This window comes from Streptomyces sp. NPDC111656, from assembly GCF_055656965.1.
Window position 1 is genome coordinate 815112 of sequence record NZ_JBVKCA010000002.1, and the last position, 55161, is coordinate 870272.

At 69.8% G+C, this 55161-nt stretch carries 56 protein-coding genes, 4 tRNA genes and 1 pseudogene (1 of these 61 cut by a window edge); 19 read left to right on the forward strand and 42 right to left on the reverse strand.

Annotated features, from left to right (window positions below; all coding sequences use genetic code 11):
- From rplL to ACZ7M3_RS09295, 9 genes are all read right to left on the reverse strand, one after another.
- Window positions 1-381: a 50S ribosomal protein L7/L12 gene (gene rplL, locus ACZ7M3_RS09255; protein WP_351302485.1), complete on the reverse strand. Its 381-nt coding sequence runs from the start codon at window positions 379-381 to the stop codon at window positions 1-3.
- Between the two features lie 124 nt (window positions 382-505).
- Window positions 506-1036 carry a 50S ribosomal protein L10 gene (gene rplJ / locus ACZ7M3_RS09260; protein ID WP_060901499.1) on the reverse strand — a complete coding sequence of 177 codons (531 nt, stop codon included), beginning with the start codon at window positions 1034-1036 and terminating at the stop codon, window positions 506-508.
- A gap of 360 nt (window positions 1037-1396) precedes the next feature.
- Complete coding sequence (locus ACZ7M3_RS09265; protein WP_472062201.1) at window positions 1397-2248, reverse strand: SCO4651 family lipoprotein; 852 nt, start codon at window positions 2246-2248, stop codon at window positions 1397-1399.
- Between the two features lie 166 nt (window positions 2249-2414).
- Window positions 2415-3350, reverse strand: a complete 936-nt coding sequence (locus tag ACZ7M3_RS09270; RefSeq protein WP_472061918.1) for an SCO4651 family lipoprotein — start codon at window positions 3348-3350, stop codon at window positions 2415-2417.
- Between the two features lie 154 nt (window positions 3351-3504).
- Entirely contained in the window at window positions 3505-4230 is a 726-nt protein-coding gene (rplA, locus tag ACZ7M3_RS09275; protein WP_472061920.1) for a 50S ribosomal protein L1, read from the reverse strand.
- Between the two features lie 94 nt (window positions 4231-4324).
- The gene (gene rplK / locus ACZ7M3_RS09280; protein ID WP_030359033.1) at window positions 4325-4759 is read right to left on the reverse strand and encodes a 50S ribosomal protein L11; all 435 of its coding nucleotides are present in this window, start codon (window positions 4757-4759) and stop codon (window positions 4325-4327) included.
- Between the two features lie 168 nt (window positions 4760-4927).
- A complete protein-coding gene (nusG, locus tag ACZ7M3_RS09285) occupies window positions 4928-5803 on the reverse strand; it encodes a transcription termination/antitermination protein NusG (protein ID WP_097225078.1) in 876 nt (291 codons plus the stop codon).
- Between the two features lie 77 nt (window positions 5804-5880).
- Entirely contained in the window at window positions 5881-6162 is a 282-nt protein-coding gene (secE, locus tag ACZ7M3_RS09290; RefSeq protein WP_067367170.1) for a preprotein translocase subunit SecE, read from the reverse strand.
- A gap of 107 nt (window positions 6163-6269) precedes the next feature.
- A tRNA-Trp gene (locus ACZ7M3_RS09295) sits at window positions 6270-6342 on the reverse strand.
- Between the two features lie 247 nt (window positions 6343-6589).
- Here ACZ7M3_RS09295 and ACZ7M3_RS09300 point away from each other — a divergent pair.
- On the forward strand, window positions 6590-7816 hold the full coding sequence (locus ACZ7M3_RS09300) for a pyridoxal phosphate-dependent aminotransferase (protein WP_472061923.1): 1227 nt from the start codon (window positions 6590-6592) through the stop codon (window positions 7814-7816).
- A gap of 130 nt (window positions 7817-7946) precedes the next feature.
- Window positions 7947-8987 carry an adenosine deaminase gene (locus tag ACZ7M3_RS09305; RefSeq protein WP_351302474.1) on the forward strand — a complete coding sequence of 347 codons (1041 nt, stop codon included), beginning with the start codon at window positions 7947-7949 and terminating at the stop codon, window positions 8985-8987.
- On the opposite strand, the gene ACZ7M3_RS09310 is transcribed toward ACZ7M3_RS09305, so the two are convergent.
- A complete protein-coding gene (locus tag ACZ7M3_RS09310) occupies window positions 8932-9651 on the reverse strand; it encodes a hypothetical protein (RefSeq protein WP_472061925.1) in 720 nt (239 codons plus the stop codon). The genes ACZ7M3_RS09305 and ACZ7M3_RS09310 overlap by 56 nt on opposite strands.
- Window positions 9652-9702: 51 nt before the next feature.
- Window positions 9703-10314 carry a TetR/AcrR family transcriptional regulator gene (locus ACZ7M3_RS09315; RefSeq protein WP_472061927.1) on the reverse strand — a complete coding sequence of 204 codons (612 nt, stop codon included), beginning with the start codon at window positions 10312-10314 and terminating at the stop codon, window positions 9703-9705.
- A gap of 124 nt (window positions 10315-10438) precedes the next feature.
- On the opposite strand from ACZ7M3_RS09315, the gene ACZ7M3_RS09320 reads away from it, so the two are divergent.
- Complete coding sequence (locus ACZ7M3_RS09320) at window positions 10439-11071, forward strand: NAD(P)-dependent oxidoreductase (protein ID WP_472061929.1); 633 nt, start codon at window positions 10439-10441, stop codon at window positions 11069-11071.
- Window positions 11072-11099: 28 nt separating this feature from the next.
- Here ACZ7M3_RS09320 and ACZ7M3_RS09325 read toward each other — a convergent pair whose 3' ends face one another.
- The 8 genes from ACZ7M3_RS09325 to ACZ7M3_RS09360 all read right to left on the reverse strand — a co-directional run bounded on the left by ACZ7M3_RS09325 (window position 11100) and on the right by ACZ7M3_RS09360 (window position 16504).
- Window positions 11100-12155, reverse strand: coding sequence for a UDP-N-acetylmuramate dehydrogenase (locus tag ACZ7M3_RS09325; protein WP_472061931.1), 1056 nt, complete (start codon window positions 12153-12155; stop codon window positions 11100-11102).
- Between the two features lie 147 nt (window positions 12156-12302).
- Complete coding sequence (locus ACZ7M3_RS09330; RefSeq protein WP_472061933.1) at window positions 12303-13766, reverse strand: DHA2 family efflux MFS transporter permease subunit; 1464 nt, start codon at window positions 13764-13766, stop codon at window positions 12303-12305.
- A gap of 111 nt (window positions 13767-13877) precedes the next feature.
- Window positions 13878-14447: a TetR/AcrR family transcriptional regulator gene (locus ACZ7M3_RS09335; protein ID WP_388531688.1), complete on the reverse strand. Its 570-nt coding sequence runs from the start codon at window positions 14445-14447 to the stop codon at window positions 13878-13880.
- Between the two features lie 564 nt (window positions 14448-15011).
- On the reverse strand, window positions 15012-15440 hold the full coding sequence (locus tag ACZ7M3_RS09340) for a MaoC family dehydratase (RefSeq protein ID WP_351302455.1): 429 nt from the start codon (window positions 15438-15440) through the stop codon (window positions 15012-15014).
- Between the two features lie 2 nt (window positions 15441-15442).
- On the reverse strand, window positions 15443-15895 hold the full coding sequence (locus ACZ7M3_RS09345; RefSeq protein WP_060899260.1) for a MaoC family dehydratase N-terminal domain-containing protein: 453 nt from the start codon (window positions 15893-15895) through the stop codon (window positions 15443-15445).
- A 165-nt stretch (window positions 15896-16060) separates the two neighbouring features.
- On the reverse strand, window positions 16061-16225 hold the full coding sequence (gene rpmG / locus ACZ7M3_RS09350; protein WP_004571794.1) for a 50S ribosomal protein L33: 165 nt from the start codon (window positions 16223-16225) through the stop codon (window positions 16061-16063).
- 87 nt (window positions 16226-16312) lie between these two features.
- Window positions 16313-16385, reverse strand: a tRNA-Met gene (locus ACZ7M3_RS09355).
- A gap of 46 nt (window positions 16386-16431) precedes the next feature.
- Window positions 16432-16504: transfer RNA gene (locus ACZ7M3_RS09360), tRNA-Thr, on the reverse strand.
- Window positions 16505-17062: 558 nt separating this feature from the next.
- Here ACZ7M3_RS09360 and ACZ7M3_RS09365 point away from each other — a divergent pair.
- On the forward strand, window positions 17063-18313 hold the full coding sequence (locus ACZ7M3_RS09365) for an amidohydrolase family protein (RefSeq protein WP_472061936.1): 1251 nt from the start codon (window positions 17063-17065) through the stop codon (window positions 18311-18313).
- Window positions 18314-18509: 196 nt separating this feature from the next.
- Window positions 18510-19166 (forward strand): SDR family oxidoreductase, encoded by a 657-nt coding sequence (locus tag ACZ7M3_RS09370; RefSeq protein ID WP_355302973.1) that lies wholly within the window; start codon window positions 18510-18512, stop codon window positions 19164-19166.
- Between the two features lie 61 nt (window positions 19167-19227).
- On the opposite strand, the gene ACZ7M3_RS09375 is transcribed toward ACZ7M3_RS09370, so the two are convergent.
- Window positions 19228-19440 carry a hypothetical protein gene (locus ACZ7M3_RS09375; protein ID WP_060901523.1) on the reverse strand — a complete coding sequence of 71 codons (213 nt, stop codon included), beginning with the start codon at window positions 19438-19440 and terminating at the stop codon, window positions 19228-19230.
- A 73-nt stretch (window positions 19441-19513) separates the two neighbouring features.
- On the opposite strand from ACZ7M3_RS09375, the pseudogene ACZ7M3_RS09380 reads away from it, so the two are divergent.
- A pseudogene (locus tag ACZ7M3_RS09380) lies at window positions 19514-19648 on the forward strand (3-beta hydroxysteroid dehydrogenase); the annotation flags it as partial.
- A gap of 360 nt (window positions 19649-20008) precedes the next feature.
- Here the strand turns inward: ACZ7M3_RS09380 and ACZ7M3_RS09385 are convergent.
- A tRNA-Tyr gene (locus tag ACZ7M3_RS09385) sits at window positions 20009-20090 on the reverse strand.
- Between the two features lie 202 nt (window positions 20091-20292).
- Between ACZ7M3_RS09385 and ACZ7M3_RS09390 the strand changes: the two genes are divergently transcribed.
- The gene (locus ACZ7M3_RS09390) at window positions 20293-20781 is read left to right on the forward strand and encodes a YajQ family cyclic di-GMP-binding protein (RefSeq protein WP_054228329.1); all 489 of its coding nucleotides are present in this window, start codon (window positions 20293-20295) and stop codon (window positions 20779-20781) included.
- Between the two features lie 128 nt (window positions 20782-20909).
- Here ACZ7M3_RS09390 and ACZ7M3_RS09395 read toward each other — a convergent pair whose 3' ends face one another.
- Window positions 20910-21176: a GlsB/YeaQ/YmgE family stress response membrane protein gene (locus ACZ7M3_RS09395; RefSeq protein ID WP_054228314.1), complete on the reverse strand. Its 267-nt coding sequence runs from the start codon at window positions 21174-21176 to the stop codon at window positions 20910-20912.
- A gap of 171 nt (window positions 21177-21347) precedes the next feature.
- On the opposite strand from ACZ7M3_RS09395, the gene ACZ7M3_RS09400 reads away from it, so the two are divergent.
- Entirely contained in the window at window positions 21348-22592 is a 1245-nt protein-coding gene (locus ACZ7M3_RS09400) for an APC family permease (protein ID WP_472061939.1), read from the forward strand.
- A 78-nt stretch (window positions 22593-22670) separates the two neighbouring features.
- Here the strand turns inward: ACZ7M3_RS09400 and ACZ7M3_RS09405 are convergent, their stop codons facing one another.
- The 14 genes from ACZ7M3_RS09405 to ACZ7M3_RS09470 all read right to left on the reverse strand — a co-directional run bounded on the left by ACZ7M3_RS09405 (window position 22671) and on the right by ACZ7M3_RS09470 (window position 36066).
- Window positions 22671-23237, reverse strand: a complete 567-nt coding sequence (locus tag ACZ7M3_RS09405; protein WP_472061941.1) for an SMI1/KNR4 family protein — start codon at window positions 23235-23237, stop codon at window positions 22671-22673.
- A gap of 52 nt (window positions 23238-23289) precedes the next feature.
- Window positions 23290-24435, reverse strand: a complete 1146-nt coding sequence (locus tag ACZ7M3_RS09410; protein ID WP_472061943.1) for a barstar family protein — start codon at window positions 24433-24435, stop codon at window positions 23290-23292.
- Between the two features lie 15 nt (window positions 24436-24450).
- Window positions 24451-24843 carry a YccF domain-containing protein gene (locus ACZ7M3_RS09415; protein WP_351302430.1) on the reverse strand — a complete coding sequence of 131 codons (393 nt, stop codon included), beginning with the start codon at window positions 24841-24843 and terminating at the stop codon, window positions 24451-24453.
- Complete coding sequence (htpX, locus tag ACZ7M3_RS09420) at window positions 24840-25703, reverse strand: zinc metalloprotease HtpX (RefSeq protein WP_351302427.1); 864 nt, start codon at window positions 25701-25703, stop codon at window positions 24840-24842. Before htpX ends, ACZ7M3_RS09415 begins: the two co-directional genes overlap by 4 nt.
- 168 nt (window positions 25704-25871) lie before the next feature.
- Entirely contained in the window at window positions 25872-27371 is a 1500-nt protein-coding gene (locus ACZ7M3_RS09425) for an NADH-quinone oxidoreductase subunit N (protein ID WP_472061945.1), read from the reverse strand.
- Window positions 27368-28954: an NADH-quinone oxidoreductase subunit M gene (locus ACZ7M3_RS09430; RefSeq protein WP_355302996.1), complete on the reverse strand. Its 1587-nt coding sequence runs from the start codon at window positions 28952-28954 to the stop codon at window positions 27368-27370. The genes ACZ7M3_RS09425 and ACZ7M3_RS09430 overlap by 4 nt, the downstream gene beginning before the upstream one ends.
- A gap of 6 nt (window positions 28955-28960) precedes the next feature.
- A complete protein-coding gene (locus tag ACZ7M3_RS09435; RefSeq protein ID WP_472061947.1) occupies window positions 28961-30952 on the reverse strand; it encodes an NADH-quinone oxidoreductase subunit 5 family protein in 1992 nt (663 codons plus the stop codon).
- Window positions 30949-31347 (reverse strand): NADH-quinone oxidoreductase subunit NuoK, encoded by a 399-nt coding sequence (gene nuoK / locus ACZ7M3_RS09440; protein ID WP_351302415.1) that lies wholly within the window; start codon window positions 31345-31347, stop codon window positions 30949-30951. The genes ACZ7M3_RS09435 and nuoK overlap by 4 nt, the downstream gene beginning before the upstream one ends.
- The gene (locus tag ACZ7M3_RS09445) at window positions 31347-32018 is read right to left on the reverse strand and encodes an NADH-quinone oxidoreductase subunit J family protein (RefSeq protein WP_472061948.1); all 672 of its coding nucleotides are present in this window, start codon (window positions 32016-32018) and stop codon (window positions 31347-31349) included. The genes nuoK and ACZ7M3_RS09445 overlap by 1 nt, the downstream gene beginning before the upstream one ends.
- Entirely contained in the window at window positions 32015-32731 is a 717-nt protein-coding gene (locus tag ACZ7M3_RS09450; RefSeq protein WP_472061950.1) for a NuoI/complex I 23 kDa subunit family protein, read from the reverse strand. Before ACZ7M3_RS09450 ends, ACZ7M3_RS09445 begins: the two co-directional genes overlap by 4 nt.
- Window positions 32732-32733: 2 nt before the next feature.
- Window positions 32734-33702: a complex I subunit 1/NuoH family protein gene (locus ACZ7M3_RS09455; RefSeq protein WP_095853145.1), complete on the reverse strand. Its 969-nt coding sequence runs from the start codon at window positions 33700-33702 to the stop codon at window positions 32734-32736.
- Window positions 33699-34997 (reverse strand): NADH-quinone oxidoreductase subunit C, encoded by a 1299-nt coding sequence (locus tag ACZ7M3_RS09460; RefSeq protein ID WP_472061952.1) that lies wholly within the window; start codon window positions 34995-34997, stop codon window positions 33699-33701. The genes ACZ7M3_RS09455 and ACZ7M3_RS09460 overlap by 4 nt, the downstream gene beginning before the upstream one ends.
- Window positions 34994-35662: an NADH-quinone oxidoreductase subunit B gene (locus ACZ7M3_RS09465; RefSeq protein ID WP_472061954.1), complete on the reverse strand. Its 669-nt coding sequence runs from the start codon at window positions 35660-35662 to the stop codon at window positions 34994-34996. The genes ACZ7M3_RS09460 and ACZ7M3_RS09465 overlap by 4 nt, the downstream gene beginning before the upstream one ends.
- Window positions 35653-36066 (reverse strand): NADH-quinone oxidoreductase subunit A, encoded by a 414-nt coding sequence (locus ACZ7M3_RS09470; protein ID WP_121415350.1) that lies wholly within the window; start codon window positions 36064-36066, stop codon window positions 35653-35655. Before ACZ7M3_RS09470 ends, ACZ7M3_RS09465 begins: the two co-directional genes overlap by 10 nt.
- Before the next feature lie 382 nt (window positions 36067-36448).
- Here ACZ7M3_RS09470 and ACZ7M3_RS09475 point away from each other — a divergent pair, with 382 nt between their 5' ends.
- From ACZ7M3_RS09475 to ACZ7M3_RS09495, 5 genes are all read left to right on the forward strand, one after another.
- The gene (locus tag ACZ7M3_RS09475) at window positions 36449-37732 is read left to right on the forward strand and encodes a sensor histidine kinase (RefSeq protein ID WP_472061956.1); all 1284 of its coding nucleotides are present in this window, start codon (window positions 36449-36451) and stop codon (window positions 37730-37732) included.
- A 233-nt stretch (window positions 37733-37965) separates the two neighbouring features.
- Window positions 37966-39321: a sensor histidine kinase gene (locus ACZ7M3_RS09480; protein WP_472061958.1), complete on the forward strand. Its 1356-nt coding sequence runs from the start codon at window positions 37966-37968 to the stop codon at window positions 39319-39321.
- 668 nt (window positions 39322-39989) lie between these two features.
- The gene (locus tag ACZ7M3_RS09485; RefSeq protein WP_054232179.1) at window positions 39990-40649 is read left to right on the forward strand and encodes a response regulator transcription factor; all 660 of its coding nucleotides are present in this window, start codon (window positions 39990-39992) and stop codon (window positions 40647-40649) included.
- A 309-nt stretch (window positions 40650-40958) separates the two neighbouring features.
- Window positions 40959-42890 (forward strand): 2-oxoacid:acceptor oxidoreductase subunit alpha, encoded by a 1932-nt coding sequence (locus ACZ7M3_RS09490; RefSeq protein WP_472061960.1) that lies wholly within the window; start codon window positions 40959-40961, stop codon window positions 42888-42890.
- Window positions 42883-43962 (forward strand): 2-oxoacid:ferredoxin oxidoreductase subunit beta, encoded by a 1080-nt coding sequence (locus ACZ7M3_RS09495; protein ID WP_351302387.1) that lies wholly within the window; start codon window positions 42883-42885, stop codon window positions 43960-43962. Before ACZ7M3_RS09490 ends, ACZ7M3_RS09495 begins: the two co-directional genes overlap by 8 nt.
- 31 nt (window positions 43963-43993) lie before the next feature.
- Here ACZ7M3_RS09495 and ACZ7M3_RS09500 read toward each other — a convergent pair whose 3' ends face one another.
- Complete coding sequence (locus tag ACZ7M3_RS09500) at window positions 43994-44356, reverse strand: winged helix-turn-helix transcriptional regulator (RefSeq protein ID WP_097285807.1); 363 nt, start codon at window positions 44354-44356, stop codon at window positions 43994-43996.
- Between the two features lie 191 nt (window positions 44357-44547).
- Between ACZ7M3_RS09500 and ACZ7M3_RS09505 the strand changes: the two genes are divergently transcribed.
- The 4 genes from ACZ7M3_RS09505 to ACZ7M3_RS09520 all read left to right on the forward strand — a co-directional run bounded on the left by ACZ7M3_RS09505 (window position 44548) and on the right by ACZ7M3_RS09520 (window position 48232).
- Window positions 44548-45402 carry an SDR family oxidoreductase gene (locus ACZ7M3_RS09505; RefSeq protein ID WP_472061962.1) on the forward strand — a complete coding sequence of 285 codons (855 nt, stop codon included), beginning with the start codon at window positions 44548-44550 and terminating at the stop codon, window positions 45400-45402.
- Between the two features lie 253 nt (window positions 45403-45655).
- Window positions 45656-46618, forward strand: coding sequence for an EamA family transporter RarD (rarD, locus tag ACZ7M3_RS09510; protein WP_472062204.1), 963 nt, complete (start codon window positions 45656-45658; stop codon window positions 46616-46618).
- Window positions 46619-46685: 67 nt separating this feature from the next.
- Window positions 46686-47144 (forward strand): VOC family protein, encoded by a 459-nt coding sequence (locus ACZ7M3_RS09515; RefSeq protein ID WP_382114701.1) that lies wholly within the window; start codon window positions 46686-46688, stop codon window positions 47142-47144.
- 143 nt (window positions 47145-47287) lie between these two features.
- Window positions 47288-48232: a M28 family metallopeptidase gene (locus tag ACZ7M3_RS09520; RefSeq protein ID WP_472061964.1), complete on the forward strand. Its 945-nt coding sequence runs from the start codon at window positions 47288-47290 to the stop codon at window positions 48230-48232.
- A gap of 72 nt (window positions 48233-48304) precedes the next feature.
- Here the strand turns inward: ACZ7M3_RS09520 and ACZ7M3_RS09525 are convergent, their stop codons facing one another.
- The gene (locus tag ACZ7M3_RS09525) at window positions 48305-49456 is read right to left on the reverse strand and encodes a tetratricopeptide repeat protein (protein WP_472061965.1); all 1152 of its coding nucleotides are present in this window, start codon (window positions 49454-49456) and stop codon (window positions 48305-48307) included.
- 182 nt (window positions 49457-49638) lie between these two features.
- Between ACZ7M3_RS09525 and ACZ7M3_RS09530 the strand changes: the two genes are divergently transcribed.
- The gene (locus tag ACZ7M3_RS09530; RefSeq protein WP_472062206.1) at window positions 49639-50175 is read left to right on the forward strand and encodes a DUF6668 family protein; all 537 of its coding nucleotides are present in this window, start codon (window positions 49639-49641) and stop codon (window positions 50173-50175) included.
- Window positions 50176-50372: 197 nt separating this feature from the next.
- Window positions 50373-50978, forward strand: coding sequence for a flavodoxin family protein (locus ACZ7M3_RS09535; protein ID WP_355620691.1), 606 nt, complete (start codon window positions 50373-50375; stop codon window positions 50976-50978).
- On the opposite strand, the gene ACZ7M3_RS09540 is transcribed toward ACZ7M3_RS09535, so the two are convergent.
- From ACZ7M3_RS09540 to ACZ7M3_RS09555, 4 genes are all read right to left on the reverse strand, one after another.
- Window positions 50968-51876 carry an ABC transporter permease gene (locus ACZ7M3_RS09540; protein ID WP_351302369.1) on the reverse strand — a complete coding sequence of 303 codons (909 nt, stop codon included), beginning with the start codon at window positions 51874-51876 and terminating at the stop codon, window positions 50968-50970. The genes ACZ7M3_RS09535 and ACZ7M3_RS09540 overlap by 11 nt on opposite strands.
- On the reverse strand, window positions 51863-52858 hold the full coding sequence (locus ACZ7M3_RS09545; protein ID WP_472061968.1) for an ABC transporter ATP-binding protein: 996 nt from the start codon (window positions 52856-52858) through the stop codon (window positions 51863-51865). Before ACZ7M3_RS09545 ends, ACZ7M3_RS09540 begins: the two co-directional genes overlap by 14 nt.
- Before the next feature lie 103 nt (window positions 52859-52961).
- The gene (locus ACZ7M3_RS09550) at window positions 52962-54194 is read right to left on the reverse strand and encodes a LolA family protein (RefSeq protein ID WP_472061970.1); all 1233 of its coding nucleotides are present in this window, start codon (window positions 54192-54194) and stop codon (window positions 52962-52964) included.
- 245 nt (window positions 54195-54439) lie between these two features.
- Window positions 54440-55161: the 3' portion of a CHRD domain-containing protein gene (locus ACZ7M3_RS09555; RefSeq protein ID WP_472061972.1), read on the reverse strand. It continues 310 nt past the right edge of the window; 722 of the gene's 1032 nt are visible here — the last part of the coding sequence; its start codon lies beyond the right edge, outside the window — the gene reads right to left on this strand; its stop codon occupies window positions 54440-54442.

Here is a 55161-nt window from a genome sequence, read left to right on the forward strand (position 1 = left end):
CTACTTGACCTCGACGGAGGCGCCGGCGCCCTTGAGGGACTCGGCAGCCTTCTCGGCGGCCTCCTTGGCGACCTTCTCGAGAACGGGCTTCGGGGCGCCGTCCACGAGGTCCTTGGCCTCCTTCAGGCCCAGGGAGGTCAGCTCACGCACGACCTTGATGACCTGGATCTTCTTCTCGCCGGCACCCGTGAGGATGACGTCGAACTCGTCCTGCTCCTCGACGGCCTCGACGGCGGCGGGGCCGGCCGGACCGGCAACGGCGACCGCGGCGGCGGCGGTGACGTCGAACTTGTCCTCGAACGCCTTCACGAACTCGGAGAGCTCGATGAGGGTCATGTCCTCGAACTGCGCGAGCAGGTCTTCCTGGCTGAGCTTCGCCATGATGGGCGATCCTTCCACTTATTCGGCTGGTGCCGGATGTACATGTGAGGCGGGCGTACTTTCGGCCCGCTGCGACCACTGCCTAGGCGGAACTGCTCAGGCGGCGGTCAATGCGCGAGCCGAATTACTCGGCACCGCCCTGCTCGGCCTGCTTGGCACGAAGAGCGTCCACGGTGCGGACGAGCTTCGAGGGGAGCGCCTGGAAGAGCTGGGCAGCCTGAGTCTGCTTGCCCTTGAAGGCACCCGCCAGCTTGGCGAGCAGAACCTCGCGGGACTCGAGGTCCGCAAGCTTCTTGATCTCGTCGGCGGACAGCGCCTTGCCGTCAAGGACACCGCCCTTGATGACGAGGTTGGGGTTGTCCTTGGCGAAGTCACGAAGACCCTTCGCGGACACCACCGGGTCACCGGTGATGAACGCGACCGCCGTCGGACCGTTGAACAGGTCGTCGAGCGTGGAGATCCCGGCCTCGTTGGCCGCAATCTTGGTCAGCGTGTTCTTCACCACGGCGTACTGGGCGTCTTCACCGAGCGAACGACGCAGCGTCTTGAGCTGCGCCACGGTGAGACCCCGGTACTCGGTCAGCACGGCGGCGTTCGAGCTGCGGAACTGGTCCGCGAGCTCGGCTACCGCGGCAGCCTTGTCGGGCCTTGCCATAGAGCGTCGGCCTCCTTCCGGGTGATGAGGACCGCTCAGAAGGGGCTGGGCAAAACGAAACGCCCCGGCGCAGGCGCACGGGGCGTAGCTCGACCGGTAGGTCCGCAAGCTGGGCAAGCGAACTCCGGGAGCACATCCACGGTCACCTACGCGGGTCGTCCGCAGTTTCAGCGGATCCTTCGGCCGCCCTGCCCTCTTGCGAGCGCAAGGCAACGACCAGCGGTCTTTGGCTTCTGGGGAAGAGTACGTGACGGGGTCACTGTCAAGCAAATCCGCTCGACAGCGCCTCGTCCCGGCACTCGGCGGCGCCTCGGCTCAGTGCCATACGGCGCCTCGTCTCAGCGGCGGTTCAGTGCCGGATCAGCCCTTCTGGGCGTCCTTCATCAGCTGCGCGAGGTCGACGGTGTCCTTGGCGGGCGGGGCCTTCACCGTCACCGGCTTGTTGTAGTCGAGGAAGACCATGGTCATGTCGAGCGGGCCCTTGTCGGAGGCGGCACGCACCCGGACCTGCTTGGTGTGGTCGTCCGGCCCGACCCACATGTCCATCGTGAGCTTGTCGGCGCCCAGCTCCTCGTACTGCTTCAGGCTCTTCTCGCGCTTGTCCCGCGTCGCCTTGTCCTTCTTCTTGAGCTCGGCGCGGAGTTCGTCGAGGGTGACCGTGCCGTTGTAGTGAGTGGTCTGCACGCCGTCGATCTTCTCGGTGCCGACCTTCTTCACGTCCTTTGAGCCGGTCAGGTAGGTCGACTCCTGGGACGGGTCCTGCTTGGCCTGATCGGAGAGCTTGCTCGCGTCGACGCCCCCGGAGTCGTTGGCGCCCTTCGCCATCCCGGAGATGTCGAACTTCATCCAGCTCTTGCCGTCCATCCCCTTGGCGGCGGCCGCGCCCCCGCCCAGGTACATCGCCCCGTCGACGACCCGGATCTCCACCTTGCCGTCGGCGCCCTGGTCGAGAGCGGTCATCTTCATGCTCATGGCCAGCGGCTTCATGCTCATCGACGCCTGGGCCTCGACGCGGCCCGACTCCGGGACCTTGCCGGTCATCCGGTAGCTGAGCGAGGTGATGGCCTCGCTGTTCTTCGCCGCCTTGGCCACGGCCGCCGCGGGCGTCATCTTCGGCGACTCGTCGCCCTTCGCACAGGCGACGGCGCCCCCTCCGAGGATCAGGGCCGCGAGCGCGGCCCCCGCCGCTCCATGACGTACGGAGTCACGCACAGAAAACATCAGGATCCCCCCAGGGAACACATGAGCGATACACAGACTGCGCCAGCAGCGTAGCCCAGGGAGGTTCGAGCGTCTCCTGAATTCTTTTGAGTTTCTTGGTACTTGAGTTTCTTGGTACCGGGCCTATGGGCACCTGGGCCTCCAGGCGCCCGGAGCCTCAGCTCGTGGTGCCCGACCCGCTCGAAGTGTCGCCGCTGCCCGGCGTCAGGCCCTGTGTCTTCAGCAGGTCCTTGAAATCGGTCGTGTCGCTCGCCGGGGGCGCCACGGCGGCGACCTTCACTCCGTAGTCGCTGTAGTACGTCGTGGAGGACATCGTGCCGCTCGACAACTCGCCCTTGGAGACCGCCTTGACGAGCAGGTCCTTGCCGTTGACCCAGATGTCGACGTCCTCCGTCGTGATGCCGGCCTGGGTGAACTGCTTCTTGAGGTCGGTGAGTTGGCTCGCGGTGAGGTGGGAGCTCTTGGCCGCGAGGTCCGAGACGTTCACCGTGCCCGCGTAGTGCGTGGTCTTCTCGCCGCGGACCGTCTCGTCGCCGACCTTCTTCACATCGCCGGAGGCCAGCAGGAGCTTCACCGACTGGTTCGGCGAGCTGTTCTGCATCTGGTCCTTCAGGAACGCGCCGGAGCCGCCCGCGATCTTCGCCAGGTCCTCGTACGCGTACCTGACCCAGTGCTTGCCGCCCGTCTGCTGGGCGAACGCCTCGCCCATCTTGGCGTAGTAGGCGTCCGACAGATAGCGGGCCTGCATGGAGGTGCTGCCCGTCTTGCGCATCGCCTCGGCCAGCGTGCCACCGGTGTACGTGATCGTCATGTCACCGGTGAGGCCGCCGCCCCAGCCCATGGAGCCGTTCGACTTCATGGACATCAGCGTGCCCAGGCTCGTCGTGGACTCGATCCTGGCGGAGTCGGCGCCGTCGGTGGACTTCTCGGCCGACTGCAGGGCCGCTATGGGGCTGACGTGAGTCGTGTCCTGGGCCGCCTTGTCGTCCTTGCCGGAGCCTCCGGAGGAGCCCGAGGAACAGGCGGCCACCCCCGCCAGCGCGCTCACCAGCGCGATCGAAAGGGTCACTCGGCGCACGCTCGTGCTCTTCATTCGTCCCACCCCTATGCGAATCCTGAGAGCTGCACGTTAACGCAGCCCGCTGACACACGTATCCGGGAATGGGGACGGGCCCCGCACCTCGAAAGGTTGCGGGGCCCGTGCCAAGAACGCGTATGCGACGCGGTCACCGTGGTGAGCGGAAGGCTCAGACGGCGGCCGGGTCCTCCTCGACGAGGAGGTTGCGGGTGCGGTTCGGGTCGAGCGGAACGCCGGGGCCGATCGTGGTGCTGATCGCGGCCTTCTTGATGTAGCGACCCTTGGCGGCGGACGGCTTCAGACGAAGGATCTCGTCCAGCGCGGCGCCGTAGTTCTCCACCAGCTTGGTGTCGTCGAAGGACACCTTGCCGATGATGAAGTGCAGGTTCGAGTGCTTGTCGACGCGGAACTCGATCTTGCCGCCCTTGATCTCGGTCACGGCCTTGGCCACGTCCGGGGTCACGGTGCCGGTCTTCGGGTTCGGCATCAGACCACGCGGGCCGAGGACACGGCCCAGACGGCCGACCTTGCCCATGAGGTCCGGGGTGGCGACGACGGCGTCGAAGTCCAGACGACCCTTCGCCACCTCGTCGATGAGCTCGTCGGAGCCGACGATGTCGGCGCCCGCGGCGAGTGCGGCCTCGGCACGGTCACCGGTCGCGAAGACCAGGACCCGGGCGGTCTTACCGGTGCCGTGCGGGAGGTTCACGGTGCCGCGGACCATCTGGTCGGCCTTGCGCGGGTCTACACCCAGGCGGAAGGCGACCTCGACGGTGCCGTCGTACTTGCTCGTGGAGGTCTCCTTGGCGAGACGGACGGCCTCGAGCGGGGCGTAGAGCTTCTCCCGGTCGATCTTGGCGTCCGCAGCGCGGAGAGACTTGCTGCGCTTGCTCACTACTGCTCCTGATGTGTTCTGAGGAGTCGTGGTACGGACCGAGCAGGCCCTGCCACGTGCGGCTCGCGCCGCATGATTCCTACGAAGGTGGGTGTCAGCCCTCGACCGTGATGCCCATGGAACGGGCGGTGCCGGCGATGATCTTCGACGCGGCGTCCAGGTCGTTGGCGTTGAGGTCGGGCATCTTCGTGGTGGCGATCTCGCGGACCTGCGCCTGGGTGATCTTGGCGACCTTGGTCTTGTGCGGCTCGCCGGAGCCCTTCTCGACACCCGCGGCCTTGAGGATCATCTTCGCGGCCGGCGGAGTCTTGGTGATGAAGGTGAAGGAGCGGTCTTCGTAGACCGTGATCTCCACCGGGATGACCCAACCGCGCTGCGACTCGGTCGCGGCGTTGTAGGCCTTGCAGAACTCCATGATGTTGACGCCGTGCTGGCCCAGCGCCGGGCCGACCGGCGGAGCCGGGTTGGCCGCGCCGGCCTGGATCTGGAGCTTGATAAGCCCCGTGACCTTCTTCTTCTTGGGAGGCATGTGCTCTCTCCGGGTCCTAGTGAGAGTTTTCAGCTTCCGCCCGGTTCATCCGGATGGAGGCATACCGCACAACGATAACGGGTATCCATGCGCGGCCAAAAACCGAGCAGGTCAGACGGGCTGCGTGAGCCCGTCTGACCTGTTCGGAAGACGTACGTCCAGAAGCTGCTAGTTCTTCTGGATCTGGTCGAACGAAAGCTCGACCGGGGTCTCGCGACCGAAGATCTCCACCAGGCCCTTGACCTTCTTGGAGTCGGCGTTGATCTCGTTGATGGTCGCCTGCAGCGTGGCGAACGGGCCGTCCGTGACGGTGACCGAGTCGCCGACCTCGAAGTCCAGCACCTGGACCTCGACCTTGCGCTGCGGAGCGGGCTTGCCCTCGGCCTCGGCGGCCTCACGGGCGGCCTTCTCCTCGGCCTCCGGGGCGAGCATCTTGACGATCTCGTCCAGCGTCAGCGGGTACGGGTCGTAGGCGTTGCCCACGAAGCCGGTGACACCGGGAGTGTTGCGAACGACACCCCAGGACTCGTTCGTCAGGTCCATGCGGACCAGGACGTAGCCCGGGAGCTTGTTCTGCTTGATCGTCTTGCGCTCGCCGTTCTTGATCTGCGCGACCTCTTCCTGCGGCACCTCGGCCTGGAAGATGAAGTCCTCGACGTTCAGCGAGACGGCGCGCTGCTCGAGGTTGGTCTTCACGCGGTTCTCGTAACCGGCGTAGGTGTGGATGACATACCACTCGCCGGGGAGCGTGCGCAGCTCCTCGCGCAGTGCGGTGACGGGGTCGACGGGCTCGGCCTCTTCTTCGGCCTCTTCCTCGTCGCCCTCTTCGGCGTCTTCAGCGAGGGCCTCGTCGGGAACGTCCTCGTCCTCGACGTCCTCACCGGACTCGTCCTCGACGTGCAGGGCCGCTTCCTCGGCGGGCTCGCCGGTGGCGGCATCGGCAGCCTCGAACTCGTCCACGACGTCCGCGCCCTCGACGATGTCGAGCTCGTCGTCAACGGACTCGACCGACTCGCTGGCATCGTTCAGGTTCGGGTCAGACACGGTGGCTGCTTCTTCCTGGATACATGGGGGTGGAACGCGCGAAAGGGGCGCCGGTGACGGCGCCCTTCGCTCTCGGCTCAGCCGAAGACGTACTTGGCGGCGTGGTTGAGCCCATAGTCAATCACGGTCACCAGGCCAATCATGATGACGACGAAGACAATCACCACTGTGGTGTACGTCGTCAGCTGATTGCGAGTCGGCCAGACGACCTTGCGGAGTTCCGCGACGATCTGGCGGTAGAAAGTGGCAAGGCGCTTCAGCGGGCCCTTCTTGGCACGCTTACCGCCCTTGCGGGCCTTCTTCTGAGACTCTGGCGCCTCGGCATCAGGCATGTCGATGGAGCCCACGGCGTCCGTCACTCGTCCTCACCTGATTCCGGGTCGTGGCCGCGCCGCGCCCGGTTGAGCCGCACGGCGGTGCATTGCAGTACGTACATGCGCACACATCCTGGCGAAGGTGTGTGTAGCAGGGCCGGAGGGACTTGAACCCCCAACCGCTGGTTTTGGAGACCAGTGCTCTACCAATTGAGCTACGACCCTTTGTTTCCCCCAACGTACCGCATCCACCCGGATGCTCGGTGTGCATCGGATGAGTGCGGCCGGTGAAGGCCAACGAGGTGAGAGTGTACGTGGTCCGGAGCCGGTCGTCGAACAGAAAGTGTCCGTACGGGCTTTGGCCGCCGAAGATCGACCGGTGAGGGATCCGGATCCGGACGGTTGTTCTCTTGCTGTTCAGTCTGTGAAACCCGCGTGCCGGGGGAGTTTCCGGTCTGAAACGATGGGTGCCATGAGCCCTGCAACCCCTCCCACCGAGCGCCGGGTCTCCGCCCGAGTCGGCGCGATCTCCGAGTCCGCCACCCTCGCCGTGGACGCCAAGGCCAAGGCACTCAAGGCCGCTGGACGTCCGGTGATCGGTTTCGGCGCCGGTGAGCCCGACTTCCCGACCCCGGACTACATCGTCCAGGCCGCCATCGAGGCCTGCTCGAACCCCAAGTACCACCGCTACACGCCGGCCGGCGGGCTCCCCGAGCTGAAGGCCGCGATCGCCGCGAAGACCCTGCGCGACTCCGGCTACGAGGTGGAGGCCGCCCAGGTCCTGGTCACCAACGGTGGCAAGCAGGCCATCTACGAGGCCTTCGCCGCGATCCTCGACCCGGGCGACGAGGTCATCGTCCCGGCGCCCTACTGGACGACGTACCCGGAGTCGATCCGTCTCGCCGGCGGTGTCCCGGTCGAGGTCGTCGCCGACGAGACCACCGGCTACCGCGTCTCGGTCGAGCAGTTGGAGGCCGCCCGCACCGAGAACACCAAGGTGCTGCTCTTCGTCTCCCCGTCCAACCCGACGGGCGCGGTCTACAGCCGCGAGCAGATCGAGGAGATCGGCCGCTGGGCCGCCGAGAAGGGCCTGTGGGTCCTGACGGACGAGATCTACGAGCACCTGGTCTACGGGGACGCGGAATTCCACTCCCTCCCGGTGGTCGTCCCCGAGCTCGCCGACAAGTGCATCGTCGTGAACGGCGTCGCGAAGACGTACGCCATGACGGGCTGGCGCGTGGGCTGGGTCATCGGCCCGAAGGACGTCGTCAAGGCCGCGACCAACCTCCAGTCGCACGCCACCTCGAACGTGTCCAACGTCGCCCAGGTCGCCGCCCTCGCCGCCGTCTCCGGCGATCTGACGGCCGTCGCCGAGATGCGCGAGGCCTTCGACCGCCGCCGCAAGACCATCGTGCGGATGCTCAACGAGATCGACGGCGTGCTCTGCCCCGAGCCCGAGGGCGCCTTCTACGCGTACCCCTCGGTCAAGGCCCTCGTCGGCAAGGAGATCCGCGGCAAGCGCCCCCAGGACACGGTCGAGCTGGCCGCGCTCATCCTGGAGGAGGCCGAGGTCGCGGTCGTCCCGGGTGAGGCCTTCGGCACCCCGGGGTACCTGCGCCTGTCGTACGCCCTGGGTGACGAGGATCTCATCGAGGGCGTCAGCCGGATCCAGAAGCTCCTGGCCGAGGCACGGGACTGACGTTTTCGCGCTCCACGCGTGTGTGCGGGCCGTTTCCCCCCGGGGGAAACGGCCCGCTTCTTCGTGCGAGCAAGACCACTAACGAGGAAAGCGCTACCGACACGGCGGGAACGTACGGCAGGATTTTGGAATGGAGCGCGTACGTGATCTGTCTGAACTGCCGAAAGCCCATCTGCACCTGCACTTCACCGGTTCGATGCGGCCCACCACCGTGCTGGAGCTGGCCGACAAGTACGGCGTCCGGCTGCCCGAAGCCCTCACCGACGCCCTGACCAGCGGCGAACCGCCCAGGCTGCGGGCGACCGACGAGCGCGGCTGGTTCCGCTTCCAGCGGCTGTACGACGCGGCCCGGTCCTGCCTCAGAGAGCCCGAGGACATCCAGCGGCTGGTGCGCGAGGCCGCCGAGGAAGACCTGAAGGACGGCTCCGGCTGGCTGGAGATCCAGGTCGACCCGACCTCGTACGCGCCCCGCCTGGGCGGGCTCATCCCGGCCCTGGAGATCATCCTGGACGCGGTGGACTCGGCCGTGCGGGAGACCGGGCTCGGGATGCGCGTCCTGGTGGCCGCGAACCGCATGAAGCACCCGCTGGACGCCCGCACCCTGGCCCGGCTCGCCGTGCGCTACGCGGACCGTGGCGTCGTCGGCTTCGGACTCTCCAACGACGAGCGGCGGGGCATGGCGCGGGACTTCGACCGGGCCTTCGCCATCGCGCGGGACGGCGGCCTGCTGTCCGCGCCGCACGGCGGCGAGCTGACCGGCCCGGCGTCGGTCCGCGACTGCCTGGACGACCTGCACGCCACCCGCATCGGGCACGGTGTGCGCGCCGCCGAGGACCCGCGGCTGCTGAAGCGGCTCGCGGACCGCGGCATCACCTGCGAGGTGTGCCCGGCGTCGAACGTCGCCCTGGGGGTCTACGAGAAGGCCGAGGACGTCCCCCTGCGCACCCTCTTCGAAGCCGGAGTCCCGATGGCCCTCGGCGCCGACGACCCCCTGCTGTTCGGCTCCCGGCTGGCCGCCCAGTACGAGCTGGCACGCCACCACCACGGCTTCACGGACGCGGAACTGGCCGAGCTCGCACGCCAGTCGGTGCGGGCCACGGCGGCCCCCAAGGACGTCAAGGAGAAGCTGCTGTCGGGCATCGACGACTGGCTGGCCGCCCCGGTCGCCTGAAGTGGGTGTACGGCGGATACGCCTGGAAGCCGATGTCCAGCTCGACGTGACGGCCTCGGGACGGCGGCAGGTGCCGGGTGAGGGAGGCGACGAGCACGTCCTGCCCCTTGACGGCCCGCTTCCCACGCGGCCCGAACCCGGCCGCCGCCTCCAGGTGCGTGGCGGCCGAGGCGAAGGTGTCGCGGGCACCGAGGAGGAAGAGCGTCCCCGCGTGTACGGCCGGATGGATCCGGTCCCGCGCGTCGAGGCGGTCCCAGCCCTGCTCCCAGCGCGCCTCCCAGCCGGCCGCGTGGGCCGCGGTGCGCTCCTCGTCCGTGCGCACGGTGAGCGGGGTGCCCGCACGCAGCCGACGGCGCAGTTCGGGCCAGGCGGAGGCCCGCAGGCCCGGCGACCGGTGGGCGAGGACGAGGTCGACCGGCACCCCGGGCGCAAAGGCCCTGGTGATGCTCCGCCGCAACGGGACGTACACGATCGTGTGCCGGGAGAACGCCGCGAACGAGAAGAGCGCGGCGAGGCGGGCGAGTCCGTCGTGGTCGCCCACGAGGTAGCCCCAGCCTTCGAAGGGGTCGCTGAGCGTGGTGTGCCGCAGCAGCGGACGCGGCTGGACGACCCGGTAGGCGCGGGGGCCGACGCGGGGCGTGAACTCCGTGACGCTCAGCCGCACAGGGAGCGTCGCACGGCCGTGGGGGCTTGTCTCATCGGGCCAGGTTGACCGTCACGAGGGCTCGTCCGCAACGGAGATTCCGCCCAGCAGCGTGCGGGCGATCGACAGGGCGAACTCGTCCACGGGCGGCGGCTTGCCCTCCTGCGTGGAGTCGTAGGCGAAGGCGCGCTGGGCGCAGGCGCCCAGCAGGAGTGAGGCGGCCGCGTAGGTGTCGACCCCGGCGCGGACCCGGCCCGCGTCCTGTTCGGCGCGGAGATAGGCGTCGAGACCTCGGATGGGCATGTGGGGGCCGGACCCCATGGAGCGCAGCGACTCCTCGTGCCGACGTTTGAGCTGCGTTTCCGCGTACAAGGAGGCGGCGATCGGAAAACTCTGCTCGTAGAAGAGGGCCGCCTGGCGGGCGATCCCGGTGAGGTTCTCCAGAAGGGTGCCCTGGCCCGGCTCGGCCGCGAGGTCGGCCAGCAGCGGGGTCAGCTGGGGCAAGCGCTCTTTGAGTACGTTGACGAACAGTTCCTCCTTGCTCGGGAAGTACTTGTAGAGCGCCGCCTCCGAGCAGCCCGCGGCCTTGGCGATCTCCTTGGTCGTGGCGCGGGCGAGGCCGATGGTGAGCATGAGCTCGTGCGCCGCCTCGAGGATGCGGATCCGGGCCGGTTTCTGCTGCATGGGCCCCAAGGATTCCATGTTCACCCCTGTTCGGCCTTGACGGGTGGGTGAGTGCTTACCCACTCTAGGAGCAAGCAGAGGTGAGTGAATACTCACCCACCCGATCATCCAGGGGGATCACGTCATGAAACTCACCGTCTTCGGGGCAACCGGCGGCATCGGCCAGGAGATCGTCCGGCAGGCGCTGGACTCCGGCCACCAGGTCACGGCCGTCGTACGGGACCCGGCGCGGCTGACCGTCACGGGTGCGGGCCTGGAGGTGTTCCGCGCGGACCTCACGGACCCGCAGGCGCTGCGCCCCGCGGTCGCGGGCCGGGACGCCGTCCTCTCCGGGCTCGGCGCCCGCACCCGCAACGACGCCGGGATCGCGACCCGGCTGACCCGTACGGTGCTGGGCGCCATGGAGGCCGAGGGGGTGCGCCGGCTGCTGGTGGTGAGCGCGGGGCCGGTCGGTCCCGACCCCGAGGGCGCGGCGTTCGCCGACCGCGCCGCGCGGGGCCTGGTCTCGCTGATCCTGAAGGACGTCTACGCCGACCTGGCGGCCATGGAGGGCGAACTGGCCCGGAGCGCGACCGACTGGACGGTCGTACGCCCGCCGCGCCTTCAGAACAAGCCGGTGACCGGCTCGTACCGGACGGTCGTCGGAGGCTTCCCGCTCAAGGGTCGGTTCATCGGGCGCGCCGACGTGGCGCACGCGATGCTGGCGATGATCAACGATCCCGGGACGGTGAAGCAGGGCGTCGGAGTCGCGTATTAGGAGGCGCGTACCAGAACCGGAGCCCTGCCTAGAGCTCCACGCCCACCGTCACCGGCTCGTTGACGAGGGTGATCCCGAAGGCATCGCGGACGCCCGCGACGACCTCGCGGGCCAGCGCGAGGAGGTCCTCGGTGGTGGCCCGGCCCCGGTTGGTGAGGGCCAGCGTGTGCTTGGTGGAGATCCGGGCGGGTCCGGAGCCGTAGCCCTTGGTGAAGCCGGACTTGTCGATCAGCCAGGCCGCGGAGGTCTTGGTGTGGCCCTCGCCCGCCGGGTACGCGGGCGGCACGACATCGGTGCCCAGCCGCTCGGCCACGCGCGCGTGGAACGCGGCGAACTCCTCGTCCGTGAGGATCGGGTTGGTGAAGAACGACCCGGCCGACCAGGTGTCGTGGTCCTCGGGGTCGAGCACCATGCCCTTGCCGGAGCGCAGCTTCAGGACGGTCTCGCGGGCGGTGGCGAGCGGCACCCTGTCGCCGGGCTCGACCCCGAGGGAGCGTGCCGTCTCGGCGTACTTGACCGGCGCCGACAGCCCGTCCGCGTCCTCCAGCTCGAACCTGACGCGCAGCACGACGTACCGCTCGGGGTCGGCCTTGAAGCGGCTGTGGCGGTACGAGAAGGCGCAGTCGGCGTTGGCCAGGGTGACCGTCTCGCGCGCCCCACGGTCGTACGCGATCACTTCGGTGATGGTGGACGACACTTCCTGGCCGTACGCGCCCACGTTCTGGATCGGGGTCGCGCCGGCGGAGCCGGGGATCCCGGCGAGGCACTCGACGCCGGCGAGCCCGGCCTCGACGGTCCGGGCGACCGCGTCGGTCCACACCTCGCCCGCCGCCAGCTCCAGCCTCGTACCGTCGAGGGCGAAGCCGGTGGTCGCGATGCGCAGGGCGGTCCCGGCGAAGCCCTTGTCGCCGATGACCAGGTTCGATCCGCCGCCGATGACCAGCAGCGGCGTACCGGTGTCGTCGGCCTCTCGGACGGCGGCGATCACCTCGGCGTCGGTCGTGGCGGTGAGCAGCCGGGTCGCGGGACCCCCCAGCCGGAAGGTGGTCAGCGGGGCGAGCGGGGCGTCATGGAGTTCCTGCACGGGCTCAAGAGTACGAGAAGGGCCCCGCCGGTCGAGGCGGGGCCGCTTCTGGGTACGTACGGGATGGACCAATCAAGGGTTTGGATCCTGGACCCTCTACCGGCGAGCGGTTGCCCTCCCACTCACCGCGAAGCGGTTTCCCTTGCCTCAGCGTGAGGCGGTTTCCAGAACCGGCGCCTGGGCCAGATCCTGCCCCTGGGGCGACTCGGAGGCGACGACCCGGGTCCGAGCCGCACGCCGCGCCGTCGGAATGAACAGCGCCGCGACGCCCGCCAGGGCGACCACCGCCGCGCCCACCACGAGCGCGGGCCGCAGACCGTCCACGAAGGTCTGCGCGGTCCCGTAGCCGCCCTGCGCGGAGAAGATCGAGGACATCACCGCGATGCCGAGCGCGCCGCCCACCTCACGCAGCGCGTTGTTGGCGCCGGAGGCGATGCCCTGCTCCTGCGGACGGACGCTGGACATGACCAGGTTGGAGGCCGGGGCAAAGTACAGGGACATTCCGATGCCGCTGACGATCAGGGCGGGCAACTGGGCGGCATACGAGGCGTGGGCGGCGACCACGGAGGCGTAGTACGCGAGCCCGGCGGCCTGCAGGAAGAGTCCGGTGGCGACCACGGGACGCCCGCCGACGCGGTCGGAGAGGTACCCGGCGATCGGCGCGACGAGCATCGGCATCCCGGTCCAGGGCAGCATCCGCAGGCCGGCCTGGGTGGGCGAGTAGCCGAGGACGCCCTGCATGTACTGGCTGAGCAGGAAGATCGAGCCGAACATCCCGAGGAACATCAGCAGGCTCGCGGCGTTGATCCCGGCGAAGGCACGGGAGCGGAAGAGCCGCATCGGCAGCATCGGGTTCTTGGCGCGGATGCCGTGGAGGATGAAGCCGGCGAGCAGCGCGGCACCGGCGAGCAGACCGGTCAGGACGATCGGGCTGGTCCAGCCCTCGGCGGGCCCGCGGACCAGGCCGTACACGATCCCGAACAGACCGCCGCTGACCAGCAGGGTGCCGGTGATGTCGAGCGGGGCGCCGGTGCCGTGGGACTCGGCCAGCCGCAGTCGGGCGAGGGGCAGCAGGGCGAGGCCCAGCGGAACGTTCAGCCAAAAGATCCAGTGCCAGGAGACGTGTTCGGTGAGACTGCCGCCGATGAGGGGCCCGGAGGCGACCGCGAGTCCGTTCACGGCGCCCCAGATCCCGTACGCCATGCCTCGCTTGGCGGCCGGCACCGCGGCCGTCAGCAGGGTGAGCGTGAGCGGCATCATGATCGCCGCGCCGACGCCCTGGACCGCGCGGGCGGCGATCAGCGAGTCGAGGCCGGGCGCCATGGCGGCGGCCGCCGAGGCACCGGTGAAGACGGAGAGACCGACGAGGAAGAGCCGACGACGGCCGAACCGGTCGCCGAGCGCCGCGCCGAACATCAGCAGGACTGCGAAGGTGAGCGTGTAGGCGCTCACGGTCCATTCCAGGTCGTCCAGCGCTCCGCCGAGATCCCTACGGATGGAGGGCAGTGCGGTGGTGACGACGAGATTGTCGAGAGCCGCCATGAATCCGGCGACGCTGGTGATGATGAGGGCCCAGGTTGCTCCCCCGCGACGTGCGGTCTGCTGTGACATCGCTCCCCCTAAGGGCGATCGTTCCCTATAATTAGTTATCACTGACTAACTTTCGCGGGCAAAAAAGGGCGCCGACATCCGCCTCCCCCGCCCGTTTCCCGCTTTCCCTACCTACTGCTCCACTCGACCCTTCGGCCGCGCCGACGGATAGACCGTTTCCCAGACCTTGTGCTCGGGCGGAAAGCCCATGGTCACCAGGCAGTTGATGAGCATTCCGTACGCCATGAAGCCGGTCGTCTCGTTCGGGTCGGCACCGAGCGGCAGATGGGCCGTCTCCCACAGTCGCATCCAGTCGGCCCGTACGACCTCACCGAGCTCGCGGTCACCGGCCTGCTCGGCGGCAGCGGTCGCGACGTACATCTGCATCTGCATCAGCAGTTGCTCCGGGTGCTCCGCGATGCTCTTCATGTACGCGTCCGCCATGGAATGCAGGGCGTCTTCGCCCTCCAGTCCCTTGGCGGCCTCCTCGAAGGTGCGGTTGGTGTCCTCCATGCAGCGTTGCGCCGCCGCAAGGAAGATCGCCCGCTTGTCGGGGAAGAGCCGGAAGAGATACGGCTGCGAGACACCCACACGCTTGGCGATCGACTCGGTGGAGGTCCCGTAGTAACCACCCCGGGCGAACTCCGCGATCGCCGCGCGGATGACGCTCTCGCGCCTCTCGTCTGCGCTCATCCTGACCATGCGACTAAGTTAGTGCCCAATCACTAACTAAGTCAAGCGGTAGACGAGAGCGGCTTCGAGTGACCCCGCGGCCACCGACCACCCGCAGCCGCCATGCGACGTGAGGGGCCGTGGCGGTGCGTCGCAAGCCCGTCGCTCACGTTCGGATCGAGCGGCGGCTCCCTTGCCCGGCCCACGTCTGATCCGGCGGCGACGGGCTCGACGTACCGCCACGGCCCCGACCCACCCCTCGGCGGACAGCCGGACCGCAGACGACAGACCACGGACAGACAGCCGGACCCCGGACAACAGAACACGGGACCCCGCAGACAGCCGGACCCCGGACAACAGACCACGGGACCCCGGAGACAACCGGACCCCGGACAACAGACCACGGGACCCGGAGACAACCGGACCACGACCAACAGACCACGGGAACCCGCAGACAACCGGACCGCGGACGGACGAACCAGGTACAGCCAGGTACGGCCTGGCGCGACCAAACACAACCAGACGCACGTAAGGGGCGCCAACCATGGCCGACGCCCCTTACCCGCTCCTACCCATCGCTTCTCGTGCCGGCCATCAGGCCAGCCGAACGACCGCTCGCGACATGCCCAGGACCTTCTGCCCCGCGCTCATCGCGGTGAGGTCGACGCGGACGGTGTTGTCGTCCAGCTTGGCCGCGACCTTGCCGCTGACCTCGATGGTCGCCCCCTTGTCGTCGTTGGGGACGACGACGGGCTTGGTGAAACGGACGCCGTACTCCACGACCGCACCCGGGTCACCGACCCAGTCGGTGACGACACGGATCGCCTCGGCCATGGTGAACATGCCGTGCGCGATGACGTCGGGGAGACCGACCTCGACCGCGAACTTCTCGTTCCAGTGGATGGGGTTGAAGTCGCCGGAGGCGCCCGCGTACTGCACGAGTGTGGCGCGTGTCACGGGGAAGGTCCGGGCCGGCAGCTCGGCACCGACCTCGACGTCGTCATACGCGATCTTCGCCGTCATGGTCAGCCCTCCTCCGCCGCTCGTGCCACGAGTTTGGTGACGGCCGTCACCACGTGCTCGCCCGCCTCGTCGTGGACCTCACCACGGATGTCCACGATGTCGTTGCCCGCCATGGACTTGATCGCCTCGATGGTCGAGGTGACCGTGAGCCGGTCGCCCGCGCGCACCGGACGGGTGTAGGCGAACTTCTGGTCACCATGCACCACGCGGCTGTAGTCGAGACCCAGTTGGGGGTCCTGGACGACCTGCCCCGCGGCCTTGAAGGTGATCGCGAACACAAAGGTCGGCGGGGCGATCACATCGGAGTACCCGAGCGCCTTGGCGGCCTCGGGGTCCGTGTACGCCGGGTTGGTGTCCCCCACGGCCTCCGCGAACTCGCGGATCTTCTCCCGACCGACCTCATAGGGATCGGTGGGCGGGTAGGACCGCCCCACGAAGGACTGGTCGAGCGCCATGGGCTCGGTACCTCCTGGTTTTCAGCCGGTGCAGCGATTCTCGGACCGATGCCCGTACGAGGACTGTCGGCGACTGCTCGACGACCACTCGCACGTCGGCACTCGGCCGGTGAACGACGCGAGGCCGCCCCCGTTACTGGGGACGGCCTCGTGTACGAGCCTGATTTATCGCGTTTCGCGGTGCGCGGTGTGCGCGTTGCAACGCGGGCAGTGCTTCTTCATCTCCAGTCGGTCCGGGTCGTTACGCCGGTTCTTCTTGGTGATGTAGTTCCGCTCCTTGCACTCCACGCAGGCCAGCGTGATCTTCGGGCGGACGTCGGTGGCAGCCACAGGAGTGCTCCTTGACGAACGGATGGGACATTAATGCATAGAAGAGTAGCCGATCGAAGGACCGACCCCACAATCGGCTACTGTCTGTAGCGGTGACCGGACTTGAACCGGTGACACAGCGATTATGAGCCGCTTGCTCTACCGACTGAGCTACACCGCTGTGATGCGATTGGCCCCCGTCTTGCGACGGGAGCCCCTCACACCAGAGCCCCAATACGGAATCGAACCGTAGACCTTCTCCTTACCATGGAGACGCTCTACCGACTGAGCTATTGGGGCGAGCGATGAAGACATTACACGCTCGCCCGCCGATCGCCCAAATCCGTTTCGCGGCACCCGCCCCGGCCTGTTACCAGCCGTTCCCCGCCGCTCCTTCGGCCCCTCACGAACGGTGCGTCACGGCCGCGACTCCGGCCGCTCCCGCCCCACGGATCACGGGCACACAGCCCGGTCGACAGCCCCGGTCCCAGCCTCTCCGCCCGGCCGACCAGCGGCTCCGTCCCGCCGACCAGCGACTCCGCCCGGCTGCCCCGACTCGCGTGTCCGGCTCTCGTTTCCCGCTTTCTGTCCGTGCACGGACCACACCGGTACGACTATTGCGCTCCTCCCGGACGAGGAGGGCTCGCCACCCTAGGCTCGACTCACGCTGCGTGATCATGCCCCTCACCACCCACGACCTCGCCCCACTCCTCCACCCGGCCACCTCCCACTCCTCCCCCCAGCCACCCCACACCCCCACCACCGAAGCGCCCGCCTCCTCGGTCGCCCCTCCCCACCGAAGCACCCACCTCCACAGTCGCCCCTCGCCCGCAGCCGCCCCCGAGCCCCAGGAGCGCGATGCCCGACAGTCAGCCGCAGCCACCCCACTCCTCGTCGGGACAGACCGACACCGCCACCCTGCTGCTGCGCGGAGCGCGGCTCACCGACGGCCGGACTGTGGACGTGCGGCTGGGCGGCGGGCGCATCGAGGCGGTCGGCACCGCCGGGAGCCTGGCGACACCCGCCTCCGGCTCGCGCGCCGCGAAGGTGGACCTCAACGGCTACCTGCTCCTGCCGGCCCCCGCCGAGCCCCACGCACACGGCGACATGGCCCTGACGGCCGACGGCGACGGTCCCCTCTCGTACGACACCCAGGAGGTCCAGCGCCGGGCCACCGAGGCCGCGTTGCTGCAACTCGGGCACGGGGCGACGGCGTTGCGCTCGCACGTGCGCGTCGGCGACGTACAGGGTCTCGACGCGCTGGTGGCGGTGCTCCAGGCGCGGCGGGCACTGCGCGGGCTGGCCGAGCTGACGACGGTGGCGATGCCGCGGGTGCTCACCGGGGTCGCCGGTGCCGACGGGCTCGCGATACTGCGGGACGCGGTGAAGATGGGCGCTTCGGTGGTGGGCGGCTGCCCGGACGCCGACCCGGATCCGACGGGGTACGTGGAGGCGGTCCTGGAACTCGCCTCGGAACACGGCTGCCCGGTCGACCTGCACACGGACGCCTCCGACCCCGCCCGGCTCGCCCGGCTCGCGGCGATGTCGGGCGGCCTGCGGTCCGGCGTGACGCTCGGCCCGTGCGGCGGCCTCGGCCGGCTGCCGTCCGAGGTGGCCTCCCGGGCGGCCGATCAACTCGCCGCGGCGGGCGTGACCGTGGTGTGCCTGCCGCAGGGCGGCTGCGGGGGCGTGGACCGGCGCGGAACGGCTCCGGTACGGATGCTGCGGGCGGCCGGGGTACGGATCGCCGCGGGCAGCGGCGCCCTCCGGGACGTATCGAACCCGGTGGGCCGCGGTGACCCCCTGGAGGCCGCGTACCTACTGGCCTCACGGCACGGTCTGCGCCCCGAGGACGCGTACGACGCCGTGAGCTCCGACGCGCGGGCCGCCCTCGGGCTGCCCGAGGTGCGCGTGGAAGCGGGTTTCCCGGCCGAGTTGCTCGCGGTACGCGGGAACCGGCTGGCAGGGGCGCTGTCGCTCGCGTACAGCCGGATCGTGGTGCACCGGGGGCGCGTGGTGGCACGGACCAGCGCGGTGCGGGAGTACTGCAACTCGGCGGCAGCGACGGGTCTGGACCTGCCCCGACAGGGACGCGGAGAGCCTTCCTGACCACAACCGCCGTCCACCACGCCACACGTTGTACGCGCACAGCCGCAACCAGCGTCCGAACGCCCCCTGTTCACCACGCGGGCCGAGGGCACGACGACCTCCGCTGCCGCGCGTCCTTGTGGACAACTCAAGAGACCCCTGAGTTGTCCCCAGGGTCGTGCGGCGAACGGGTCCATCCGGGCGTACGGTCGGAAACATGCGCATTGTCATCGCTGGAGGTCATGGTCAGATCGCGCTGCGGCTGGAGCGACTGCTCGCCGCGCGCGGTGACGAGGTCGCGGGGATCATCCGCCGCGCCGAGCAGGGCGACGATCTGCGGGCGGCCGGTGCCGAGCCGGTCCTCTGCGATCTGGAGTCGGCTTCGGTGGAGGAGGTCGCCGCCCATCTGCACGGCGCGGACGCGGCCGTCTTCGCGGCGGGCGCGGGCCCGGGCAGCGGTCCGGCCCGCAAGGAGACGGTGGACAGGGGCGCCGCCGTCCTGTTCGCCGACGCCGCGGAACGAGCGGGCGTACGACGCCATGTCGTCGTGTCGTCCATGGGCGCGGACCCGGCGCACCCGGGCGATGACGTCTTCGACCTGTATCTGCGCGCCAAGGGCGAGGCCGACGAGTACGTACGCGGTCGTACGTCCCTGGAGTGGACGATCCTGCGCCCCGGATCGCTGATCGACGACGCCGGCACCGGCCTCGTACGCCTGGAGGCCTCGACCGGCCGCGGAGCGGTCCCACGGGACGATGTCGCGGCGGTCCTGGCGGAGCTGGTGGAGACTCCTGCGACGGCCGGGCTGACCCTGGAGTTGATCAGCGGCTCTACGCCGATTTCGGTGGCGCTCAAATCGGTCGCGGGGAACTAGACACCGACCGGGCCAGGCCATTCGCCGACCCGCTCAGAACACAGGCCATCCGCCGACCCGCTCAGAACAACGGAAGCTGCCCGGGAAAGTCGGGCACGGAGTACCCGTCCAGCGTCGGCTGGGCCGCCCCCAGCTGCGCCGGCCGACGCGACCCAGGACACGAGACCAGCTCCCCGCTCCCCCGCGCACCAGGCGGATCATGCCGGGCGAACCGTCCCGCGACGACGGCGATCTCTCGACGGCACTCGGGGCAGTTCCTACGACGCGATGACATGAGTTCAGTCTGCCCGGCGGGCAGCAGCCGCACCGACAGCACCCGACCCCAACCCCGGCCGCCATCCACCGAGACCTGCCACGGCGAGAAGGACGACGCCTGGGTGGGCACCTTGGTCGCCATCGCCCGCGCCAAGGGTGTCTCCGGCTACATCGGCGACGGCGCCAATCGCTGGCCCGCAGTACACCGCCTCGATATCGCACGGCTGTCGACCGGCAAGCCGTCCCACCCCGGCCTCCTCGAAGACCTCGAAAAGGGCCACTACCCCGACACACGTCGAGTCGCACGCAAGGAATGGGCAGAGGGGCCCAGTTGGGCTGAGGCCGATGCCTCCAGCCATACGGCTGATCCGGCAGAGGCTCGGGAGAAGTCGCCCACCGAGGCTGAGTGACAGCCCACCCGCCCCTCGGGGGACGCATGGGGGCACCGGCTGATCAGGAGCGGAATCCGGGTGGGACACGGCGAGACAAGTCACCTTGTTTCGATTCCACTCACTAGATCATGTTCGATAACGCAGAAACCCCCTCTGATCTACGTTCTCGCAGATCAGAGGGGGTTTCCCTCAGCGTGGCGGCGCCAGGATTCGAACCTGGGAAGGTAGAACCGGCAGATTTACAGTCTGCTCCCTTTGGCCGCTCGGGCACACCGCCGGGGTTGCTGCCCTGAGGACCGCTTTTCGGCGGTGCTCCCTGGCAACGACGTAAACGATACCTGATGCTCGGGGGTGCTTCGCCACCCGATTGATCTGCGCTTGGAGGGGAGGGGGTGGCTAGGCTTATGCGGATGCGGCCGGGGACCTACGCCGGGCTCGACGGCCGCCCCTACGCACCCCGATACAAGGAGCCACAGGACATGGCCGACTCCAGTTTCGACATCGTCTCGAAGGTCGAGCGGCAGGAGGTCGACAACGCCCTCAACCAGGCCGCCAAGGAGATCTCGCAGCGCTACGACTTCAAGAACGTGGGCGCCTCCATCTCCTGGTCCGGCGAGAAGATCCTGATGGAGGCGAACTCCGAGGAGCGGGTCAAGGCCGTCCTCGATGTGTTCGAGACCAAGCTGGTCAAGCGCGGTATCTCGCTGAAGGCGCTGGACGCGGGCGAGCCCCAGCTCTCCGGCAAGGAGTACAAGATCTTCGCGTCCATCGAGGAGGGCATCTCCCAGGACAACGCGAAGAAGGTGGCGAAGATCATTCGCGACGAGGGCCCGAAGGGCGTGAAGGCACAGGTGCAGGGCGACGAGCTGCGCGTCAGCTCGAAGAGCCGTGACGACCTGCAGGCCGTGCAGGCACTGCTCAAGGGCAAGGACTTCGACTTCGCGCTGCAGTTCGTGAACTACCGGTAGCCATCGGCCGCCAACGGCTTCGGCCGGTGGTTCATTACGCGTACGAGGAAAGTTTCGCGTACGAGGAAGGGTGGGCCCCCGGGGGTGCCCACCCTTCTCGCCTGCTGGCTGCGGCCTAGGGGGCGCGCTCAACGGCGCGAGTCGCCGAACAGGATGCGGTAGAGAATGAGCAGGACGAGCGAGCCCCCGATCGCGGCGGCCCACGTGGCACCGTCGTAGAACTGCTTGGCGATCGGGTGGTCCAGCCAGCGCGCGGAGATCCAGCCGCCGATGAAGGCGCCCGCGATGCCGATGACGGTCGTTCCGATGAAGCCGCCCGGGTCACGGCCCGGCAGCAGGAATTTGGCGATGGCTCCGGCCAACAGTCCCAGAATGATCCAGCTGATGATGCCCATGCCCTGAACCTGCCTCTCCGCGCTGTGCCTGTGCTGTGATCCTGCTCCGGACCTGCTGTCTCATGCCTTCGAGTTCGAGCAGCCGGTGGTCGTGCTGGTGTTCGTGGCGCGTTGTCGGGAAGGACGCCTGGTCGGCGGCGGTCGGTTGCAGCGATCAGTAGGGTGCCGCCCATGGCACAGTCCGGATCCGAGTTGCGGCGCACCCTGGGCGTCGGGGACGCCGTGGTCATCGGCCTCGGGTCGATGGTGGGTGCCGGGATCTTCGCGGCGTTGGGCCCGGCCGCACGGGCGGCCGGGTCCGGTCTGCTCCTCGGGCTCGCGATCGCGGCCGTGGTCGCGTACTGCAATGCGATGTCCTCGGCACGGCTGGCCGCTCTGTATCCCGCCTCCGGTGGCACCTATGTGTACGGGCGTGAGCGTCTCGGCGCCTTCTGGGGGTATCTGGCGGGCTGGTCGTTCATCGTCGGGAAGACGGCCTCCTGTGCGGCGATGGCGCTCACCGTGGGCGCGTACGTCTGGCCGGGGCAGGCGCACGCGGTGGCGGTCGGGGCCGTGGTGGCCCTCACCGCGGTGAACTACGGCGGCATGCACAAGTCCGCCCGGCTGACCCGGTTGATCGTTTCGGTGGTCCTCGCGGTCCTCGCTTCCGTGGTGGTCGTGTGTCTCGGATCGGACGCCTCCGACGCCGGGCGGCTGGACGTCGGGGTCTCCGGTGGCGCGGGCGGGGTGCTTCAGGCGGCGGGGCTGCTGTTCTTCGCGTTCGCCGGATACGCGCGGATCGCGACGCTCGGTGAGGAGGTACGGGATCCGGCGCGCACCATTCCGCGCGCGATCCCGACGGCTCTGGGTATCGCGCTCGTGGTGTACGCGGCGGTCGCGGTGGCGGTCCTTTCAGTGCTGGGGCCGGAGGGGCTCGGGCGTGCGTCGGCGCCGCTGGCCGACGCGGTGCGGACGGCCGGTGTGCCGGGGCTCGTGCCGGTGGTACGGGTGGGTGCGGCCGTGGCCGCGCTCGGCTCGCTCCTCGCCCTGATCCTGGGCGTCTCACGGACGACGCTGGCCATGGCCCGCGACGGTCATCTGCCGGGCACCCTGGCCGACGTGCATCCGCGTTTCCAGGTGCCGCACCGGGCGGAGCTGGCCGTGGGCGCGGTGGTCGCCGCGCTGGCCGCGACGGTGGACGTGCGGGGCGCGATCGGGTTCTCCTCCTTCGGTGTACTGGCGTACTACGCCGTGGCCAACGCGTCGGCGTGGACCCTGAGCCCCGCTCCGGCGGCGCGGCTGGTGCCGGTGGTGGGACTCGTCGGGTGCGTGACCCTGGCGTTCGCGCTTCCGGCGCTTTCGGTGGTCGTGGGCGCGGCTGTGCTGGGTGTGGGGATGGCGGCGTACGGCGTGAGGCGGTGGCGGCGTACGGCGTGAGGGGGTGGGCGGCGTATGGCGTGAGGCGGTGGGCGGCCTCGCGGTAGCCATCGGCGGCCGTCGATGGCGGGCAGGTCGCTACGAGGCCTGTGCCGCCGCCGTACGTATGCGGAAGTCGGGCCAAGGGGCCAAGTCCGTGTCGTCGTTGGACTCCTCGTACCAGCCGGAGCCCTCCAGCCAGGTGTCCAGCCACGCCTGTAGGCCGGGTGCGTCCACGTACCAGGCGTGGTCGGCCTCGTCGGCGTTCGGCTCGAAGAGCAGGACCGTGCCCCGGGGACTGCGGCAGTCCACGCACGCGTACATCCCGCAGCCCCAGTGGGATATCGGCAGAACGCCCTCCGGCCAGGGCCAGTCGGGGTCCTGGCGGCCGCTCTCCCGGTGGGCGAGATACTGCGGGACGGCGGCCGGCTCGCCGGACGGGGAGCCGTCGAGCAGCGGCAACAGGCCGTACTCCGGACCAAAGCCGCCGTCCCCTATCTGTAGGTAGAGCGCGGCGAGCAGTGGCGGCAGGGTGAAGCCCAGCACGGCTTCGGCGCGGGTGACCGTCGCCGCGTCCACGGGCGCGGGGAGCGAAGGCCAGCCCCACGGGCGGGTGTTGCGGGCCTCCGTACCGACCCGTGCCAGCAACTGCTCGATTTCGGTCATGGCTTCATGATGCAGCGCGCCACTGACAATCGGGCGGCCTGTGGATAACCCATCAGGCGATGCGTACGTCGACGCCGTTATCGGTGAGGAAGGTGAGCAGTTCCTCGAATGTCGGGGGTCTGCGGTCGCGGTACGGCGTCACGCCGAGGCAGGTGCGGGCGACGTCGGCGTCGTGCCAGACGAGGGTGAAGGGCGGCTCGGCGCCGTAGCCGCCTCGCAGGCAGTCGGCGACGGCGCTCAGGTCGTGGCCGAAGTAGCCGCCGGGACCGTTCACCGCCTCGCCCAGCGCGCAGTGGAAGGCCGGCGCGTCGGTGACGTGGCGGCCGTCGAGGTGGTAGGTGGAGCCTGGCTCTGGGTCGGGCTCGTACGGATTCGCTGCTTCCCGTGCCCGGTCGAGCCAGAACTCGCGCCCCTGCGAGCTGCATCGGGCCCAGCTGTTCGGCTCGGACTGGCGTTCGCGCCACCACACGTCCCACGCCTCGCGGGCTGCTCTGGGAAGCCGCCGCGACCAGGGGTCGAGCGTGAGATCGACCAGGCCCCGGCCGTGCGCGGAGGGGATCCACGCAATGATCTCGCCTTCGAGTACGGAGCCGACCGTCCGGCCGACCCAGTTGAGGCGCAACACGCGGGCGTGTCCCAGGTCCTCGTCGCCCGCTTCGAGCGCCTCGCGCAGGGATCCGCGCGGGGAGCAGCCGAGCAGGCGCACCGGCGGGTCCACCGGTGCGATGAATTCGCCCGGGACTTGGCTGAGGTCCCTGCAGTGGCCCCACGGCTCGCCGTCCGCGCCCAGGAGTCGATGTCCCGCGGAGAGTAACGGCCGTTGGGGGTGTTCGGACTGGGTGTCCGGGACCTCCGATGCCTCGACGGTGATGTCGCGCAGCGTCGGGTCGAGCGCGCACGGGCGGTCACCGAGAACCCGTGCGTACTCCAGTGGCCATTCCTCCCCGACCGGGGTGTGTGTGGCGTCGAGGGTCCGCACCAATAGGCTGCCCAACGGAGCGGAGCCCGTGGTGCGGGCCCGCTCCACGGCCCCGGCCAGCTCGCCCCGGGGTGCGCAGCCGAGCAGGTCGTACCGGACGCGCGAGGGAGGGAGCGGATCGGCGTAGAGCTCGTCAGTGGCGTCCTTGCACAGCGCCCATATCGACTCGCCGACGCCCCTGTTGCTGTACGCCGCTACGGCGTACTTCGGATTCTGCACCCCCGCGCCGCCCCGTCAGCGCGTGGCGAACGGCTCGTCCGTGCGGACGATTTCGCGGCCCAGCGGGAGCAACGAGACCGGGATGAGCTTGAAGTTGGCGATGCCGAACGGGATGCCGATGATCGTGATGCACAGCAGGATGCCGGTGACGATGTGGGCGAGGGCGAGCCACCAGCCCGCGAGGATCAGCCACAGGACATTGCCGATGCAGGAGGGGGCGCCCGCGTCGCGGCGCTCCACCGTCGTATAGCCGAAGGGCCACAGGGCGTAGACGCCGATACGGAAGGCCGCGATGCCGAACGGGATGCCGATGATGGTGATACACAGCAGCACGCCGGCGGCCAAGTAGCCGAGGAACAGCCAGAAGCCGCTCAGGACGAGCCAAATGACGTTCAGGATTGTCTTCATTGCTGGCGACCTGCCATCTGCTCGAGCCGGGCGATGCGCTCCGCCATCGGCGGGTGCGTGGAGAACATCTTCGACATTCCCTGGCCCGGGCGGAAGGGGTTGGCGATCATCATGTGGCTCGCGGTCTCGATGCGCGGCTCGGGAGGCAGCGGCAGTTGTTTGGTGCCCGCGTCGAGCTTGCGCAGGGCACTGGCGAGGGCGAGGGGGTCGCCGGTGAGCTGGGCGCCGGACGCGTCCGCCTCGTACTCCCTGGAGCGGCTGATGGCCAGCTGGATGAGGGACGCGGCGAGCGGACCCAGGATCATGATCAGCAACATGCCGAGGATGCCGGGGCCCTCGTCGTCGTTCGAACGGCCGACCGGGATCAGCCAGGCGAAATTCACCAGGAACATGATCACGGAGGCGAGGGCGCCCGCGACCGACGAGATCAGGATGTCGCGGTTGTAGACATGGCTGAGCTCGTGGCCGATGACGCCGCGCAGCTCGCGTTCGTCCAGGATGCGCAGGATTCCGTCGGTGCAGCACACCGCCGCGTTGCGCGGGTTGCGCCCCGTCGCGAACGCGTTCGGCGCTTCGGTCGGTGAGATGTACAGGCGCGGCATGGGCTGCCGGGCCTGGGTCGAGAGCTCCCGAACGATGCGATACAGGGCCGGGGCCTCGAATTCGCTCACCGGGCGTGCGCGCATCGCGCGTAGAGCCAGTTTGTCGCTGTTCCAGTACGCGTACGCGTTCGTCCCGATCGCGATGAACAGCGCGACGACGAGGCCGGTACGCCCGAAGAAGCTGCCGATGACGATGATGAGTGCGGACAGTCCCCCGAGGAGTACGGCGGTCCTGAGCCCATTGTGCCGGCGGTGCACGGTACGCCCTCCAAGTGGTGCGGCAGGGGAACCCTTTGCTTGCTGATACCTTGCTTCCACTTTTCAGTGGAACCTCCCGCACTGGTCAACGCCAGGCGAGGAGCACTAGTTCCCTTGTGCGCGCGACAGCGCACGTGGACCGTCCGGGTGACGGTCCGGGTGACGCTCTCAGAACAGGCCGGTCGCGGAGAAGCGCAGGGCCAGCTGGGGTGCTCCGGAGAGGGCGATGCCCAGGACGGCCGTCAGGGCGATCGCGGCGGTCAGTGAGGCAGGGACGCGGTGCTTTACGGGCTCCCCCTCGGGGGCTCGGAAGAGCAGGGTCGTCCACTGGAGGTAGTAGAAGAGCGCGATCACGACGTTGACGGCCATGACCACGGCCAGCCAGCCGAGCCCCGCGTCGACGGCCGCCGCGAAGACGGTGACCTTGGCGAAGAGCCCGATGATGCCCGGCGGCAGTCCCGCGAGGCAGAGCAGGAAGAAGCCGAGGATCAGCGCGGACAGGGGGCTCCTCGCGTACAGGCCCCGGTAGTCGCTGATGCGGTTCAGGGGGCTCGTACGGGCGACGAGGGCGGCCACGGCGAAGGCGCCGAGGTTCACCACCGCGTACATCAGGGCGTACGCGACGGTGGAGCCGATGGCCCTGTCGGCGTCCTTGGAGTAGGCGGCGGACGCGATCGGGACCAGGAGGTAGCCGGCCTGGCCGACGGAGGACCAGGCGAGCAGGCGGACCGCGCTGTACGCGCGTGTGGCCTGCTGGCGCAGGGCGCCGACGTTGCCGACGGTCATGGTGAGGGCGGCCAGCGCGGCGAGCGCCGGGCCCCAGACGTCCCCGTACGAAGGGAGGGCGACGACGGTGACGAGGATCAGGCCGGAGAAGCCGACCGCCTTGCCGACGACCGACAAGTAGGCGGCGACCGGCAAAGGCGCCCCTACGTAGGTGTCGGGCACCCAGAAGTGGAAGGGCACGGCGGCCGTCTTGAAGGCGAAGCCGACCAGGGTGAGGACGACGCCCGCCTGGGCGAGGGTGTGGAACTGTCCGTCGACGTGCTGGATCTTGTCCGCGATCTGGGTCAGGTAGAGGCTGCCGGTCGTCGCGTAGACGAAGCTGACGCCCATGAGGCTGACGGCGGTCGCGGTGACGGAGGACAGGAAGAACTTCAGGGCCGCCTCGGAGGACTTCTTGTCGCCGCGTTTGATGCCGACGAGTGCGAAGGCGGGCAGTGAGGCGACTTCGAGAGCGACGATGAGTGTCGCGAGGTCGCGGGAGGCGGGCAGCAGGGCGGCGCCCGCGGCCGAAGAGAGCAACAGGAACCAGAACTCCCCTTCGGGGAGGTCTTTGTTGGCGTCCTTCAGGGCCGTGACCGACAGCAGTGCTGCCAGGAGCGCGCCGCCGAGGACCAGGAACTGGATGACGAGGGTGAAGCGGTCCGCCGTGTAGCTACAGGCGTGCGCGTCGCCCGTCAGGCAGAAGGTGGCGCGGTCGCCGTCCCGGAGGGGCAGCAACAGGAGTGCGGACGCGGCGAGCCCCGCCACCGACACCCAGCCGAGTACCGCCTTCTTCTCCTCTCCGATGAAGAGGTCGGCGACGAGCACGACGAGTCCGACGACCGCGGCGAGGGTGGGCGGCGCGATCGCGAGCCAGTCGACGGACTGGACCAGGGAGCTCATCGGGTGCCTCCTGCGAGGAGCTGCTGTACGGCCGGGTCGGTCAGGCCGAGGAGGGCCTTGGGCCACAGACCGGCGACGACGGTGAGGGCGACGAGCGGCGTCCAGGCCGCGAACTCGTAGCTCTGGACGTCGGCGAGCTTCGGCGCCTCCTGCCGCGGGGTCTCGCCCATGCACACACGGCGTACGACGACCAGCATGTACGCGGCCGTGAGCAGCGTGCCGAAGGCGGCGATCGCCATGAACGTCAGATACGCGGGACGGCTGAGGTCGGCGGCGGGTTTGAACGCGCCGAACAGAGCCAGCATCTCGCCCCAGAATCCGGCGAGGCCCGGAAGCCCGAGGGAGGCGACGGCGGCGAAGGCGAGGAGTCCGCCGAGACGCGGGGCCTTGCCGTAGAGCGCGGCGCCGGTCCCCTCGGCGAGGGTGTCGAGGTCGGTGGTGCCGGTGCGGTCCTTCAGCGCCCCGACGAGGAAGAAGAGGAGTCCGGTGATGAGACCGTGGGCGATGTTGGCGAACAGTGCGCCGTTCACCCCGGTCGGGGTCATCGTCGCGATGCCGAGCAGGACGAATCCCATGTGGCCGACGGACGAGTACGCGATGAGCCGCTTGAGATCGCCCTTCGCGCCCTGTTTCGCGAGGGCCAGGCAGGCCAGGGATCCGTAGATGATCCCGACCACGGCGAAGGCGGCGAGGTAGGGGGCGAAGGTGTGCATCCCGTCCGGCGCGATCGGCAGCAGAATCCGGACGAAACCGTACGTACCCATCTTCAGCAGTACGCCGGCCAGTAGGACCGAGCCGACGGTCGGCGCGGCGGTGTGGGCGTCCGGCAGCCAGCTGTGCAGCGGCCACATCGGCGTCTTGACCGCGAGCCCGATTCCGATCGCCAAAACGGCGATGACCTGCACGGATGTGGTCAGCGACCGGCCGTTGTCAGTGGCGAGTGCCACCATGTCGAATGTGCCCGCCTTGATTCCGATCAGGAGCAGGCCCAGCAGCATGACGACCGAACCGAGCAGTGTGAAGAGGATGAACTTCCAGGCCGCGGCCTGGCGCTGCGCACCGCCCCACCGGGCGATGAGGAAGTACATCGGGATGAGCACCATCTCGAACGCGAGGAAGAACAGCAGCAGATCGAGGACGGCGAAGGTCGCGAGGGTGCCGGACTCGAGGACGAGCAGCAGCGCGACGAAGGCCTTCGGGGTCGGCCCCGCGGGCATCTTGAAGTAGCTGTAGAGCGCGCAGAGGAAGGTCAGCAGCGCGGTCAGGACCAGAAGGGGGAGGGAAATGCCGTCGATGCCGAGGTGGATCCGCACGTCGAGTGCGGGGATCCAACTGATGTCCGTCGTGGCCTGCATCTGCTGTGCCTTGGCCGGGGTGTCGTGGTCGAAGCCGAGCGCGAGGACGATCGCGGCGATGAGCACCACGCCGGTGACGATCACGCCGTGCCGCAGCACGGCCTGGTCCGGTGACTTCCCCTTCAGTCCGGGCGGCGCGGGCAGGAGAGCGGCGGCGGCGCCGATGAGCGGCCCGACGACGATCAATGCGAGAAGAATCTGCATCACGGATTCACTGATATCGATCACGCCTGCTCACGCTCCCGTGGCGACGAGGAGGGCGGCGACCACCAGGACGACGGTGCCGGCGAGCAGCGCGCTCACATAGGTCTGCACATTGCCGGTCTGCGCGCGCCGTACGGCGGCGCCGAGCAGGCGGGGTAGGGCGGCCGCACCGCGTACGTAGGTGTCGACGACCTCACGGTCGAGGAACCGGACGAGTGCGGCTCCGGCCTGGACGGGGCGGACGAACAGCACGTTGTACACGGCGTCGAGGTGGAATCCGACGGCCGCGTGCCGGTGCAGCGGGCCGAGCAGCAGCCGTCCGGGATCCGCCGGGTCGGGAGCGTAGGCCACGTCTCCGAACGCGGGCGCGTGACTGGCGATCGCCTCTGCCTCGACCACCCCGGCGTCGGCGTCGGGGTGGGCCGCGACCGCACCCAGTGGGATGTGGGGAGCCGGCGCGGTGGTGTGCCGCCAGGCACCGTAGGTGACGATCCCGCCGACCAGGGCGAGCCCCGTGCCGAGGACGGAGGTGGTGAGGACCGGTGTCAGGTCACGGCCGTCGAACCAGTCGGGCAGTGGGCCGTACGCGAGCCCGAAAGCGAGGGAAGGGACGGCGAGCACCCACAGCACGACGGTCATGCTGCGCGGCTCCTTGCCGTGGTCGGGGGCCTCGACGCCCCAGCCGTGGAAGGCCAGCAGCCACAGCCGGATCGCGTACGCGGCGGTGAGTACGGCGGTGACCAGACCTGCGACGAGGACGATCCAGCCCGCGGAGCCGGGGGCGTGCTCGGTGTGGCCGGTGGCGACGTGCTCGGCCGCGCCGAGTACGGCCTCCTTGGAGAAGAAGCCGCTGAACGGCGGGATCGCGGCGAGCGCGAACAGCGCCACCGTCATCGTCCAGTAGGCGTCGGGGACGCGGGATCGCAGGCCCGTCATGCGGGACATGACGGCCAGCGAGTTGGTGCCGGAGGCGTGGATGATCACGCCGGCGGCGAGGAACAGCAGCGCCTTGAAGGCGCCGTGGGACAGGAGGTGGAAGACGGCGGCACCGCGGTCGCCGACGGCGAGGGCGCCGGCCATGTAGCCGAGCTGGCCGATCGTCGAGTACGCGAGGACCCGCTTGATGTCGTCCTGGGCGAGTGCGGCGAGAGCCGAGCCCGCCATCGTGACGGCTGCCATGACGGCGAGGACCACCATCGCGGCCGAGGAGGCCTGGAAGACGGGGAGGAGCCGGGCGACGAAGTAGATACCGGCGGCGACCATCGTCGCGGCGTGGATCAGGGCGGAGACGGGTGTCGGGCCCGCCATCGCGTCGGGCAGCCAGGTGTGGAGCGGGAACAGCGCCGACTTGCCCGCCACGCCGGCGAGGAGCAGCAGGGCGATCAGCGTCGGATGGTGCAGTCCGCCGCTCGCGACGGTGCCGAGGACCGTGGTGATGCGGAAGGACCCGGCGTCGGTGCCCAGGGCGAACAGACCGATGAGGAAGGGGACGTCGCCGAGTTTGGTGACCAGGAAGGCCTTGATCGAGGCTGCGCGGGCCTCGGGGGTCTCCCAGTAGTGGCCGACCAGGAAGTACGAGCAGATGCCCATGACCTCCCAGCCGACCAGGAGCACGATCAGGTCGCCGGAGTAGACGACGAGCAGCATCGCGGAGGTGAAGAGGGAGACGAGAGCGGCGTACGAGGGGTAGCGCGGGTCGTCGCGCAGGTAGCCCGTCGAGTAGATCTGCACGCAGGAGGCGACGACGCCGACGAGTACGGCGACGAGGGCGGCGAAGCCGTCGATGTGCAGGGCGAGTTCGATCGGGACCGAGCCGGTGGGCGTCAGTTCGGTGGCCGCGCTGATGGCCTGGCCGCCGCCCTGGCGCACGGCGACCAGTACGGCGAGGACGAGCGAGGTGAGGGACGGGAGTACCGCGAGGGGGCGGACATAGCCGGGGGCCGTGCGGCCGAGGAGGAGTCCGGCCGCGGCGCCCAGGAACGGAAGGAGGGGGACGAGGACGGCGAGGGTGGTCGTGGTCACGCGGTGGCCTCAGCCTTCTCGTCTCCCGTGACGGGGGCTTCTTCGGTGCCGTCGCCGTGGGAGCCGTCCGGGGCGGGGCCCTCGGCGGTCTCGCGGAGCTTGTCGATGTCCGAGGTGCCGCGGCCCCGGTAGACGGCGAGGACGATCGCCAGGCCGATACCGATCTCGGCGGCCGCGATGGCGATGGTGAACAGGGTCAGGGCCTGGCCGGAGTGGAGCGTGTCGCGGGCGGTCCTGGAGAGCCAGACGTCGAAGGCGACGAGGTTCAGGTTGACGGCGTTGAGCATGAGCTCGACGGACATCAGGACCAGGATCGCGTTGCGGCGCGCGAGGACTCCGTACAGGCCCGTGCAGAAGAGGAGGGCGGAGAGCACGGCGGGATAGGCGAGGTGCATCAGCGGGTCCCTTCCTTCTCGCTCCGGCGGCTCTGGGCACCCGAGGGGGTGGCGGTGCCCGCGGGGGTGGTCGCGTTCGCGGGGGTCGTCGGGTCCCCCTTCGCCTTGCGGGAGAGGACGATCGCGCCGACCAGGGCGGCGAGGAGGAGGACGGAGAGTGCCTCGAAGGGGAGGACCCAGTTCTGGAAGAGGCTCGCTCCGGTGACCTCGGTGGAGCCGGCGGCGGGGCCCTTCAGGTCGACCCAAGTGGTGCGGAAGGCGTCCACGACCACCCAGACGAGGGCGACGGCCGCGGCGACGGCCACGGTGAGGGCGGCCCAGCGATTGCCCGAGTCGGCGTCCGGGGAGCGGCCGATCGGCGCCTTGGTGAGCATCAGACCGAACAGAAGGAGGACGACGACGGAACCGACGTAGATGAGGACCTGCACCCAGGCGATGAACTCGGCGGTGAGCAGGAGGTACTCGACGGCGAGGCCGCCGAGCGCCATCACCAGCCACAGGGCGGCGTGCACCAGCTGCTTGGTGGTGACGGTGACGATGGCGGCGCCGAAGGTGACCAGGCCGACGAGGAGGAAGGCGATCTCGACGCCCGTCGGGGAGAGGAAGCCGTGGCTTTGGGCGGCGGTGGTCGTGGCCCGCGCCGCGGCGGCCGTGGCTGCTGCGAGGCTCACGACGCACCGTCCTGCGGGTCGGAGGGCTTGGAGGGCTCGGGCGTGCCCGTGGTCGGGTCCGTGTTCGTGCCCGTGGTCGTAGTCGTGCCGCCGGCCGGGGGTTCGGGCTGGGGAGCCTGTTCGGCTGTCTGCGCCGCGAGTTCGGCTGCCTCGGCTGCCGTGGCTGCCTCGGCGGCGAGCTTGTCGGCGGTCTTGCGGGCGGCGGCCAGTTCCTTCGGTTCCTCCGCGCCGAGGTCGAGGGCGGGCGGGGCCGGAACCGTCCACATCCACTCGCGGAGCTTGTCTCGCTCGTGGGTGAGTTCGTGGATGTCGGTCTCCGCGTACTCGAACTCCGGGGACCAGAACAGCGCGTCGAAAGGACAGACCTCGATGCAGATACCGCAGTACATGCACAGGGAGAAGTCGATGGCGAAGCGGTCGAGGACGTTGCGGCTGCGCTCGCGGCCACCGGGGGCGGACGGCGGGACCGTCTCCTTGTGGGAGTCGATGTAGATGCACCAGTCCGGGCACTCGCGGGCGCACAGCATGCAGACCGTGCAGTTCTCCTCGAACAGGCCGATGACGCCGCGGGAGCGGGGCGGGAGTTCGGGCTGGGCGTCCGGGTACTGCGCGGTGACGGTCTTCTTCGTCATCGTGCGGAGGGTGACGGCCAGGCCCTTGGCGAGTCCGGAGCCTGGAATGCGGGGACGGGTGGGCGGAAGAGGCTCAGCCATGGTTACGAGATCACCACCTTGACGATGCCGGTGAGGGCGATCTGGGCGAGAGAGAGGGGGACGAGGAGGGTCCAGGAGAGTTTCTGGAGCTGGTCCTCGCGCAGGCGGGGGTAGGTGACGCGCAGCCAGATCACGACGAAGGCGAGGAGGGCCGTCTTCAGAAGGGTCCAGACCCAGCCGAGGCCGTCGGCACCCCACGGGCCGTGCCAGCCGCCCAGGAAGAGGACGGTGGTCAGACCGCACAGGACGACGATTCCGGCGTACTCGGCGAGGAGGAAGAGGGCGAAGCGCAGACCGGTGTACTCGGTGTACGCGCCGAAGATGATCTCCGAGTCGGCGACGGGCATGTCGAAGGGCGGACGCTGGAGTTCGGCGAGGCCCGCCACGAAGAAGACGACCGCGCCGACGATCTGCCAGGGCACCCACCACCACTCGAAGGCGGCGACGATGCCGGGCAGCGAGACCGTGCCGGCCGCCATCGCGACGGAGGCGGCGGTCAGCAGCATCGGGAGTTCGTACGCGAGGAGCTGCGCGGCGGTGCGCAGGCCGCCGAGAAGGGAGAACTTGTTGGCCGAGGCCCAGCCCGCCATGAGCGAGCCGAGGACACCCACGCCCATCACGGCGAGAACGAAGAAGATGCCCGCGTCGACGACCTGGCCGACGGCGCCCTCACCCGGGCCGATCGGGATGGCGAGGAGGACGAGGAGGTACGGGAGAAGGGCGACGGCGGGGGCGAGCTGGAAGATGCGGCGGTCCGCACCCGCGGGGACGATGTCTTCCTTCTGCGCGAACTTGACACCGTCCGCGACGAGTTGGGCCCAGCCGTGGAAGCCGCCGGCGTACATCGGGCCGAGGCGGCCCTGCATGTGGGCCATCACCTTGTGCTCGGTCTGACCGACGATCAAGGGGAACGTCAGGAACACGACGAAGACGACGAGGAGGCGTAGGGCGACGTCGAGAGCGTCGTTCACTGCGTGCCTCCGGCTGGGTTTCTGGGGGTGGGGTCTTCGGGAGCGGGGTCTTCGGGAGCGGGGGTGGAGTCGGAGTCCGGCTCAGAGTCCGGCTCGGGGGATGCCGGGGGTTTCGTGGTGGCCTCGGGGTCCGGACTCGGGGCAGCCGCGGGCTCCGGGGTGGCCCCCGGCTTCGACTCCGACCTGGACTCCGGCTCCTGCTCCTGCTCCGGCTTCGACTCCCGCGCCCGCTCCGGCTTCGGCTCCTGCTTCGGCTCCTGCTTCGGCTCCTGCTTCGGCTCGTCGAACGCGGGGCGGGCGTGGTGCCAAGGGGCGTCGGAGCTGCGCGGCGCCGCGGCAGCGGGCGGCTGCTCGGTGGCCTGTGCCCTTTGTGTCGCCGAGCCCTGGCTCGCGCTGCGCGTGCGGCGGGGCCCTGCGGGAGGCGTCGGCTCGGCGGTCCCCGGGGCCGCGGGGGCGGCCGTCGAAGGCGCCTGTTCGTCGGCGGCCGGGGCCCCGGCCTGCTGGCTGGCCGAGCCCTGGCCGGCGCTGCGCGCCCGGCGAGGGGACGTGGGGGCCTGCGCGCCGGCGGCGGCAGCGGTGGTGGTGGCACCGGCGGCGGGACCGGTTCCCGGGTCGCCGGTGGTGGTGGTCTGGCTCGCCGAGCCCTCGCCCGCGGTGCGGGCCCGCCGTACCGGGCGGTCGCCCGCGGCTCGGGCCGCTCCGCGCGCCGGGCGGGCGGGGGCCGGGGGGAGTTGGCCCTTCAGGGGACCCCATTCGTTGGGGTCGGGTACGCCGGGCGGAAGCATCTGGCGACGCTTGGGGCCACCGTGCTCGGACTCCCCCGGCTCCTTCGCCCCGGGCCAGGCCTTGGCGACGCGGGCGGCGAGGACGAAGTCCTTGCGGAGAGGGTGGCCTTCGAAGCCCTCGGGGAGAAGAAGGGGGTCGAGGCCCGGGTGGCCCTCGAAGGTGACGCCGAACATCTCGTGGGTCTCGCGCTCGTGCCAGCCGGCGCCGGCGTACACGGAGACCGCCGTGGCCAGGACGGGTGCCGAGTGCGGGACGGTCGTACGGACGAGGAGGCGGCGTACGGGAGACAGGGCCACCACGTGCGCGGCGACGCGGAAGCCCATGCCGGGTTCGTCGACGGCGCTCAGCCAGTCGAAATAGGTGCAGCCCAGCGAGTCGCGCGCGGTCTCCAGGGCGGGGAGCCAGGCGGTCGGCGGTACGTCGACCGTCAGGACCTCGTACGACTCCTCGGCCGTGGCCTCCGGGCCGAAGAGCTCCTCTACGGGGGCGGGAAGCCAGCCGACGGTCATCGGTCCTCCCCCACGGCGGGCGGACGCACCAGGTCGCTCTGGAGGGCGGCGGCCGACGGACGCGGCGAGGAGCTGTAGCGCTCCCCCAGCGACTCCCGGGCGATCTTCTCCTGGAGCTTGAGGATGCCCTGCAGCAGCGCTTCGGGGCGGGGCGGGCACCCCGGGACGTAGACGTCCACCGGGATGATCTGGTCGACGCCCTTGGTGACGGAGTAGGAGTCCCAGTACGGGCCGCCGCAGTTGGAGCACGCGCCGAAGGAGATGACGTACTTCGGCTCGGGCATCTGCTCGTAGAGGCGCTTGACGGCCGGGGCCATCTTGTCCGTGACCGTGCCGGAGACGACCATCAGGTCGGCCTGGCGCGGACCCGGTGCGAACGGGATCACGCCGAGCCGGATGAAGTCGTGGCGGGCCATCGACGCGGCGATGAACTCGATGGCGCAACAGGCGAGGCCGAAGTTGAAGACCCAGAGCGAGTAGCGGCGGCCCCAGTTCAGGACCACCTTCATCGGCTCCGGGGCCAGCCGGGAGAGCACACCGAGCCGCTTCGGCTCGGGAAGCAGCACGGGCTCGGAATGCACCACCGGTTCGGGCAGCACCTGCTCGGGCAGCGGCGCCGGCTCGGAGGGCGTCGAGGGGGTCACGTCCGAGGGGGTCACGTCCATGTCAGGACGCCCTTCTTGTATGCGTACAGCAGGCCCACGGCCAGAAAGCCGAGGAAGATGAACATCTCCACGAGGGTGGCCGCGCCGTAGCCGGGCGCGGCGAAGACGGTCGCCCAGGGGAAGAGGAAGATCGAGTCGACGGCGAAGATGACGTAGAGGAAGGCGTAGACGTAGTAGCGGACCTGGGTGTGGGCCCAGCCCTCGCCGACGGGGTCGACGCCGCACTCGTACGTCAGGAGTTTCTCGGGGGTCGGGACCACCGGCCGCAGCAGGCGGCCCGCCCCGAAGGCGACGGCGACGAAGAGCACGCCGACGACGACGAGCAGTCCGACGACCGAGTACGACTGGAAGTAGCTCGCCGCGACGACGGCCCCGGTTGCCGTGACAACGGTCGGTTCCGGCACGTCAGCCCCTCACTCCCTGACCTCGTTGCGCCCGGCGCACGCCCCGTCGCGCACGCTGTGATGCGCCCCGTTCGACGATCTGTACGGACGGGAGTCTAGGGCCTGCTAAAGAGACGGTAAGCAGCCCGTCACGCATTGGCTATCGGGGACATGTCAGAGACTCGTCCGCCTCGCCCGTCGCCGGGTTCACGCACTCGCCCGGCTCAGGTGTCACCAGGTTCCCGTCCGCACCTCGCGGTCACTTCCCATTTCACCTCGCGAGCACATCCAGGTACACCGCGCGGCGGCCTTCGCTTTTACCTCAAGGGGTGGGGTTTTCCCCAGTGGATCGTGGCGGTCGACCTCATGGCGCGGCGGCTCGCCGCCAGGCAGGCTAGCGAATATGACCGAACGCATCATCCCTGTCGGCCCCCTCGGCCCCCTCGGCCCGTCGGACACGCCGCAAGCCCCGGGCATACCGGGTGTACCGGATGTACCAGATGCACGCGATGTACCGGACGAGTCGGCCGACAGCGACCGGTTGCCTCCCCCACGCTTCGCACTCGGCCGGCAGACGTGGAAGGAGATCGCGCACCTCCTCGCCAATCTGCCGGTCTCGATCTTCGGCTTCGTGTACGTCGTGACGCTGGTCTCCACGGGCACGGGGCTGGCCGTGACGGCGATCGGGCTGCCGCTGCTCGCGGGCGGGCTGCGGGGCACACGGCTGCTGGGCCGGATGGAGCGGGCGCGGGCGCGCAAGCTGCTCGGCGTGCGGATCGACGAGCCGAGCCCTATGCCGGTGCGCGGGACGGGCTTCTTCCCCTGGTTGTGGTCGAGCCTGCGGGACCCGGTGGCCTGGCGGACGGTGCTGTACGACTTCATCCGGCTGCCGTGGGGCATCGTCACGTTCACGATCACGCTGACGTCGTTGTTCCTGCTGTGGCCGGTGCTGCCGTTCCTCGCGCGGGGACTGACGAACGTGGACCGGGCCATGGTGCGCGGGCTGCTCTCGCCCTCGGACGAGTTGGAGCGGCGCATCGCCGAGCTGGAGTCGGACCGGGGGGTCGTGGTCGACACGGCCGCGGCGGACCTGCGGCGCATCGAACGGGACCTGCACGACGGGGCGCAGGCGCGGCTCGTCAACCTCGCGATGGGGCTCGGTCTGGCCAAGGAGAAGATCCTCGAGGGGCAGGCCGACGAGACCGTCGCGGCCATGGTCGACGAGGCGCACGGCGAGGTGAAGCTGGCCCTGCAGGAGCTGCGCGATCTGGCTCGCGGCATCCATCCCGCGGTCCTCACCGACCGGGGCCTCGACGCGGCGCTGTCGTCGGTCGCCTCGCGCTGCACCGTGCCGGTGAAGGTGACGGCCGACCTCCCGACGAGACCGGCCGCCGCCATCGAGGGCATCGCCTACTTCACCGTGTCCGAGCTGTTGCAGAACGTCAGCAAGCACAGCGGGGCGCGCTCCGCGTCCGTCGACGTGTGGCGGACGGACGAGCGGCTGCTCATCCAGGTCCAGGACGACGGGCGCGGTGGGGCCGCCCTCGACGGCGGTACGGGGATGGCGGGGCTCGCGGACCGGCTGGGCGCGGTGGACGGACTGTTCATCATCGACTCACCGCCCGGCGGCCCGACCACCATCACGGCGGAGCTGCCTTGGCGGGACCGGGGGGACGGGCGGGGCTGACGGGGCTGACGGGGCTGACGGGGCTGACGGAGCCGGCCTACGGAGTGACCTGTGCGGGTCCGCCTTGGCGCGTCCGCCTTGGCCGGGGCCGTCGGTATTCGGCTTCCGTCCGGCTTCGAGGTAGGGAAAACCCCCGCCCCAAGACGCCGACCCGCTCCATGGTCGGCAAGAGCCGAGAACAGCAAGGTGGAGGTACGAACCGACGAGCAGGACGAGCAGAACGGACGAGACCGATGGCGACGGAGTACGGACAGGGGTACGGGTACCCGAGCGGGCCCGGATTCCACGAGGCGGGTGCCGAGGAGCGGCGGCACCGTCTCCCGACACCGCTGCGAGCGCCGATCGAGGCGCGCAGCTGGCGCGAGTTCGGTTACGTGATGTCGGGCCTGCCGGTCGGCATCCTCATGTTCACGTTCGCCGTCACGATGTTCTCGCTCGGCATGGGCCTGCTGATCACCTTCCTGGGGATCCCGGTGCTCGCCGCGGCCCTCACCGGCGTCCTCGGGTTCGGCTCGCTGGAGCGGGCGCGGGCGCGCGGGTTGCTCGGGATCGAGGTGGCCGCGCCGAAGCCCCTGCGGGTGCGCAAGCACGGGGCGATGGCGTGGATGGGGGCGATCCTCAAGAACGGTTCGGCGTGGCGGCATCTGCTGTACTCGGTGGTGCAGTTCCCGTGGTCGGTGTTCTCGTTCGTGGTGGCGCTGACCTTCTGGGCGTACGGCTGGGCGATGCTGACGTATCCGCTGTGGTTCTGGCTCTTCCCGGTGTACGGCGGGCAGGGCGGCCTCCAGCTCTACGGCGACGGCGCGCACCGCGTCTACCTGGACAACCCCTTCGAGATCACCGTCACCGCGCTGCTGGGGCTGCTGATCACGATGGCCACGCCGTGGATCGTGCGGGCGCTGACCACGGTGGACCGGGTGATGGTGGCGGGGCTGCTCGGGCCGTCGCGGCTGGCGAGCAGGGTGGTCGAGCTGGAGTCGGACCGGGGGGTCGTGGTCGACACGGCCGCGGCGGACCTGCGGCGCATCGAACGGGACCTGCACGACGGGGCGCAGGCGCGGCTCGTCAATCTCGCGATGGGGCTCGGGCTTGCCAAGGAGAAGCTCACCGAGGATCCGCGGGCCGCGGCGCGGATGGTGGACGAGGCGCACGGTGAGGTGAAGACGGCGTTGCAGGAGCTGCGGGATCTGGCGCGTGGGATTCATCCGGCCGTGCTGACCGATCGTGGGCTGGATGCGGCGCTGTCTTCCGTGGCCTCGCGGTGCACCGTGCCGGTGCAGGTGGATGTGGATCTTCCGTCTCGGCCGGCGCCGGCGATCGAGGGGATCGCGTACTTCACCGTCTCCGAGCTGCTGCAGAACGTCAGTAAGCATGCGCGGGCGATGCGGGCCACGGTCGATGTGTGGCGGGTCGAGAACCGGTTGATGCTTCAGGTTGTCGACGATGGTGTGGGTGGGGCCGATGTTTCCGGTGGGTCCGGGCTTGCGGGGCTGGCGGAGCGGCTCGATGCGGTGGACGGGGTTCTGGTGGTGGACTCTCCTGTGGGTGGGCCCAGTCGGATCACTGCGGAGTTGCCCTGGCGGGGGTGAGCGGGGGCGGGGGGTGGGGTGGGGTGGGGTGGGGTGTTTCTCGCCCCCGCCGCCCCTACCCGTCCCATCCCCGGCGGGGCTCCGCCCCCGGCCCCCCGGTGGGGCTCCGCCCCTGCACCCCGTCACGGGCGCTGCTCCTGGCCTCCGCAGGGCGGCTTGCCCGCACCGCACCCACAGGCGTCACCCCTGACCCCCACGGGGCTCCGCCCGCGCACCCCCACCACAAGCAGCGCCTCCGGTCCCCGCGGGGGTCCGCGCCGCACCCCGCCGGGGCGCAGCCCCGAACCCCGCCCGGACTCGGCCCCCCAACCCGCCTGGGCTCGGCCCCGAACCCGGCGGGACTCCGCCCCCGAACCCCACCACGCGCGTACCCCAGCCCCCGCAGGGCTCCGCCCCCGCCAAGAGCCCTCCCCCACGGACCCCGCCCCGCCCCCCCTGCCCCCTGCCCCCACCGCCAGCCCGAAATCCCCACCCCCTAAACCCCACCCCGGAGCCAAAAGTGCACCCCCCGTATTTCCCCTTCCCCCTCCCCCTGATTTCCCTTGATTCCCCTTGCTCGGGGGCAGGTGGGTCCGAATGCTGGGATGCTGTGGGCTGATGTACGGGCGGGGACGCGGCCGACGTGGGTCGGGGAATGGTGTGGGGGGCCGAGAATCGTGGAGGACAGGGTGCGGGTGGTCATCGCCGAGGATTCAGTGCTGCTCAGGGAGGGCCTGACCCGGTTGTTGACCGACCGCGGGCACGACGTCGTGGCCGGTGTCGGAGACGGCGACGCGCTGATCAAGACCATCACCGACCTGGCGGCCCAGGACTCGCTGCCGGACGTCGTGGTGGCCGACGTACGGATGCCGCCGACGCACACCGACGAGGGCGTGAAGGCGGCCGTGCAGCTGCGCAAGCAGCACCCGGGAGTGGGGGTGCTGGTGCTGTCGCAGTACGTGGAGGAGCGCTACGCCACCGAACTGCTGGCCGGTTCGAGCCGCGGCGTCGGCTACCTGCTCAAGGACCGCGTCGCGGAGGTGCGCGAGTTCGTGGACGCCGTGGTGCGGGTGGCCCAGGGGGGTACCGCTCTGGACCCGGAGGTGGTCGCGCAGCTGCTCGGGCGCAGTCGTAAGCAGGACGTACTGGCCGGGCTCACCCCGCGGGAGCGGGAGGTCCTAGGACTTATGGCCGAGGGACGCACCAACTCGGCGATCGCGCGGCAGCTCGTGGTGAGTGACGGAGCGGTCGAGAAACACGTCAGCAATATCTTTCTGAAACTCGGGCTTTCCCCGAGCGACGGCGATCATCGGCGTGTTCTCGCGGTCCTCACCTATCTGAACTCCTGAGGGACTGACACTGGGGCAGCCGAACGCACTGGGTAGGCCGAACGGAATCGCCCTCGAAGGACCGGGGCCCGACACGGCACCAGAGCGGCGCGAGACCGGCACGAGAACCAAAGGATGAGGTAGAAGCGTCTTCCAGAGCAGCGTCGGGGGCGAGTAAGTCATGACAAGTCAGGGCGTCGAACCATCTCAAAATGGTGTCCATCATGCGAACGGCCGAGGGAAGGCGACCCTTACAGACGTAGGGTTGATCCCGGGAAGGCCTGCGGGAAGGCCGCTCCCAGACAGCCGCCTCGAAGGAGGTCCAGTTAAGTGACCAGCCAGGTCAGTAGCCCAGCGGAGCAGGCCGACGAAGCCGTCGTAGGAGAACAGCGCAAACCGGCGGGGGCAAAGGAAACACGCCGGCTCGACCGGGTGATCATCCGGTTCGCGGGTGACTCCGGTGATGGAATGCAACTCACCGGCGACCGCTTCACCTCCGAGACGGCGTCCTTCGGCAATGATCTTTCGACACTGCCGAACTTCCCCGCCGAAATCCGAGCGCCCGCAGGCACACTGCCGGGCGTTTCTTCATTTCAGCTGCATTTCGCGGACCATGACATCCTCACGCCCGGTGACGCGCCGAATGTGCTGGTGGCCATGAATCCGGCGGCGCTCAAGGCGAACATCGGTGATGTGCCGCGCGGCGCGGAGATCATCGTCAACACGGACGAGTTCACGAAGCGGGCGATGGCGAAGGTCGGCTACGCGGCCAGCCCGCTGGAGGACGGTTCGCTGGACGGGTACGCCGTCCATCCGGTCCCGCTGACGACGATGACGGTCGAGGCGCTCAAGGAGTTCGAGCTGTCCCGCAAGGAGGCCGAGCGCAGCAAGAACATGTTCGCGCTGGGCCTGCTGTCCTGGATGTACCACCGGCCCACCGAGGGCACCGAGAAGTTCCTGCGGAACAAGTTCGCGAAGAAGCCCGAGATCGCCGCCGCCAACATCGCCGCGTTCCGGGCGGGCTGGAACTTCGGCGAGACGACCGAGGACTTCGCGGTCTCCTACGAGGTCGCCCCGGCCTCCAAGACCTTCCCGACCGGTACCTACCGCAACATCTCCGGGAACCTGGCCCTGTCGTACGGCCTGATCGCCGCCTCCAAGCAGGCGGACCTGCCCCTCTACCTGGGCTCCTACCCGATCACCCCCGCCTCCGACATCCTGCACGAGCTCAGCAAGCACAAGAACTTCGGTGTGCGCACCTTCCAGGCCGAGGACGAGATCGCCGGCATCGGCGCGGCCCTGGGCGCGGCCTTCGGCGGCTCCCTCGCCGTCACCACCACCTCCGGGCCGGGCGTGGCGCTGAAGTCGGAGACCATCGGGCTCGCGGTCTCCCTCGAACTGCCACTGCTGGTCATCGACATCCAGCGCGGCGGGCCGTCCACGGGGCTGCCGACGAAGACGGAGCAGGCGGACCTGCTCCAGGCGATGTACGGGCGCAACGGGGAGGCCCCGGTCCCGGTGGTCGCACCGTGCACGCCGACCGACTGCTTCGACGCCGCCCTGGAGGCGGCCCGGATCGCCCTCATCTACCGCACCCCCGTCCTCCTGCTCTCCGACGGCTACCTGGCCAACGGCTCCGAGCCGTGGCGGATCCCGGAGGTCGACGAACTTCCGGACCTGCGGGTGCAGTTCGCGCAGGGTCCGAACCACACCCTGGACGACGGCACCGAGGTGTTCTGGCCGTACAAGCGCGACCCGGGGACCCTGGCCCGTCCGTGGGCGATCCCGGGCACACCGGGACTCGAGCACCGCATCGGCGGCATCGAGAAGCAGGACGGCACGGGCAACATCTCCTACGACCCCGCCAACCACGACTTCATGGTCCGCACCCGCCAGGCGAAGATCGACGGTATCGACGTCCCGGACATCGAGGTCGACGACCCCTCCGGTGAGGCCGACACCCTGGTTCTGGGCTGGGGTTCGACGTACGGACCCATCACCGCGGCGGTACGGCGGCTGCGGGCGGCCGGGGAGAACATCGCGCAGGCCCATCTGCGCCACCTCAACCCCTTCCCCCGGAATCTCGGCGCGGTGCTGGGGCGTTACGAGAAGGTGGTGATCCCCGAGATGAACCTCGGCCAGCTCGCCACGCTCGTCCGGGCGAAGTACCTGGTCGACGCGCACTCCTACAACCAGGTCAACGGCATGCCGTTCAAGGCCGAACAGCTCGCCACGGCGCTCAAGGAGGCCATCGATGGCTGAGACGACCACAGGGAGCGCGGACACGATCGAGGCCCTCACCCTGGTGCCCAAGGCCGAGGCCAGGCAGTCCATGAAGGACTTCAAGTCCGATCAGGAAGTGCGCTGGTGCCCCGGTTGCGGTGACTACGCGGTCCTGGCCGCCGTGCAGGGCTTCATGCCCGAGCTCGGCCTCGCCAAGGAGAACATCGTCTTCGTGTCGGGCATCGGCTGCTCGTCCCGCTTCCCGTACTACATGAACACGTACGGCATGCACTCCATCCACGGCCGCGCGCCCGCCATCGCGACGGGCCTCGCCTCCAGCAGGCGGGACCTGAGCGTGTGGGTGGTGACCGGTGACGGGGACGCCCTCTCCATCGGCGGCAACCATCTGATCCACGCGCTGCGCCGCAACGTGAACCTGAAGATCCTGCTGTTCAACAACCGGATCTACGGCCTCACCAAGGGCCAGTACTCGCCGACCTCCGAGGTCGGCAAGATCACCAAGTCGACGCCGATGGGCTCGCTGGACGCGCCCTTCAACCCGGTGTCCCTGGCCATCGGCGCGGAGGCGTCCTTCGTGGCCCGGACCGTGGACTCCGACCGCAAGCACCTCACCGACGTGCTGCGGCAGGCCGCCGCCCACCCGGGCACGGCACTGGTGGAGATCTACCAGAACTGCAACATCTTCAACGACGGCGCCTTCGAGGTCCTCAAGGACAAGCAGCAGGCCGAGGAAGCGGTGATCCGCCTCGAACACGGGCAGCAGATCCGCTTCGGCGCGGACCGCGCCAAGGGTGTCGTACGGGATCAGCTGACCGGTGACCTGAAGGTCGTCGCCGTCACCCCGGAGAACGAGGCGCAGATCCTGGTCCACGACGCGCACGCCGCGTCCCCGACCACGGCCTTCGCGCTCTCCCGGCTCGCCGACCCGGACACCCTGCACCACACCCCGATCGGTGTCCTGCGCTCCGTGGAGCGGCCGGTCTACGACACCCAGATGGCCGACCAGCTCGACACGGCCATCGAACAGAACGGCAAGGGCGACCTCGCCACACTCCTCGCGGGCGGGGACACCTGGACGGTCGTCGGCTGAGCGAGCCGACCGTTCGAGGCGTTCGAGGCGTTCAGGAAGTTCCAGGGGCCCGGGTGGCTGACACCCGGGCCTCGTCGTACGCGTGGCGGGACTTCTCCACGTCGTCCATCCGATCCTTGGTCCAGACGGCCAGCGCGCGCACCTGCTCGGCGGCCTCGCGGCCCAGTTCGGTGAGCGAGTAGTCGACGCGGGGCGGGATCACGGGCTTCGCGTCACGGTGGACAAGACCGTCGCGCTCCAGCGTCTGGAGGGTCTGGGTGAGCATCTTCTCGCTGACCCGGCCGATCGCCCGGCGCAGCTCGCTGAAGCGGTAGGGGCGGTCGAGGAGCTCGATCAGTACGAGCACACCCCAGCGGCTGGTGACGTGCTCCAGAACGAGGCGATACGGGCACATCGCCTCGCCCGTGTCGTACTTGGAGACGGCCGCGGGCCTGGAGACGGCCACAGGTTTGGACGCGGCCGGGGTGTCGGTGGATACCTCTGCACTTACTCCCATGCCAGTACCTTACTTCAAAGTGGGTACTTTCGCAGAGTTAGCGCACCTCCTAGGGTTAGTGGCAGACCTACCCCACAAGGAGCCAAGCCATGAGCATCGTCGTCACCGGAGCCACCGGACACCTCGGCCGCCACGTCATCGAGGGACTGCTGGAGAAGGTTCCGGCCGACCAGATCACCGCCGTCGTCCGCGACGCGGAGAAGGCCGCCGGCTTCGCGGCCCGCGGCGTGAAGATCGCGGTCGCCAACTACAACGAGCCCGAGACCTTCGGGACCCTCTTCGCCGCCGGCGACAAGGTGCTGCTCATCTCCGGCAACGAGTTCGACAAGGGCCGCGTGGCCCAGCACCAGGCCGTCCTGGACGCCGCCAAGGCCGCCGGGGTCGCGCTCTTCGCGTACACCAGCGCCCCGGGCACCCTCACCGCCGCCCTCGCCGACGACCACAAGGGCTCCGAGAAGGCGATCCTGGAGTCGGGCGTGCCCTACGCCCTGCTGCGCAACGGCTGGTACAACGAGAACTACTCCGAGAACCTCGCCCCGGTCCTCGAGTACGGCGCCGTCACCCAGGCCGCCGGCGACGGCAAGGTCGCCTCCGCCGCCCGCGCCGACTACGCGGCCGCCGCCGTGGCCGTCCTGACCGGCGAGGGCCACGAGAACAAGACGTACGAGCTGAGCGGCGACACCGCGTGGAGCTTCGCCGAGTACGCCGCCCTGGTGGCCGAGCGGTCCGGCAAGGAGATCGTCTACAACGCCGTCTCCGTCGAGGCGCTCACCGGCATCCTGACCGGCGCCGGACTGCCCGGCCCCCTCGCCGCGATCCTGGCGGGCGTCGACGCGTCCATCGAGAAGGGCGAGCTCGCGGGCACGAGCGGTGACCTGTCCCGGCTGACCGGCCGCCCGACCACGCCGGTCGCCGAGTCGATCGCTGCGGCGCTGAAGGGCTGACTCCCCCTCGGGGCCCTGGCACCGTCGCACTCCACACCCTCGCCTGTCATGACCGTATGGCGATACGGGCATGACAGGCGGGGGTGCTCGGCGCTACCTTCTTGGAGGCTGCGCGGGAGCAGCTGTGCGAGAGGGAGGGCCGGTGGCCGTGCAGCAGGCGAAGAATTCGATGGGTGCGACCGGTTCCGCGGGTTCCAGTGGCCCCGCCAGCTCCGCGGGTTCCAGTGGCCCCGTCGGCTCGACGGATCCCCGGATGTCCAAGGCCGAGCAGCGCGTCGGGCTGTTGAACGGCTTCGCCGCGTACGGCATGTGGGGGCTCGTTCCCCTCTTCTGGCCGCTGCTGAAGCCGGCCGGAGCCCTCGAGATCCTCGCCCACCGGATGGTGTGGTCCCTCGCCGTGGTCGGCGTCGCCCTGCTGGTGATGCGGCGCTGGGCCTGGCTCGGCGCCCTGCTGCGACAGCCGCGCAAACTGGCGCTGATCAGCGTCGCGGCGGCCGTGATCACGGTCAACTGGGGCGTCTACATCTGGGCCGTGAACAGCGAGCACGTCGTCGAGGCGTCTCTCGGCTACTTCATCAACCCGCTCGTCACCATCGCCATGGGCGTCCTGTTGCTGAAGGAACGGCTGCGCCCCCTGCAGTGGACGGCGGTCGGTGTCGGCTTCTCCGCGGTGCTCGTCCTCACCATCGGGTACGGCCGGCCGCCGTGGATCTCGCTCACCCTCGCCTTCTCCTTCGCCACGTACGGGCTGGTGAAGAAGAAGGTCAACCTCGGCGGGATCGAGTCGCTCGCCGCCGAGACGGCGATCCAGTTCCTGCCCGCGCTCGCCTATCTGGTGTGGCTGGGTTCGAGCGGGGGCGCGACCTTCGGCACGGAAGGCGCGGGGCACGCGACGCTGCTCGCGGCGACGGGCGTGGTGACCGCACTTCCGCTGGTGTGCTTCGGCGCGGCCGCGATACGGGTGCCGTTGTCCACGCTGGGGCTGTTGCAGTACCTCGCCCCGGTGTTCCAGTTCCTGCTCGGCATCCTCTACTTCCACGAGGCCATGCCGCCGGAGCGGTGGGCCGGGTTCGCGCTGGTCTGGCTCGCGCTGTCGCTGCTCACCTTCGACGCGCTGCGGACCGCGCGGCGGGCGGCCAGGGCGCTCAGGGCCGGGGCGGTCGCGGGTGCCGTCGCCGGCGTACGGGGTGCCACCACCGTGGACGCCAAGTCGTAGAGGTTGTTCGGCGGCACGTGCGCAAGCCCGTTGCACCCCTTGTCACGCAACCACTATGAGTGGCTGTATGACGCCTACGCCCGTGCACTGGAAGCTGGTCATCGACGCCACCGACCCGCATGCCCAAGCCGACTTCTGGGCCGCGGCCCTCGGTTACGAGGTCGAGGACAACAGCGCGCTCGTCGAACGACTGCTGGGCCTCGGCGCCCTGCCTGCCGAGGCCGCCGTCGACTTCCACGGCCGCCCGGCCTTCCGGGACCTGATCGCCGTACGGCATCCCGACGACCCGTACGACAAGGAGCGCGGCATCGGGCTCGGACGGCGCCTGCTCTTCCAGCGCGTCCCCGAGCCGAAGACCGTCAAGAACCGGCTCCATCTCGATCTGCACCCGGGCGAGGGCCGACGCGCGGACGAGGTCGCCCGGTTGGAGGGGCTGGGCGCGGAGGTGCTGCGGCACGTGAAGGAACCGGCCGGCGAGTGGGTGGTGATGGCCGACCCGGAGGGGAACGAGTTCTGCGTGCAGTGAGCGTGCGTGCGTGAGCGTCGCCCACCCCGACGGCCCGGGTTCGCTATGCGAACCAGCCTGACCGGATTGCGCTCTTGACGGAACGTCAGCCTCAGAAACACCATCAGGCACCTCATTCCCACAAGGAATCCGGAGCCCCCCACATGAAGCTCTCCGTTCCCGGGCGTGCCGCCGGCGCCGTCGTCGCGGCCGTCACGCTCCTCACCACCGGCGCGATAACCGGCGCGGCGCCGGCCCCCACCGCCGCGGCAGCCGCACCCGACATCCCCGTGGCCAACGTCAAGGCCCATCTCGCACAACTGCAGTCCATCGCCACCGCCAACGGCGGCAACCGCGCACACGGCCGCACCGGCTACAAAGCCTCCATCGACTATGTGAAGGCGAAGCTGGACACGGCCGGATTCACCACGACCCTCCAGCAGTTCACGTCCTCCGGCCGCACCGGGTACAACCTGATCGCCGACTGGCCCGGCGGCGACGCCAACCAGGTCGTCATGGCGGGCTCCCACCTCGACAGCGTGACCGCGGGACCCGGCATCAACGACAACGGATCCGGGTCCGCCGCGATCCTGGAGACCGCGCTCGCCGTCTCCCGGGCCCAGTACCAGCCCACCAAGCACCTGCGGTTCGCCTGGTGGGGCGCGGAGGAGCTGGGGATGGTCGGCTCGAAGTACTACGTGAACAGCCTGTCCTCCGCGAACCGGGCGAAGATCAGCGACTATCTGAACTTCGACATGATCGGCTCACCGAACCCCGGCTACTTCGTCTACGACGACGACCCCACGATCGAGAAGACCTTCAAGGACTACTTCGCGGGTGTCGGCATCGCCACGGAGCCGGAGACCGAGGGTGACGGCCGCTCGGACCACTCGCCCTTCAAGAACGTGGGCATCCCGGTCGGCGGTCTCTTCAGCGGCGCCGACTACATCAAGACGGCCGCCCAGGCCGCCAAGTGGGGCGGCACCTCCGGCCAGGCCTTCGACCGCTGCTACCACGCCTCCTGCGACACGGCGTCCAACATCGACGACACGGCGCTGAACCGGAACGCGGACGCGCTGGCGTACGCCGTGTGGACGCTGTCCTCCTAGGGCTCTCCTGAGCTCCTAGGGCCCACTGGGGCTCCTAGGGGCTCACTGGGGCTCCTCGTCCTCCCAGCCCTCCTAGGGGGTGTACGGGTTGTCCGCCAGGGAGCGGGCCCGGGCCCGGTCCGCGAGGCGGGTCATGCGGGTACGGGCCGACTCGAGCTGTTCGAGGTCGTCGGCGGCGGGGCCGCCGTCGGCCACGAGCTCGGTCCACAGCGTGATCAGGTCCTGCCCCAGGTTCAGCCCCTGCACGGGGTCGCGCACGGCGCGCCAGGCCGCGGCGGCGCTCTGTACGTTGCCGTACGCGGCCTCGGGGTCCTGGTGCCGCCTGCGGACGCGGGCAAGGTCGAGGGACAGGTGGAACGCCCGGAGCGGGTCACCGGCCAAATAGGCGATGTACGAGGTCAGCTCGCGCAGCCGCAGCACCTCCGGGTGCTCGGGGCCCAGCGACCGCGACGCGTCCGCGCCGACCCGCTCCGCCATCCCCGTGGCCTCTTCGATCCGGCCCATCTTCACGGCCTCGTTGATCCGCGCCACGGGCTCCACGAGGAACGCCGCGCCCTCCGTCTCCTGAACCGGTGCCAGCACGGACTCGGCGACGGCGTCGAAGCCGCGCGCGGGAGTGGGCTTCGGTTCCGGCTCCGGCTCGGGGTCCATGACCGACATGGCCTCCATCGCGAGGGCCGGACGCTCAGGAGTCAGCCCCACGGGCGGCGGGCCGAACTCGCCCGTCGGAGCCACCGCGACGCCGGGGACAACATCCCGCGTCGGCTCCGGCAGCGCCCGCAGCACATGCGTCGCCGCGGCCCCGGGCAGGGGCTGCGGCTCCGACACCCGCGGCGCGGCGGGTGGGGCCGCAGGCATCGCGGGAGGGGCCGCAGGCACCCCGGACACCTCGGCCGGCGGCCCCACCCGTACCGGCTCGCCCGTGTACCGGCTCGACCCGTCCCCGTACACCTCCAGCGGTACGACGAAGCCGATCCGTTCGTCGTGGATGGTGGCGAGGACGGAGTGACCGGCGGCGAGGGCGAGTCGGTGGAGGTGGTTCAGGACGGTGGCCTGGACGGTCTCGCCGGGCACGACGCCGACCGGCACACCGCCGACCGTGACGCCGCCCCCGCCTTCCCCCGCGGGCGCGGTGACCCACACCTCCAACGGGCCGGCACCGAGGCCGACCGCCGAGCGCTGCCGCTTGGATTCCCGCTTCTGTTCGCGGCTGAGTCGAGACATCGCTTCCCTCACTCGGGTCGTACTTCCATGCGTCGACCTTGCCTCAAGATCCCGTCAGGTACATACAGTCAAGTCTCTCGGCTCACCACCGCTGCATGCGTCACTACGGCGTCACAGCCTCGTAAGAGTGGCCGACAACGCCGACAACGACCGAGGAGAGTGGTCAGGTGACGCAGGGGAGCATGCGGCAGGGGGCGGAGGGGCCCGAGATCTGGCTCCGCGGGCCGGTCGCCGACACGGTGGAACCCATCCTGTGGCCCGAACCCGGCGGGGGCGAACTCGGCCACGTCGCCGTCGGCCCACGGCGGTTCGCCTGGGTCGCGACGCACGGCGGGGCCGGCACCACCACGCTCGCCGCGGTCTTCGGCGGCCATGACGCCGGGCGGAACTGGCCCCGGCCCGACCAGGGAGAACCGGGGTCGGTGCTCCTCGTCGGGCGTACGCACGCGGCGGGACTGGACGCCGTCTCGCACACCCTGGACACCTTCCGCCGGGGCGAGGCGCCTCCGGGGCTCGACCTCGACGCCGTGGTGCTGGTGGCGGACGCGCCCGGACGGCTGCCCCGCCCTCTCGCCCAGCGCGTCAAGGAGATCGATTCGATGATCGACGTGTATCAGGTGCCGTGGATCCCGGCGTGGCGCATCGGTGACCTCACCTCGGCGCCGCCCCGCGAGACGGCCGCGCTGGCCCGCCTGACGGGCGCCGCGCGCCTGCCCTGAACCCCGGCGGAATCCCGACAGAACCCCGACGAACTCCGACAGACCCCGACAAACCCCGGAAGCCGGTTGTCGGTACCCGGCATCCGCCATCCCTGTCTCTCGACATGGACGTCACATGCGTATGCATATATTGTGTACGCATGCAGTTGCGGGTCGTGGCGTTCCGCGACCCGTCGCACGCGCACCCTGGGGGACCCATGAGCCGTCACTTCCTGTTCCTGCTCGGCAGCAGCCGCCCCGACGGCAACACCGAGCTGCTGGCCCGCCGGGCCGCCGAACAGTTGCCCGCGGATGTCGAGCAGCGCTGGCTGAGCCTCGCCGAGCACCCGCTGCCCGACTTCGTGGACCTGCGGCGCGACAGCGACCACGTACACCCGGCCGCGGGGAGCAGTCCGGCGCTGCTGCTCGACGCCACCCTGGCGGCGACCGACATCGTGATCGTCTCGCCGCTGTACTGGTACTCGGTGTCCGGCCTCACCAAGCGCTACCTGGACTACTGGTCGGGCTGGCTGCGCACGCCCGGCGTCGACTTCAAGGCCAGGATGGCGGGGCGCACCCTCTGGGGCGTCACCGCGCTGGCGCACGAGGAGGAAGAGGTCGCCGACCCGCTGATCGGCACGCTCAACCACTCGGCCGCGTACCTGGGCATGCGTTTCGGCGGGGTCCTGCTCGGCAACGGCAGCAAGCCCGGTGACGTACTGAAGGACACGGCCGCGCTGGCGCACGCGAAGACGTTCTTCGCAGGGGAGGCACCGCGCGCCCGCTACCCCTACGAGACGCAGGGCCTGGCGGCTACGCGGTGATGTCCTTGGCCGTGAACCGCGCCCACGCCGCCGAGCCGAACACCGCCGCGTACAGGCCCTGGAGTCCGAGATTGCGGACGAGGTCGTCCCAGTACACCGGGTCGCGCATGAGGTCGGCGAAGGACAGCCAGTAGTGGGAGAAGAAGTACGGCTGGAGGGCGTGGAGCTGGGGGATCTGGTCGAGGATCTGGATGGTGATGAGAAGGCCGACCGTCGTCGCCATCGCCGCGATCCCGCTGTTGGTCAGCGTCGAGACGAACAGGCCGAGGGCCGCGACGCCTATCAGTGACGCGGCGACGACCAGCGCGATGAGGAACGCCCGCCCGAGCCCCTCGGTGAAGCTGATCCGGGTCCCGGAGATCGTCGTCAGCTCGCCCAGAGGGAAGAGCAGCGCGCCGACCGTGAGCGCCGAGAGCGCCACCACCAGGGTCGCGACCAGGCAGAACGTCATGGTGGTCGCGTACTTGGTGAGCAGCAGGCGGGTACGGCCGGCGGGCGCGACCAGCAGGTAGCGCAGCGTCCCCGCGTTCGCCTCGCCCGCGATCGCGTCGCCCGCGATGACGCCGATGGCCATCGGCAGGAAGAAGGGGAGGGTCGCGGCGAGCGCCGTGAACACCAGGAACAGGCCGTTGTTGGTGATCTGCGAGATGAACGCCGGTCCTTCGCCGCCGCCACCGCCCGCCGTCGAGCCGTCACTCGTCTCGATCTTGATCGCGATGCCGATGAGGATCGGCACGGCCGCGAGCACGGCGAGCAGCGCGATGGTCCGCCAGCGCCGGAAGGTGGTGAGGAGCTCGCTGCGGAAGAGTCCGAAGGTCCACAGGGGGCTCGGTTTCCGTATCACCGTGTCCTCGACGCGTACCGGCTCGGCCCCGGCCTCGACCTCAGCCCGCGACATCGAACCCCTCCCCCGTCAGCGCCACGAACGCGTCCTCCAGTGAGGCCCGTTCGACGCCGAAGCCACGGACGCGGACGCCCGCCGTGACCAACGCGGCGTTCAGTTCGGCGAGTTCGCGGTCCGGAGGTTCGGCACTCACGCCCGTCTCCGTCACGACGAGATCCGCGACTCCCTGTTCCTTCAGTACACGCGCCGCGTCCCCGGGGTCCGGGGTGGTCACGACCAGCCGCCCCCGCGCCCCCGCCGCGAGCTCCGCCACCGGGCCCTGGGTGATCAGCCGCCCCTGTGCCATCACGGCGGCGTGCGTGCACACCTGCTCGATCTCGTCGAGCAGGTGTGAGGAGAGGAAGACGGTCGTGCCGTCCGAGGCCAGCTCCCTCACGAGGGAACGGATCTCTCGCATGCCCTGCGGGTCGAGGCCGTTGGTCGGCTCGTCCAGGACGAGCAGGCGGCGGGGCTGGAGCAGCGCGGCCGCGAGCCCGAGCCGCTGCTTCATGCCGAGCGAGTAGGCCTTCGCCTTCTTGCCCGCGGCCGCGGTGAGTCCGACCCGGTCGAGGGCGGCCCCGACGCGGGTACGCCGGGTGCGCGGGTCGGCGGTCGGGTCGGCGGCGTCGTACCGGAGGAGGTTGTCGCGGCCGGAGAGGAAGCCGTACAGCGCGGGGCCCTCGATGAGGGCGCCCACGTGCGGGAGCACGGCGCGGGTGGCGCGGGGCATGGGCTGCCCCAGCACACGCGCCGTGCCCGAGGTCGGCTCGATCAGGCCCATCAGCATGCGGATGGTGGTGGTCTTGCCCGAGCCGTTGGGTCCGAGGAAGCCGAAGACGCTGCCCGCCGGGACGGTCAGATCGAGGCCGTCCACGGCGAGCTGTCCGCCGCGGAAGCGCTTGGTGAGCGCGTGGGTGGCGATCACCGTGCCCTCGGCGGACGCGCCGACGGTGCCCGCCACAGGCGGGTCCGTACCCTCGACGGACCGCTCCTCCATGGGCTCCCTCGTTTCGGCTTCGTCCGAACGTCGGTTCCGTACGTCAGTTCCGTACGTCAGTTCCGTACGTCAGTTCCGTACGTCAGTTCCGTACGTACGGTACTCAGTGGGCCGCGTTGGCCGCCTTCACCAGCGCGTCCTTGGTGACCGCACCGGCGTACACCTTGCCGTCGTCCGTGATCAGCGCGTTGACCAGGCGGGTCGAGAAGACCGTTCCCGAGCCGAACTTGCCCTTGACGTGGTCACCGAGGGAGTTCAGGAACCCGGAGACGTCGCCGCCCTCGGACGACGAGCCGGAGGGCATGCCCTGGCCGCCCGTGTCGAACTCCGCGATGGTGCTCCAGCCCTTGCCGATGGTCTTCAGACCGTCGAGCCCCTTGCCGAGGTCACCGTGGCCCGGAGCGGACTCCGGGGCCTGGGATTCCTTGGATCCCTTGCCATCCTTGTCCTCGGTGACCTTCGCGCCCTTCGGCGGGGTGAAGTCGAAGGTCGAGGCGGCCGGCTTGGCGAAGGCGACCTGGGTGAACCCGGCGTCCACGACGGCCGCGCCACCACTCGTCGGGACCAGCGTGAACTTCAGCGGCACCCCGGTCTTCGCGTCCACCGCGACGGTGATCGCGCCGACCGTGGAACCGGACTGCTTCGGCTTGATGAGCAGCTTGTAGGCGTCACGGCCCGCGACCTGCGCCGTGCCGTCGACCGTCACGGAGGTCGTGTCGTCCACCGACTTCAGGGCCTCGTCGGCGAGCTCCTTGGGCGTCGTCGGGACGTCCTTCGGCGCCTTCTCCTCGCCCTTTTCGGCTGCGGGGGCCGTCGAGTGGTACACCTCGTTCGACTTGCTGTCGTACGCCCACACGTCGTTGCCGTTGTGGATGATGCTGTACTCGGCGGCGTTCTCCAGGACGGAGATCTTGGCCTTGTCCGGGCCGTCCGCCGCGACGCGCACCGTGTGCGTGCCGGAGGCCAGCTCCATGAGCTTGGACTGCGGGTCGGCGGAGGAGCCGCCGGACCCCTCGGTGGCGCCGGACAGCAAGCCGCTCTCCAGGCCGCCCAGGCTGGGCAGTCCAAGATCGGTGCTGACCTTGACCGTGCCGGACAGCTGCTGGACGTCCGACTTGGCGATCTTCTCGATGAGCTGCTCTGCGGTGATCTTCGGCAGGCTGGGGTCGCCGGAGTCGGCGAGCGCCGGGACGAGCCCGATGGTCGCGGCCGCCACCCCCACCACTGCGACCGGAACGACGTAACGAGCCGCCTTGCGCCGGCCGGCGCGGACGTCGTCGGCCTCGTCGGGCAGCCCTTCCGCCCCGGCGGTCCTGTCGGATTCGTACGGTGCCATGTGTGCCTTACCTCCGTCGTCGGCGGCGGCCTACCGTCCTCACTTCTCCACCCCTATAGCCGCCATTCTCACCCGAACCGGTGAGGAGTGGTGTTCTCAATCTGACCAAATCGGCCGACGAGAAGCGTCAGACCCCGGACGCAACTCCATGTAGTCCTGCGGTATGACATGAGGAAGCGATGGCTCCCCCGACCCGTAGGGGTTGGGGAAACCACCGCCTGAGCCTCACTGAGCCCCGGTACCCGTCAGCGCTGCACGAACACGTAGTCCGCCTGGTAGGGCACGCCCACGATCGCGCCCGGTGAGCAGGAGCCGGCCGGGGCGACGCCGCCCACGGTGTTGAGCCGCAGGATCTCCTGCGTGTCGGCCAGCAGACCGCGGTGCTTGCCGGACTGTGTGGCCCTGAGGTCCAGCTCGGCGATGTTCTTCTCGCCGTTCGGAGTCTTGGAGATCACCGCTCCGGTGACCGCGCTGCGGTCAGGCGCGGCCCACTGCGGTGTACCGGAGTTGGGCTTCACGAACGTGTGCACGATGTTGCCACCGAGCAGCGCTGCGACGTCACGCTGAGCGAAGGCGTAGCCACCGCCCTCGGCGGGCTTGCACTCGTAGATCTGCTTGCCCTTGACCACGGACGCCTGGAAGTTGCCGAGGGCGTCACGGAAGTCGAAGGAACCGGTGACCTTGTGGAGCTGGCCGCGAACGGCTCCGCCCGGGAACTCGGCGGTGTGCAGATTGGCGTAGAACGCCCCCGGGTCGTTCTTCAACCGTTCCAGCAGGGCGACGTCCTTCACCTTCACGGTGCCGACCACGTGGTGGTCCTTGATCCTGCCGAGCAGCTTGGTGAAGTCGATCTTGACGCCGCCGTTGGCGCCCTTGGCGCCCTGGTGGATGTGGAGCATGGTCGGCCTGCCGGTGTCGCGCCAGGTCACGGCGACGGACACCTTGTCCCCCTTGACCTTGATGAACT

Excerpts from the sequence above, each read along its gene's own strand:
- ACZ7M3_RS09520 (WP_472061964.1), top strand. The coding sequence starts at position 47,288 with ATGAAGCTCTCCGTTCCCGGGCGTGCCGCCGGCGCCGTCGTCGCGGCC.
- ACZ7M3_RS09335 (WP_388531688.1), bottom strand. The coding sequence starts at position 14,447 with ATGGTCAGGATGAGCGCAGACGAGAGGCGCGAGAGCGTCATCCGCGCG.
- ACZ7M3_RS09270 (WP_472061918.1), bottom strand. The coding sequence starts at position 3,350 with ATGAAGAGCACGAGCGTGCGCCGAGTGACCCTTTCGATCGCGCTGGTG.
- ACZ7M3_RS09365 (WP_472061936.1), top strand. The coding sequence starts at position 17,063 with ATGCCCGACAGTCAGCCGCAGCCACCCCACTCCTCGTCGGGACAGACC.
- ACZ7M3_RS09495 (WP_351302387.1), top strand. The coding sequence starts at position 42,883 with ATGGCTGAGACGACCACAGGGAGCGCGGACACGATCGAGGCCCTCACC.
- ACZ7M3_RS09540 (WP_351302369.1), bottom strand. The coding sequence starts at position 51,876 with ATGTCGCGGGCTGAGGTCGAGGCCGGGGCCGAGCCGGTACGCGTCGAG.
- rplK (WP_030359033.1), bottom strand. The coding sequence starts at position 4,759 with ATGCCTCCCAAGAAGAAGAAGGTCACGGGGCTTATCAAGCTCCAGATC.
- ACZ7M3_RS09525 (WP_472061965.1), bottom strand. The coding sequence starts at position 49,456 with ATGTCTCGACTCAGCCGCGAACAGAAGCGGGAATCCAAGCGGCAGCGC.
- ACZ7M3_RS09415 (WP_351302430.1), bottom strand. The coding sequence starts at position 24,843 with ATGAAGACAATCCTGAACGTCATTTGGCTCGTCCTGAGCGGCTTCTGG.
- ACZ7M3_RS09305 (WP_351302474.1), top strand. The coding sequence starts at position 7,947 with ATGGAGCGCGTACGTGATCTGTCTGAACTGCCGAAAGCCCATCTGCAC.
- ACZ7M3_RS09530 (WP_472062206.1), top strand. The coding sequence starts at position 49,639 with ATGCGGCAGGGGGCGGAGGGGCCCGAGATCTGGCTCCGCGGGCCGGTC.
- ACZ7M3_RS09545 (WP_472061968.1), bottom strand. The coding sequence starts at position 52,858 with ATGGAGGAGCGGTCCGTCGAGGGTACGGACCCGCCTGTGGCGGGCACC.
- ACZ7M3_RS09315 (WP_472061927.1), bottom strand. The coding sequence starts at position 10,314 with ATGCAGCAGAAACCGGCCCGGATCCGCATCCTCGAGGCGGCGCACGAG.
- ACZ7M3_RS09405 (WP_472061941.1), bottom strand. The coding sequence starts at position 23,237 with ATGACCGAAATCGAGCAGTTGCTGGCACGGGTCGGTACGGAGGCCCGC.
- rplL (WP_351302485.1), bottom strand. The coding sequence starts at position 381 with ATGGCGAAGCTCAGCCAGGAAGACCTGCTCGCGCAGTTCGAGGACATG.
- rarD (WP_472062204.1), top strand. The coding sequence starts at position 45,656 with ATGTCCAAGGCCGAGCAGCGCGTCGGGCTGTTGAACGGCTTCGCCGCG.
- ACZ7M3_RS09465 (WP_472061954.1), bottom strand. The coding sequence starts at position 35,662 with ATGGACGTGACCCCCTCGGACGTGACCCCCTCGACGCCCTCCGAGCCG.
- ACZ7M3_RS09330 (WP_472061933.1), bottom strand. The coding sequence starts at position 13,766 with ATGTCACAGCAGACCGCACGTCGCGGGGGAGCAACCTGGGCCCTCATC.
- ACZ7M3_RS09450 (WP_472061950.1), bottom strand. The coding sequence starts at position 32,731 with ATGGCTGAGCCTCTTCCGCCCACCCGTCCCCGCATTCCAGGCTCCGGA.
- ACZ7M3_RS09340 (WP_351302455.1), bottom strand. The coding sequence starts at position 15,440 with ATGACGGCGAAGATCGCGTATGACGACGTCGAGGTCGGTGCCGAGCTG.
- ACZ7M3_RS09425 (WP_472061945.1), bottom strand. The coding sequence starts at position 27,371 with ATGAGCTCCCTGGTCCAGTCCGTCGACTGGCTCGCGATCGCGCCGCCC.
- ACZ7M3_RS09535 (WP_355620691.1), top strand. The coding sequence starts at position 50,373 with ATGAGCCGTCACTTCCTGTTCCTGCTCGGCAGCAGCCGCCCCGACGGC.
- ACZ7M3_RS09500 (WP_097285807.1), bottom strand. The coding sequence starts at position 44,356 with ATGTGCCCGTATCGCCTCGTTCTGGAGCACGTCACCAGCCGCTGGGGT.
- nuoK (WP_351302415.1), bottom strand. The coding sequence starts at position 31,347 with ATGCACCTCGCCTATCCCGCCGTGCTCTCCGCCCTCCTCTTCTGCACG.
- ACZ7M3_RS09345 (WP_060899260.1), bottom strand. The coding sequence starts at position 15,895 with ATGGCGCTCGACCAGTCCTTCGTGGGGCGGTCCTACCCGCCCACCGAT.
- ACZ7M3_RS09460 (WP_472061952.1), bottom strand. The coding sequence starts at position 34,997 with ATGACCGTCGGCTGGCTTCCCGCCCCCGTAGAGGAGCTCTTCGGCCCG.
- ACZ7M3_RS09395 (WP_054228314.1), bottom strand. The coding sequence starts at position 21,176 with ATGGGCATCATCAGCTGGATCATTCTGGGACTGTTGGCCGGAGCCATC.
- ACZ7M3_RS09515 (WP_382114701.1), top strand. The coding sequence starts at position 46,686 with ATGACGCCTACGCCCGTGCACTGGAAGCTGGTCATCGACGCCACCGAC.
- ACZ7M3_RS09320 (WP_472061929.1), top strand. The coding sequence starts at position 10,439 with ATGAAACTCACCGTCTTCGGGGCAACCGGCGGCATCGGCCAGGAGATC.
- ACZ7M3_RS09550 (WP_472061970.1), bottom strand. The coding sequence starts at position 54,194 with ATGGCACCGTACGAATCCGACAGGACCGCCGGGGCGGAAGGGCTGCCC.
- ACZ7M3_RS09400 (WP_472061939.1), top strand. The coding sequence starts at position 21,348 with ATGGCACAGTCCGGATCCGAGTTGCGGCGCACCCTGGGCGTCGGGGAC.
- ACZ7M3_RS09505 (WP_472061962.1), top strand. The coding sequence starts at position 44,548 with ATGAGCATCGTCGTCACCGGAGCCACCGGACACCTCGGCCGCCACGTC.
- ACZ7M3_RS09475 (WP_472061956.1), top strand. The coding sequence starts at position 36,449 with ATGACCGAACGCATCATCCCTGTCGGCCCCCTCGGCCCCCTCGGCCCG.
- ACZ7M3_RS09375 (WP_060901523.1), bottom strand. The coding sequence starts at position 19,440 with ATGTCATCGCGTCGTAGGAACTGCCCCGAGTGCCGTCGAGAGATCGCC.
- ACZ7M3_RS09370 (WP_355302973.1), top strand. The coding sequence starts at position 18,510 with ATGCGCATTGTCATCGCTGGAGGTCATGGTCAGATCGCGCTGCGGCTG.
- ACZ7M3_RS09300 (WP_472061923.1), top strand. The coding sequence starts at position 6,590 with ATGAGCCCTGCAACCCCTCCCACCGAGCGCCGGGTCTCCGCCCGAGTC.
- rplJ (WP_060901499.1), bottom strand. The coding sequence starts at position 1,036 with ATGGCAAGGCCCGACAAGGCTGCCGCGGTAGCCGAGCTCGCGGACCAG.
- ACZ7M3_RS09390 (WP_054228329.1), top strand. The coding sequence starts at position 20,293 with ATGGCCGACTCCAGTTTCGACATCGTCTCGAAGGTCGAGCGGCAGGAG.
- ACZ7M3_RS09480 (WP_472061958.1), top strand. The coding sequence starts at position 37,966 with ATGGCGACGGAGTACGGACAGGGGTACGGGTACCCGAGCGGGCCCGGA.